This window comes from Bacillus cereus group sp. Sample62 (genome assembly GCF_036851315.1).
GTDB lineage: Bacteria > Bacillota > Bacilli > Bacillales > Bacillaceae_G > Bacillus_A > Bacillus_A wiedmannii.
In genome coordinates, this window is record NZ_JAFLPK010000002.1 from 288,356 (window position 1) to 332,273 (window position 43,918).

Consider the following 43,918-nt stretch of genomic DNA (forward strand, 5'->3'; position numbering starts at 1 on the left):
TACTTATCAGACGAAAGTAAAGCATTTATGGTAAATTGCGCCAACCCTATTGAAAGATCTATTGAGAAAGCAGAAACAGAATCATTGGTATACGGTCCTAAAATATCGTTTACAGAATCATTATCTTCTAACATTAAAATTATAAGACGAAATCTAAATGATTCTAATTTGTGTACAGATGAATTAAAAATAGGAGAACGTGTTAAGAAGCAAGTAAGAATTATATATCTTAAAGATATAGCGGATGATGACACACTTAAAACACTTAAGGAGAAGTTTGAAAATATAAAAACTGATAATATAAGTGACAGTTCAGTATTGGCACAATGTCTTGAAGATAATCATTACTCATTTTTTCCACAGTTTATATTAACAGAGTTGCCCGATAGATTCCTCTACTCTATTTTAAACGGACGGATTGGTGTTCTTATAGATGAAAGTCCAATTGCTATTATTGGACCTGCTAATTTTTTTTCGTTTTTTGAATCAACAGAAGACATATATTTGAGATGGTCCTTAAGTACTTTTATAAGATTTATACGATTATTTGCTATGGCAGGGTCACTATTTCTTACAGCATTTTATGTTGCAACCATGACATTTCACTCTGAACTAATTCCATCTAAATTGTTACTTATAATTGGGCAATCACGTTCACAAGTTCCTTTTCCACCTTTGCTAGAAGCACTTTTACTCGAATTATTAATTGAATTACTTAGAGAGGCTGGGGCACGCCTTCCGTCAAAAGTAGGGCAAACAATGGGGATTGTTGGAGGTATTGTTATTGGCCAAGCAACTGTTGAGGCAGGTTTAACTAGCAACATTTTAATTATTATTGTGGCATTTAGTGCATTAGGGGCATTTACGGCTCCTATTTATGAAATGGGCACTGCTATAAGAATTGCTAGATTTCCTTTCATTATTCTAGCAGGTGTTTGGGGATTAAATGGGATTATTATCGGTGTCTGTGTAATGATGGTCCACTTGTTAAAATTGACATCATTAAACAAACCTTATCTTGCACCTCTATACCCTTTTAGGATTAAGGATATAAAATACTTCTTAATACGTCTACCCCACCATTTTTATATGAGACGTCCTGTTGTCAATCGCCCAAAAGATTCATTCCGCACAAGGTGGAGATTTAAAAAAACAGAAAAAGATTTAGATGAATTTTGAGGTGGATAATGAAATCAAATATTAGTTTTGTAAATGCCTATATGGCTTTCTTTATCATACACACTTCGCAAATTGGTATGGGCATACTTGGAGTCCCGAAAATTATTTATCTTGAATCTAAGAAAGATGCTTGGATCTCAGTTTTACTATCCGGTCTATTCATTAGTATTATCACTTGGATTATTATTAGCATACTTAAAAAACATGGAAACTGTAATCTTTATGAAATACACGAAAATTTATTTGGTCGCTTTATAGGAAGTATCATCAATACCTTAATTGTCATTTACTTTATTGCTGTACATTACTCTATCATCATCAGTTATGTTGAATTGTCCCTAACATGGGGATATGAAGGAGTTTATGAATGGGTAGGCACTTTAGCACTATTATTAATAACAATTTATGCAGTATCAGGTGGATTCAGAGTAGTTGCAGGGATATGCTTCTTATCCTTTTTAATGACTATATGGCTGCTATTTGTGATGTATCAACCACTTGATTCCATAAACTTAACTAGAATTTTACCCATCATGTCGACAACTCCGTCAGAAATGATGAAAGGAGTTTTTAAAAGCAGTTATACAATGTTGGGTTTTGAGACTTTATTTTTTATTTTTCCTTTTATAAAGGAGAAAAAAAACTACTTCTATTCAGTCAATTAGCAATCTGGTTTACCACACTTCTTGTTTTAATTGCAACTGTTATTTCCATATTATTTTATAGCCCTAAAGAATTAGAAAAACAGATCTGGCCTATTGTCAGTATGATAAGCGCTGTCCATTTTCCATTTATTGAGCGCTTTGAATCTATAGCAGTTTCATTATGGATATTAGTTATTTTTCCAAATTTATGTATAATCCTATTCATTTCTTCCAAAGGAGTTAAACAAATATTTCATTTAAAACTAAAACATGGAATATGGGTAATCTCAATAATCATTTTTATCACGAGTTTTTTTATCACAAAAAGAGTCGACAATAACCTTTTGATTGATAAAGTTGGTCAAGTAGGCTTTTACCTATGGTTTATCTATCCAATATTCTTATATTTCATTTCAATCATTAAATCTAAAATCTTTTCACGTTCAAAACGGAGTTGAAAAAATGAAAATACGGCTTATTCTACTTTGTGTCTTTCTCTGTACGGCATGTATGCCACCTGAAAAAATATTAGAAAGGCAAGGAATTTCAACTATTATTGGTTTTGACTTACTTGATGAGAATACATACAAAGGCACTATTAGCTTGTTACAATTCGACCGTAAAGAAGAAAAGACGAGTGTAACCATTTCTGCCGTCGGAACTACAAGCAAACAAATAAGACAAAATTTAGAACAACAGACAAGCCACCACCTTACTTCTGGTCAATTAAGGACCATACTGTTTAATAAAAATATGGCAGAAACAGTAGGAATTTCTTCTTTTCTGGATACTATGCAACGAGATAGCAGTATCAGTTCTTTAATCTTTTTGGCCATTACTGATAATGCTGAGGAGACGATTAAAAATAAAAACTATGAAGAATATCCCGAAATGGGATCCTATATCTATCAACTATTGGATAAACACGAAAAGAAAGAAATGTTAGTCAACTCCAACTTGCATGATTTTATTTCCACACTATATGAAATTGGTATCGATCCTACCTTACCTATTCTATCGAATGAGAATGGTGTAGCACCCTATTTAGATGGGGTTGCATTATTTAGGGATGATAAAATAGTTGGTTCTATTTCCATGAAAAAAAACCTGTATATAAAATTATTCACCAATCATAATGCTTTTTTGGGGGATATAACTTTAAATATTCCTGCAGAGGTATTAGAAGAAAAGGGAATAAAACTAGTCGAAAAGCAAAAAGGAGATAAATTTAATATTACAATTCACCCAATAAAGTACCGCGGAAATGTTGAATTATCTCAGGAAGAGTCGGTTAATTTAAATGCATCTATTTTAGTTTCAACTATAGAATTACAGCCTTCTGTTACTCTTAAAAATAAGGAATCAATAAAAAAAATGGAGCTAATAATTGAAGAAGAACTAAACAAAGAATTCGGGGATATTCTTGAGGAGTTTAGAAAATTAAATACTGATCCAATTGGCATTGGAAGAAAAATAAAAAGTATAAGAAAATATTCCAATTTAAATGAAAAAGATTTGAGAGGAAAGTATTCCACATTAAATTTAAAACCAAATATTAAGGTAGAAATAAAACGAACTGGGGCAGTTGATTAGTTCACGAATTACTTGTGAAGAACCTCATTTACTTATGAAGAGCTCACCGAGGTTGATATTAAACTTATCTTCCAATAGTTCAATAATTGTATGTAAAACCATAATTAACTACAATCCTTATTCAACAATCTGGCCCTATTGCGGAACAAAAATAAAAGAGCTCTCTTCAGTCATACTGCGGCTGGTTAGTTTAATAAAATTAGCCCCATAAACGGACATTTATGGGGCTGGTCCTTATTGGAGCAAAACACACTCTATTTACCCTGATCTTTGGTACCAAAACTCATTCCCAAAATCAAAGTAACATTTTTAATAACAAACACCGTTTTTGGTGCTAATATATTCATATAAATAGTTTTTAGTAGGTGATTAATTATGATTTTTGGTTACGCGCGAGTGAGTACGGAGGAACAAAACCTAGATATGCAAGTTGATGCATTAACACAATTCGGGGTTGAGAAGATTTATAAAGAAAAATTAACTGGCACACGAAGAGATAGGCCTCAATTAGAAGACCTTTTAAAAATTTTACGAAGTGGCGATAAAATTGTTGTATATAAACTTGACCGTATTTCACGTTCCACAAAACATTTGATAGAACTGAGCGAATTATTTAACGATATGGGTGTACATTTTGTATCAATTACTGACAGTATTGACACTTCAACCGCAATGGGAAAGTTTTTCTTTCGTACAATGGCAAGCATCGCTGAACTAGAAAGAGATATTATTAGTGAACGAACAAAGTCTGGTCTTCAAGCAGCAAGATCAAGAGGAAAGAAAGGTGGGAGACCTACTAAGAAAGAAGATAAAGTGGAAATGGCTGTTAAGATGTATAAGAGTAAAGACTATACAATTAAGCAAATTACAGTGGCGACTGGTATCAGTAAGACCACGCTGTATAGGTATTTAGACAAGGCGCTATAGGGTTGCCTCAGTAATTTAGTTATTAACGATTTGTAAAGATCTTATCGATTAAACCGTATTCTAAAGCTTTTTCTGCTGTCATGAAGTTGTCGCGGTCTGTGTCGCGTTGTAGTACTTCAAGTGGTTGACCAGTGCGGTCAGCAAGAATTTGGTTTAGTTTTTCACGTAAGAATAGGATACGTTTAGCAGCGATTTCGATTTCAGTCGCTTGACCTTGTGCCCCGCCAAGTGGTTGGTGAATCATTACTTCACTGTTTGGAAGTGCATAACGTTTTCCTTTTTCACCTGCTGCAAGTAAGAATGCACCCATAGATGCAGCCATACCGATACAGATTGTTGATACTTGCGGTTTAATAAACTGCATTGTATCGTAAATTGCCATACCTGCTGTGATAGAACCACCAGGGCTGTTGATGTAGATGTGAATATCTTTTTCTGGATCTTGAGATTCCAAGAATAAAAGCTGGGAAACGATTGAGTTAGCTACGTTGTCATCAATTGCGCTACCAAGCATAATGATGCGGTCTTTTAATAGTCGAGAGTAAATATCGTAAGCGCGTTCTCCACGATTTGTTTGTTCAATTACTGTAGGAATTAAATTCATCTGTTATTTCCTCCTTCAAAAGCTTTCTTAGTCTTATAATACAATTATGGTCAATAAAGGTCAAACGAAACCACTTTAAATCAAAAAAATATGTAGTTGTACCATGAAATATTCGCTATGTTTTTGAAATTCCCTGCTTATGTATCTTCAACATCATAACCGAATTACATAAATTTAAACGTTATAAAAACTGTAGAAAAAAAGAAAAGAACGCCTTTTTTACTGAAGCGTTCTTTCGATATCTATTCTTTTAAAAGATAGGTCACTTTATTTAAAATCTTTTCGATTTGTTTCGCGTTTTTACTATACATTTCGCTTGCTGATTTCGACTTTGTTTCTAAAGAAAATAGTTCAAGATCAGCATGACATTTTTTTAAAGATGCCAATAATAAAGGTTTGTTTTGAGGAGAAGGCATTTGTAGTTTGTCATTATAAATGTCGATAGTAAGTTGTCCATATGAATCCACTTGACCGAGAAAGACGTTTTCAATGACAACACCGAGTTTTTCGAGCTCAGAATGTAACCAAGCTCGGTTATGTCCGCTTGCTGAAAGAGGTTCATCTAGTACATTGCCATCCATAATAACAGTTTGTGGTTCTTTTTCGTTTGCTACTTTTAAACCGATGTCTTTTGCTGTGAGTGGTTGGCGATCTTTCTTTAATAATACATTTAATTCTCCGCTCGGTTCTAGTACAGCAAATTCAACATCAGCTACGCTGAAGGCATCTTTTCCACGAAGAAGTTCCAGTAATTCGTCACTTGTATATTTTTCTTTCTTTAAGTTGTCTTCGAGTATCTTTCCATCTTTTATTAATACGGTAGATTTCCCTTGAAAGAAGTCCCGAGCTGTTTTGTTCTTTAAAGAAAGGATTCCTCTTAAAAAAGGTACCACAGCGAAAATGAGTATCGCAAAGACGCCGTGAAAAAATTTTGAATCGAGCCCTGTAGATACTTGGGCAGCGATGCCACCGATTGTCATTCCGGCTATGTATTCAATAAAGGAGAGCTGAGAGATTTGTCTTTTCCCTAACCATTTCGTAATAGCGAATAAAATAATTAATATGAATACAGAGCGAAGAATGACAAGTGTCCATTCCGGCAGGTGAGACATAGTCATTTCCTCCAGTCTACTTAAAACCCTTTATATTGAGGTTCTTCACGTTCTAATACTGAAACTCTATTTTGTAAATCAGCGATGATGCTCTCCATTTCTAACATACATTCATGAAATACACGTTTTGATTCTGCGTCCTGTGAATGTAGTGAAAGGGAGCTCAAACTTGCTTGAGCGCCCCTTACACTAGCAAGGCAGGTTTTGACGCTAGCGATAACTGTCATACGAACACCTTATCCTTTCGGTTTGAATAGCAATGCTCCGATGAAGCCGAAAATAATAGCTGCGGATACACCGGCGCTTGTTACTTTAAACATGCCGGTAATAATGCCAACGATGCCATGTTTTGCAGCTTCTTCCATTGCACCGTGAACGAGGGCATTACCAAAGCTTGTAATAGGTACAGTTGCCCCAGCTCCAGCGAAATCAATTAATGGTTCATACAAATTGAATCCATCTAATATAGCTCCAGCAACAACGAGTGTTGCCATTGTATGAGCTGGTGTTAGCTTTCCAACATCAAACATAAGTTGGCCGATTACACATATAAGTCCGCCAATGACGAAAGCCCAGAAAAAAATCATTGCGTTGCACCTCCAAATTCAATCGAAACGGCATGAGCGATACACGGAATCGTTTCTTCTTGTTGGAATGTAAGTGGAGATAGTAAAGCGCCTGTCGCAACGACAAGTATTTTATTAAACTCTCCTCTTTTCATTCGGTTTAATAAGTGACCGTATACGACCGTTGCGGAACACCCTGGTCCACTAGCGCCAGCGATGACAGGTTGCCCTTCTCTATAAATGAGCAGCCCGCAATCTTGAAACTGTTCGCTCGTTACTTTCGTTCCGTGTTTATGTAATAAGTCATAAGCAATTTCGCGTCCTACATGTCCGAGGTCACCCGTTACGATTAAATCGTAGTAAGAGGCATCAATTTGTCGTTCGCGTAAATGGGCTTCAATTGTATCAACGGCAGCTGGAGCCATTGCACCTCCCATATTAAATGGATCTGTTAATCCCATATCAACCACTCGTCCGATTGTGGCAGATGTTACCCTAGGACCGTGTCCAGTATCGCTTAAAATAGCAGCTCCTGCTCCGGTTACTGTCCACTGCGCGGTAGGTGGTTTTTGCCCACCATATTCGGTAGGATAGCGGAACTGTTTTTCTACAGCTGTATTATGACTGGATGCACCAGTTAATAAATATTTTGCGCCTTTTGCATTTACGATACTTGCTCCAAGTGCTAAACCTTCCATAGAAGTAGAACAAGCGCCGAATAGTCCGAGATAAGGAGTGCCCAGTGTACGGCAAGCAAAGCTTGTAGGGGTAATTTGATTAATTAAATCGCCTGCGAGTACAAATTGAATATCGTCTTTACGAAGTTTTGCCTTTTCAGTAGCGCGGCTACAAGCTTCTTCGAACAAAATTTTATGTGCTTTTTCATAGGAATCTTGTCCGAGCCATAAATCTTCATGGAGGGTATCGAAGTCTTCTGGAATTTTGCCTTTAGCTTCAAACGGCCCGCCAACGACTCCCGTCGAAATAATAACTGGTTTGTTTTCAAATACCCACGTTCGGTGTCCTTGTAACATTTATAGCCCTCCCCATTGAACGAGAATCGTTTTAATAAGTGCGATGACGAAAGCGGAAAATACACCAAATAAAATAACAGAACCAGCTAATTTAAACATGTTACCACCAACGCCGAGTACAAAACCTTCTGTGCGGTGTTCGATACATGCGGCAATAACGGAGTTACCAAATCCAGTGACAGGTACAGCTGTGCCTGCTCCGGCAAATTGACCAAACCGATCGTATATACCAAATCCAGTTAATAACATGGAGATGAAAATAAGAGTTGCGACTGTTGGATTCCCTGCTGAGCGTTCAGTGAAATCGAAATACGTAATATAAAAAGTAGAAATGAGTTGCCCAATTAGGCAAATGAAACCACCAACGAAAAAGGCTTTTATACAGTTTTTTAAGACAGGACGCTTCGGTTCGCGTTCTTGCTCGAATTTTTTATATTCCTGTTGCACAGGGGTTAAGTTTTTATCTTTACTAGACATTGCAAACCTTCCTTTTCTTTTAAAAAGCGTTAAGTGTTAGACTCCATTTTTTTACCAATGAATTTTAATTGTTTATTAATTTCATCTTTAGATACTTTCTTTTCCTTAATTTTTCTTTCAAGCTTTTCAAGTAACATAAAGATTTTTTTATCTGTACTTACACGAACATCGAAAGTGGGGTGCTCATCACTTAGCTGCTTTTGGAGCTTCTTACGGAGAGGTTTTAATCCAAATCTTTCGTGATGCTCAGGTGTAACTGCTATGTAGAGATCTAAATTTGAATTTACTGCTGTACTTTTTATAATTTCATCCATAGTGAGAGCTCTTTTCTTGGCTCCTTGTGATATAGATTGATTAAAGGATTCCATACTCGTTTTTGTTAACTTTGGACCTTTCTCTTTCTCCGTTCGTTTTGCTTCTTCTTTCTCTTTTTTATCTAAAGGACTATTATCACATCCGGTAAAAGAGCTAAATAGAAGGGCAAATAATACGGTTATGAGTCCGAGTTTTTGCATATTTATCATTCCATTTCTATTGCAATATGTAATGTGATAGAAAAAGGATGACTGCATATCATCCTTTTTCTATTTCACAGCAAGACTGATTCGTTATTGCTGTGAGTATTGTGGTTCTTCTTGTTTGACTTCTTCAACGCGTGGGTTTAAAGAATCGATAATCGTTTGTGTTTGCTGTGCAGCTGTTTGGAAAAGTTGCTTAGCTTGTTGGTTATCCGTATCAAGAGCGAATCCCTCTAAGCTAGCTTGTGCACTTTTTAATCCAGAAACAGTTTGTTTTAATTTCGTAATTACAGTCATTGAATGAAGCCTCCTTTGGAATATCAATTCAAAGATTATAATTTGTGAGTTGGGGTGAATTTATGATTGGAAAATTTAGGGGGGTGCTTTGTTAATATACTCATAACTAAGCGTCATAAAGGATTACGGGGATATTTTTATTGATTTAGATGGATTTTATTGCTATTATTATGAGAAGAAAATGAAGTGTTTTCTATTATCATGCGCCCATAGCTCAGTCGGATAGAGCGGTGGTTTCCGGTACCACGTCTTATATATGACAAAGGAAACCAAATGTGCTTTAGGGTGCGGTATAAAGCTGTTTGTCGGAGTTTTTAACGCTTAACTTGAGCGGGAACAAACCGCAAACGTCCTACGTAGGCATTAGCGAATTATTGTCGCATAGTAAAAAGGTGCTACGTGTAACCAAATGAAGATAATGATAGTACATATGCGGAGAGCTTCCGTCTGAAATTCGTTTCAGATAGGGGGCTCTTTTTTTATTATGTCTAAAAGTATACGAGTAGTAAAAAGACGAAGAGAAGTAGTTGATTTTATTGGTACTGCGGAAGCACTAGACACAGAAGCGGCGATAGCGATTGCTGCGCAGGCATTTCGGGCAGAGGGATTTAGAAAGCGTACTATAGATGATTACAGCAAGCTCTTTCGTTATTTCATGCGAGAATTGAACATTGAGAAAGTCGAGATCATTACGGCGGCACATGTACAAATGTATATTAATAAGCTGCTTAATCGAGAATTAGCACCTGCCACTGTAAATATTCGCATATCGGCGTTGAAGTCGGTCTTTAAGCGATTGAATGAGCAGGGCTACATTAAAAGCAATCCCGCTGTAGACTTTGTAAAGTTACGTACCGATGAAGCGCCGATTTTTACGCTAAATCATAATCAGATAAAGCGCATTTTTCGTGTGGTAGATAAGACGACCTATGCAGGCTATAGAGATTACTGCGCCATGCTGCTTATGTTGCACTGCGGGTTGCGTGTAAACGAAGTAAATCAGCTAGAGGCTAACGATATAGATTTTGATAACCTTACGATTATGTTAGCAGGCGCTAAGAATAAGAACCGTAAAACTAGAGCTGTACCTATGACGAAGAAGGTAGCGGAAGAGCTACGAATGCTTATAGGGGTCCTACCACATGCCCATCAACTTAAGAACGAAAACAAAATGAACTTTCGTTCAAACAAACTAAAAAACACGTAATGTACTTTTGGTATTGAAAAGTACACACACCAAATAAACTCTAACGAGTTTCATTTTAAAAATTATGCAGCTTTCTTTTGTTTTCCAAACCCATTATACTCATAGACAACACCCATAATATCAAAGATAGTTTTCTTCTCATATCGATGAGATTTCCGTCCATTCTTCTGTAGGAGGTCGAACAAACGGATTAAAATCTTTGTTAGATTTTGGGTGTTTCTCTGTATCGCTTGATATAACAGCGATACATGATCTTGAATCATCCCAATGGCTTTATATTCACTTAATTCTCTTTTGTTCTTTTGCAAAAGAAGTTTACGCATCTTAAACATCGTAGAAGAACAGATAAAGATGGCAATAAGTCTTCCATACACATGACATTCTAATCGCTCTTTTTTGATAGTTTGCCAATGATGAATTTGAAATAAGGATTTCCACGTTTTAAAAATAATTTCTATTTGCCAGCGAAGGGAGTAAAAGTCATGTATTTGTTCCATCGGAACAACTCCTTCAGGCGTATTTGAGACATATATGTTGATACCCGTTAATCGTTTACTCTTTTCTGAAAATGTAATACCCTTTTTACTTTCAGTGTAACTTTGTTTTTTTCTACGTTCCTGTATCTGTTTGTCTGTTAAACGATAGATAATTACACGTGTGAATAGTTTTTGATTCTTTCCAATGTAAGCTTCTTTTATTTCGTATGTTTGACCGGGTTTTAAATTGTTCATAATATGTTCTAAATCAACTTGGATATACTGTGATTGCTTTTTTACGGTTCCGTTTCGAAAGTATTCTGGAAACGGATTTTTTACATACACGGTATGGTTTAATTTTAATCTGGATATATAATAAGCACCTCGTTGATCCATTTGATCTAAGTCTTCTAATGAAAAATAACCTAAATCACGGATACATAAATCGCTTGGACGTAATGTGTCTAAGCATTCTGTTCCAAAGGTCTTATCATTATTTTTTCCTGGACCTATCTGAAAGTTTAGAAACTGTCCGCTATGTAAGTCATATTCTAATTGAATCTTGATACCCGCTGTTTGTGCACAACCACCTGATCCAGGATATACATGGGCTAAATGTTTTGGTACTTGGAAAATCGTCGCATCTAAAATACGAATTCGTTGAAAATACGTGAGCGCCGCGCTTGAAATGGCCGATGTTTCACAGATTTTACTTTTCCATAATGCCGAAAAAATATATTTCAAAAATTCAACCGCTTTTTTATCAAAGCGTTTATTGAGTCCTTCTGGACTCATAAGAGTGCCTGTGGCCGCATGTAATTGACTGCATAGTCGAACAAGCGAGTCACTCGCTGTACGTTGACTTACCCAAATACATATGGTAGCTAATTCATTTCCAGAAAACTTTCGTTTTCTTTTTACAAAACCTAATTCTTTTGCGAGTTCTTCCAAAAGAGAAGGGGTTAAATGACGATACAGTTCTTCAGAAAATAGTTGTAATTCATCTTGAATCGAAAGATTCATAAAAAATGTCACCCTTTCTAGCTAGCTTTTTAGAAAGAATAACGTTTTTTGTCACTTGGGGGTAGTGAAAATTCTTAAGTTGATGGGCATGGGGTCCTACCAACAAAAAGCGCAAAACATACGCTAGGCAAAATTTAACATGACGAAACTGTTGAGTGACAATAAAGTTCTTTCCTTACCAATAAAGTTGTTTACTAATCGGTTTGTTTTATTACAATAAAGTCGTTTGCTTTTACCATAAGGTTGATAAATCAACTGTTTGAACGCATAAAAGTAAACAACTATTTTTATGCATTTGGCGAAAATCTAAAAAATGGGGTTGCCAGCAAGATTTCTTCAGGAGGCTCTCTTGTGCTAAACAGCCAGGCCAAGTACCTTATTTCACGATAACGGTTGATCAATTCCAGCACTTCTCCGACTTTGTTTTCCTTCATCAATCTCTCGCTGAACAAAATGGCAGAGATTTGTCCCAAGTTTAAGCGTTGTTGTGATGTACTGTACAAATCATTTGCCGCCTCCGTAAACGAGGAACCTTCGCCTTTGCCCACCCAAACCGGGGGCTGCTCCGCTTTTTGCTGTCCCTCCAGCTTGGCCACTGTCGAGAAATCAAGCAATTGCACATACAAGGTGTATTGGCCATCGACATAGTCTATTCCAACAGCCGTAGCATAGTTCATGTTTTGCACTTCATATCTGCTCCAGCAACCGGTAAGGGTGAGAAGAAGGAAAAGTGCAACCATACTTTTATATCTCCTCATTTATGCCTGTCCCCTTGCCTTGTAGAATCTCGTGTCTTCAACATGTCCGGTCGAGTGTTTCGCTATGGCCAAGGTAATCGAAACAAAGCGTTGGCCAAGTCTTTAAATGGAGGTGATATTGGGGCCAAGTAAGGCAAGCCGCATGAACGCAATGAGGCTAAATGGCTGAGCACAATAAATAATCCAAGAAAGAAGCCATAAATGCCAAGCGTGGCAGACAGAATGAAAAGAAAAAAGCGTAAGGTACTAATCGTTCCAGCCAATGATAGGCTCGATAAAGTTGAACCAAAGATTTGTGTAATTGCTCCGATGACAACGATACCTGGGGATAAGGATCCAGCACGAATGGCCGCATCCCCCAGGATAAGTCCTCCTACAACCGTTACCGTGGAGCCGACCGCAGAAGGCAATCGGATACCAGCTTCCCGCAGGATTTCTAAGAAGAGAAGTGCAATAAACATTTCAACTGCCACATCAAAAGGGATTCCCAACCGGTTAATCCCCAAAGTGGCAAGTAGATAATAGGGCAGCTGATCTTGATGATAGGAAAGAATGGCAACAAAAAATGCAGGAAGCAGTAGCGATACGGACAAGCCAAGTAAACGAAGCGTTTGACCAAATGTAGCTGCCAAAGCAGTAAAGTGGATATCTTCGGGTGCTTTCACAAGCAAAAATAAATTGGCAGGCGCAATCAACGCAGCCGGTGTACCATCCACAATCAACGCTACACGCCCATTGAGCATACAGTTCACGGTAAAGTCTGCTCTGCCTGTATACCCCATCAAAGGAAACAATGCTTTTGTCGGTTCCATTAATTCTTCTAGCTGAGTGGCGCTAAACGCTCCGTCAATGTGAAGATCATCTAATTTATTCTTTACATCTTGAACAATCTTAGGATCAACAATGTCACGCATGTAAAGAATTGCAACGGTTGTTTTCGTGCGAACGCCTACTTTTTTCGTTTCATAAACCATGCTGGTTGATTTGATTCGTTTCCGAATTAACGCCACATTGACTCCCACTTCTTCCACAAATCCATCCTTTGGCCCCCGTACCGAAAGCATTCGCATCATCTGTACGTTCTTTCAAGCTGCGCGTAATATCTGCTGTTCTACTCATTTTAATTTGCAGGCCTTCATAATGGTTTTCCAAGAGATTTCGGATGCTACGGGAAATATTTAAGGTAATTTCTTTTTCCTGCATCCCATTGCCAATAGCTCCTGGGTCCATTCTCCCGTGACCAGGATCTAAATATAATTTAAACATTTTACACCACCTCGTACAAATAAAATATGATCGAAGAGTAACGGAGGTATAGGAATTCGTCTGAGATACATATAAAAATAGGTGATGATAGGCATTACATTTCATTGAATCAGATGATTTATTTTAAAGCTAAGAAATTTTCCAAATACGAGACCATATGTATGAGCAGCAATTAATGTTCCATATTTTTCGTGGGTCAGGCAAACTCTTGTTCATCTAGACAGTAGGCTGATTGATTATTGATGCTTCTTTCTTAACAAAACACCTAAGTGATTCTCTGTGCATATACTGTATCATTACTACAGGATTATGATTAAATACAACTCAATCTATACATAAAATAATCAAGGAGAGGTTAATTTTGAAAATTCCAAAGACAGCCAAAGTTAGTATCCCCTTTCCATCCGTATGGGGGATTGATGCTTCTATTGCGGGGAGATCCATTATTAGAGGTATACTTACCATTGATTCCATTGTAGACAACAAAGTAGTAGGTACAGTTAATTTTCGTGGTATACCTATTCCGATTAATGGGTATTGGGACGAAAGCGCTAAACAAATAAGTTTCGATTCACCATATGCCTCCTTTTTTGGCAACTTGACAATAATTGATGAGACCGCTATAAGCATTCGGCATTTCATTTTAAGTGGACGGTTTATAATGAAACCTCCCTCTTTGCTGGCTGGTGAATACGGAAATTGGATTGCTACAACCTTTACAACCCGTTTGGGACCTCCCATATATACTAATGTTTTACCACCTGCTGGTGCCTTTTCAGTCTCAAGTATGCTCTTGGGACAGCAATTGTTTTAATTAGACCATGACTTTATAAAAACAACCTTCGTTTGTGATTGACTAAGGTTGTTTTTTATAAAGTGTTCTCGGAAAATACAGCCTTGCTTTAAATCTGAGTTTAGCGTATATCTCCGTTAAAATGTACTCGGAACCCTTTGATGATCGTGCCTAGTTAGATAAACAAATATTGATACTTCCTTATAGAAATAGCCTGCTTGGTTAGGTACGTTGTTTCACAATCCCCGGAAATTTTTAATATAAGTAATGAATGCTTATTTTTTTCCTTCCGATAGCTTTCTATATAAAGAAGCTCTAGATACATTTGTAATTTCACAAATTTGATTTACAGTCATATTTCCTTCTTTATATAGCTTTACTGCATAATTCATTCCTGCGTGATTTTTATGATATTTCTTTAACCGTCCTTTAAACTTCCCTTCTTTCTTTGCGAGCTCAATTCCTTCACGCTGACGCATACGAATAAGGTCTCGCTCTAATTGGTTAACACCAGCCATTACCGTAATTAAGAATTGGCTATATGGATTATCTTCTGATAAATCTAGCCATGTATCCTTAAGTGATTTTAAGCTTCCCTTTTTATTTCGTATTAAATCAATCAATTCAAATAAATCTTGCGTACTTCGAGTGATCCGAGTTAAATCTGTAACATAAATAATGTCACCTTCCTGTAAATCCTCTAACATTTTTTGAAGTTGTTCACGATCTTTTGTGGCTCCTGAAGTTTTTTCTTCATAAATAATATCCATTCCAATTTCGTTCAATTGCCGAAATTGTCTTGAAGGATTTTGGCTAGTCGAACTGACGCGTACATAACGGGGTGGCGTCAGGAAAATGCGGATTTACAACGATAAGGAATTTCCAATATAAAAAGCCTGATTTCCCATCACCTAAATTGAGAAATTAGGCTCTTTTTTCGTTACTCCATAAACAGCATTCTATTACTGAATATGTAATTTACTTCGGGATAACAGGGACCCAGAGTTCGTGTCTTGGTTTATGCTTCGGACCGTAATAACATTCTATACACGGTAAATTTGCAAGTTCATACTCGGAGGTAGGGACCCACTCGGAATATAAACGTTTCCATGCATCCACTATGTTCGGAAAAACTGCCCATGTACTTGCGGGAATAATAAGCGTCTCCATATTTTCTGGGGATTCCCCATCGTATCTTACGCCCATGAAATAGGAAAATTGTTCATCTGTGATGGCAGCTTCTTTTCCGCAAACCCCCAGAAGGCTTTCAAGCGTGCATTTTGGATTTTCCCATGACATATCTACTAGTTCTTGCATAAATCCATCTTTTTTCGCAGTGTTCCAAAGCGTAGGGATTGTTTTAAATGCTCTGCTTGTTTTTACTGGCTTGCTTTTTCCGACAATTCTTAATTCAAAATCAAGGTTTTCAATTCTGTAGTCCATCTCGGTATCTCCTTTAATAGAAATTTGAAAGGAAATTTTGGGAAAGGCTTTTAACTGTACCCCTCTATTACGAGCATTGGAAGGGGTTACCCCATGCATTTTTTGAAAAGCACGTGAGAAAGTATCAGAAGAAATATAACCATATTTAATTGCCACATCGATGATCCGAATATCACTTTTTTGAATTTCAAATGCTGCAAGTGTTAACCGTCTTCGTCTAATATATTCTGATAGCGATACACCTGAGATTGAAGAGAACATTCTTGAAAAATGAAACTCAGAACAGTTAGCTGCTTTTGCAATCTCTTTGTAGTCTATTTCTTCATCCAGGCTATTTTCAATGTAGTTTAACGCATTGTTCATTCTTTCTAGCCAATCCATAAGTTTACTCCCTTTCAATATTTACTTTAAAACAAAATAGATAATAATTACCGACATTTCATGCCTAAAAATGTTGGTGAAAAAATACACCTTTTGATAGAATCAGGACAAACTATTTGTTTCTTTCCGATAGATTTCTATATAATGAAGCCCTAGATACATTAGTAATTTCACAAATTTGATTTACAGTCATGCCGCCTTCTTTATATAGTTTTACTGCATAATTCATCCCTGCGTGATTTTTATGATACTTCTTTAAACGCCCCTTAAACTTTCCTTCTTTCTTTGCTAACTCAATCCCTTCACGTTGACGCATACGGATAAGGTCGCGCTCTAATTGGTTCACACCAGCCATTACTGTAATTAAGAATTGGCTGTATGGATTATCCTCTGATAAATTTAGCCATGTATCCTTGAGTGATTTTAAGCTTGCCTTTTTCCTTCGTATTAAATCAATCAATTCAAATAAATCCTGCGTACTCCGAGTGATCCGAGTTAAGTCTGTAACATAAATAATGTCGCCTTCCTGTAAATCCTGCAACATTTTTTGAAGTTGCTCGCGATTCTTTGTTGCACCAGAAACTTTTTCTTCAAAAATAATATCCATCCCGATTTCGTTTAATTGCTGAAATTGCCTTGAAGGATTTTGGTTAGTCGAACTGACACGTATATAACCAATTTTCCGCAAAATATCACCTCATTTTTGAGATAAGTCTTATGAGACACTCTTAACTATGATTTTATCAGTCTACTATAATTGTATCAATAGAGTAGACCCTATTGATACAAGGTTTTTTGTCTTAACGTTGTAAATCCGCATAATCCTGATGCTACCCTTAATAACAGGACTGTCGTATTCGACAGTCCTTATTCAGCGATTGCTAATCGAAAGATTATTCATATTATTTTTCATATATGATAATTTAATGTTATGAGTAAGTTCATCTAATATAGCTTTTTTTTTAATTTCTGAAGAATGACAAGTTAGTATAAGCAGGTCCACTAATTCTGGCTGTATATTAGATATTTCCTCTAAATAGTCCCTTTTGAATTCTTTCATCACTTGATATAAATCGCCCATTTTTAATGAAAATCCACATCAATTTTCTTTTTATTATTTGGTGTTGTTTTTGGCATTTTTACTTCTAACACACCGTTTTTGTATGTCGCAGATACACCTTCAATAGTTACAGGACTAGGAAGTGTTATAACTCGTTGGAAACTGCCTGTGTAACGTTCTTTTCTATACATATTCTTTTCTTTTGTTTCATTTGTTTTATTCATAGAACCACTAATGGTTAATACATTATTTTCAATATCAATGTTCACGTCTTCGCTCTTTTCAAGTCCAGGTATATCACATGTTGCCACAACTTCATTTTCAGTTTCATAAACATCTACCTTAATGTTTCCAAAGTGATTTTTATCCCCTCCAAAATCAAACGGTAATTCAGAAAAGATACGGTCAAAATCTCTTCGCATATTTACCAATTGTCTAAATGGGTCATATGGTGTTGATGCCATAATTGCATTCCTCCTTCATTTATCATTCATATGTTTCCCTGATTTTTTCATATTTAAACAGGTTCATTAGGAATCGACAACAACGTATTTTTGTTGAGCACTGTTCATATAATTCAATAAAAGGAGTGATAAAGGTGTAACGAGTGAAATATACCGAAAGTGATGTTGCACTGATGGCAAGGATGATGAGAGCAGAAGCTGAAGGAGAAGGACAGCTGGGGATGCTTATGGTTGGTAATGTCATCGTAAACCGATTAAAAGCAGATTGTTTAGATTTTTTGAATTTAAGGTCAGTAAGAGACGTGATTTTTCAAGTACAATTATATATCAATAGAGTGTACTCTATTGATACAAGGTTTTTTGTCTTAACGTTGTAAATCCGCATAATCCTGATGCTACCCCTTAAAGAAAATGATGAGATTTGCCTCAGATGGTATTATTGCATTTTCTACAAAGCCATTAAGAATGGTTATGACTTTAGGTTTAATTTCTGTATTAATTTCTATTGCAGTTTTAATATACTCAGTTATTGTTAAATTTATTGGACAAGACATTCAAACTGGATGGGCTTCTCTTATGGTTGCTATCACATTCTTCAGTGGCGTGCAACTTCTTGGTCTTGGTATTGTCAGTCAATATATCGCTCGTATTTATGACGAAAGTAAGAATCGACCAATCTATGTTGTAAAAGAGACTGTCAATATAGAAGAGGATATAGCTGTAGACGATAAAGACAAATTGAAAAAATCTTAAATATACTAAAAAGAATTGTAGCACGTGGTTTTCACTGCCATAATTCTTTTCTTTATTTAGATTAAATAATGTCTACAATCTAGTCTTTGAGCGACTTAACTGTTAAGAATTTTCTTTTTTATAAAACTAATCAAAATCAAGAAATAGATTCATTTTCCTCTGGTATTCTTCCCTCTTCTACGCTTAAGTGTATACAAGAATTTTCTTATTTACAAAAAAATCATAACATCTTATTAACCAGGGATAATTTCTTTCGTTTAGGAAATTTTATAAATAAACTTTTTGAAATTTTTTTGAGGTGCCTTCAATGTTTTTAAACCAGAATAACAAAGAAATAAAGTTACTTGTTTTTGCAGCAATCATACTCATTCTTTATTTGTCTCCTTTATTTATTCTTGGAGAAAATGCGCATATTCGCGTTCATGATAATCTTGATTCCAATTTGTCCTGGTATAAGGTTTTGGCAAGGAGCGGAGAGATAATAGGTCCAATTGATGCTACCATTCCACAGGTGATAAACAATCAATTGTCAAGAAACGCATTTAGTACGGAATTTAGTGGTATCGTTTGGTTGTATGCTTTTTTTCCAAATATGGTTGCGTATGCATTAAGTCAAACGATTACAAGAGTGGTTGCGTTTATAGGGATGTATGTTCTTTTAAAACAACATTTTTTACCTAGAGAGGAATGGAGGATCATTGCAGTAGGAGTTTCATTAGCTTTTGCACTTACTCCTTTCTGGCCTTCAGGAATGCTTAGTACTCTCGGAATGCCTCTTGCACTTTGGGCATTTTTAAATATTCGAAAAGGAGAAAGGTCGTGGAAGAACTATTTCGTACTCACTCTTATTCCTCTATATTCGAGTATTGTTTTAGGTTTTTTCTTTTTTTTAAGTGGAATGGGAGTCCTTTGGTTAGTGGACTTAGTAATAAAAAAAGAATGGAACTTTCGTTTTCTTTTTTCAATTATTTATATGACGCTCATTTACATGATTGTAGAATATCGCATAGTATCTTCCTTCTTTTTATCTACTGCACCTAACAGTAGAGATGAATATTTTCATGCAAGATTATCGTTATGGCGGTCTCTCCGCCTCACATTGAAAAATTTCCTTTTCGGACATACTCATGTCATGACAGTCCATACATTTGTTATTTTACCTGTCATACTTATTGCGATGTATTTTATCATTACTAAGAAACAATGGAAGCAAGAAAAAGTCTTTGTTTTTTTGTTTTGGTTTAACATAGCGTTGTCAATTTGGTATGCTTTTTGGTTTTATAAAGGTTGGCTTCCATTAACAAAACGTTTTCACATTTTAGATACATTTAATTTTGCACGTTATCATTTTTTACGCCCGTTAGTTATCTATGTTTTATTCGCTCTTGGATTAAAAGTTTTATGGTTACAAGGGAAAATATGGAGACACGCTGTAACAGGCTTTGTGGTAGCTCAAATTATTTTGTTAAGCTTTTTTAATGAAGAACTTATTTTTCAAAATAAACCTTCAGTAAAGGAATTTTTTGCAGAAGAACAATTCCAGGAGATAAAAGAGTATATCGATTTACCTTTGGAACAGTACCGTGTCGCTAGTATTGGTTTACATCCTGCTATCGCTCAGTACAATGGATTCTACACACTTGATACATATAATAATTTTTATCCTCTATCATATAAATATGAATTTCGAAAAATAATCGAGAAGGAACTAGCGAAGAATAAAACGATTCGTACGTATTTTGACGAATGGGGTGGCCGCTGTTATATTTTCACCGATGAACTTGGAAAACACTATATGTTTACAAAAAAATCAAACAAACGCTTAAGAAATGCAGAACTAAATATAGAACACTTCAAAAAAATGGATGGTCGTTACATACTTTCTGCTGTTCCAATTGAAAATGCAGCAGAAAACAATTTATCTCTTGAAAAAATATTTACATCAAACACATCCGCTTGGAAAATTCATTTATATAAAGCAATATAGATAATTGAAATAGATTGCCTCTCTCGATGTAAAATAATAAATTGAACTACTCACCATAAAAATTGCGCCTAGATATATCTAGGCGCAATTTTTATGAAACATTATTTTTGATTTGCTTATGAACCACTTTATTATAGCAACCATGTTTTACTACTTGCCTAAAATCATCTACTTCACTTCCCATTATCTCTGTAATATCAACAACAATTGTATTCTGTAGAACACTCACTACATATCCGGTTAATTGTAAATTAGGATTTTTACGAGATAAAAATTGAACATAATCCCCAATTGTTACTTTTGTTTTATGCTCCATTTGGTACCCCCTGAATCATCATAAATTATATGTTAGGTTTCCCTTTTTTTACTTCTTCATACTGTTTGGCAAGTTTATAAAATGAAAGATACTTAATATCATGTTTCTTCATAGCTTCTACTCCATTAATTGCATCACAAAATTTTAGTTAGTAAATTAGAGATATATACTTTATTTATGTTTCTGCTATATTTAAAGGGCTTTTTTCTAATACAATAAGAAAAGCAAAAAGAACTTGTAGGAATCCCTACAAGTTCTTTTTTAGATAATGTAAAAAATTTAACACAAACTATCTCATAATTTGAATCGGAGCAAACACTATAACCACGGGTTGATTTTATTATATACCAAATCTTAACGTATGCACTTTTAATGTTTGAAAATTTTGTGAATTCATCATAGGAGAATAAATAACGATCTTAACCCCTGAAAATCCTAATTTATTATTTCGAACAAAACGTTTTAAATCAATATTTATATCGTAATAATTTATAAAAATATAAGTATAGGTAAATAGAGAAGAATGGTGCATTCTTACAGAAAAATATATAATGACATTCAGGATTAATTAACTATAAGGGGTCCCGCCAACCAAATGACATAAAACCCACGCTAAGACATTTTTTGGAAGGTAAAAAGCCGATTTTCCCACGTTAAGGAATTTCGGCTTTTGTGTTTTATTTTCGGAGTGGTCGTAATGTTTCTAATGTAGTTGATTGCTTAAATTTGAATTTATATTCACCAAGGAAGTTGATATGTTCCCAGCCAAGCGGTGAAATATGATGTAGCAATTCTTCATGCAAGACACCGTTCTCTTTTTTATATTCTATTGCCTTGGTTAAATATACCGTATTCCATATACTAATGGCATTAATAATAATATTTAATGCACTAGCTCTTTGAAGTTGATCCTGAAGCGCACGTTCACGCAATTCGCCACGTTTTCCGAAAAAAATAGATCTAGCCAAAGAATTCATAGCTTCACCTTTATTTAATCCACGATGAATTTTTCTTCTTAATGTTTCACTTGAGATATAATCTAAAATGAAAATTGTTTTTTCAATTCTTCCCATCTCACGAAGTGCTGTAGCCAAGCTATTTTGCCGAGCGTAAGAACCAAGCTTTCCCATAATAAGAGAAGCAGATACAGTACCCTTCCGAATAGAATGAGCTAATCGTAATACATCATCGTAATTTTTTTGAATAACATTTATATTGATTTGACCGCGCAATAATTTTTCTATTTGTGGAAAATCACTAGATTTTCCTATCGTGTAAAGCTTTGAGTCAGCTAGATCTCGTAAACGCGGTGCAAAACGAAAACCAAGTAAATGGGCTAAACCAAAAACTTGATCAGTATAACCGGCTGTATCTGTATAATGTTCTTCAATCGCTAAATCTGTCTCATGATGAAGGAGTCCATCAATGACATGTACAGCATCTCTAGCGTTTGTATTAATAACCTTTGTATAAAAACTTGAAAATTGGTCACTGACAAAACGATAAATTGTAGCACCTTTTCCAGTACCATAATGAGGATTAGCATCTGCATGAAGTGCAGAAACACCAATTTGCACACGCATGCCGTCTGATGAAGATGTTGTTCCATCTCCCCAATAGGAGGAAAGAGATAATTTATGATGGAAATTAACGAGTACAGATTGTGCTTTACTCATTGCATCCTCATATAACCTCCATTGTGTTGCATTTGCCATTTGTCTATAGGAAATATCAGGTGTAGCTTCACCCATTTTTGTCATACCTATGTTTGTTCCCAATGCCATAAGCGCAGCCATTAGAATAGTGGTTTCTTCTTCATTTGGAATACGATTGGTTGAAGCATGAACAAACTGTTCATGGAAACCGGTCCAATGAGCTACTTCCATTAATAAGTCAGTGAGCTTCACACGTGGAAGTAAGTCATAAAGAGATGAGCTAAATTCTTTTGCTTCTTGTGGTGTATCTTTTTCCAAACGGCTTAAATGCAGTCTACCATTCTCTAAACTTACCCCATTTAATTCGCCTATATGATTTGACACCCATTTTAAGCGTTTTAATAATGAAGATGTTCGTTCTTCTAAATATTCATGAGCAGATAGACTAACAGCTAACTCGGATGTTCCAGGCTGAATCTCGTTCCACTCTTCTTTTGAAATAAGGTACTCATCAAAATCCTTATGTTGTCTACTACCACTAATAGATATATTGCCTGACCGAATAGAATTTCGTAGTTCAGTTAAAACAGCCATTTCATAATAATGCCTGTTAATGGTTCCATCTTCATCATATACGTGCTTTTGCCATCTATTTGATACAAAATCAAGAGGGGCACCTTCCGGTACTTTCCGTTTACCTGTTTCGTTCATTTCTCTAACCGTGTGAATTGCACGAATTAAGGGCTCTGCTGATTTCGTAGAATGAAACTCAAATGATTTTAACAAGAGGGGTGTATACTTTCTCAATGTGTAGAATTTCTTCTCTAATAAGTCTAGATAATCATAGTCGATTGGACGTGCTAATTGCTTTGCTTCTTCTACAGATTGAACTAGCTTTTCCCAAGGCATTATCATTTCTAATACTATATAAGGATCTGTACCCTCATCTCTAGCTTTAATGAGCGCTTCTCCGAGGTTAGCAAAGTGAACCACTTTTTCATTAATTGATTTCCCATTTTGTTTTTGTCGTTCTTCTTGCGCTTTTCTTCCTTTGGATAATAAAGACATAATCTGACGATCATGTATCTCAAATGCTTGGTCCGTCAAATCTTGAATTAATTCTAGAAGATAAACAACCAAAATAGCATATTTTTTAGAATCATCAAACCTTCGAAAAGAGTGGGGTTCATATCTTGAACCAATTTTAGATAATTGTCGTAATCTGTTTGGATGTAAGGTCTTTGTGTCAATTTGCAATTGTAAATTTCGAATATATTCAAGTTTTTCAACTACTTTGAGAAAAGAATCGGGGGAATGAGAGCTTGGTATTTCTCGCAACCATGCCAAATATGTTTTGGTACTGTCTTCCATCGGAAGTAGAAGACAGTTTAATTTTTGAATATGTTCCATAGCTAGAGAAGAATTAAGTAATCGAAAAATCTTTACTTCTGCACGTCTTCGAACTTCCCATACCATTCGTTCTATTGTTGTCATAGCTGGTAAAATAATTTTTCTCTTTTTTAATTCTTCAATGGTTATCTGAATTAAATGTAGAGCATTCCCATTCTCTAATGCATATTGTAATAAGACTTGAGACACAACACGATATTCACGAATGGTGAAGTTCCGAAATCCATATTCTCTTCTAATTTCTTCGAGATGCTCATGTTTCGTTTGCTCACGTTCTGCATATATATGTATTTCTTTCGCATTAATTTGGAGTTGTTTGGCTATATAATTCACAACACAATCGGGTATATGTTGAATATCTGATAAGGTCCAACCAGGAAATCTCAATACACAAAGCTGTAAAGCAAATCCTAACTTATTATGATCTCGACGATGACGCTTGATAATTTCTATATCATGAGGGGACAAGGTGTAGTAACTTCCTAATTCATACTCACTAATTTGTTCTGGAATAGATGCAAACTCTAAACGCTGTTCTGACGTCAATAATTCTCTTGCACGTTTTGAAGACATAGTTTTCTCCTTTCTAAAATACAAGAAAATACCTTGTCTATAGGATGCCGTAGCTCAATGGATGTTAGGTTGAAGTATTTTCTTGTCATGCTAACATCTTTGTAAACTATTTAATTTAACTACTCAGTTTCTTCATTAGATTATCAGTTGGCCATAGTATCTTGTTGCATCTTGCGATACAAAGTCATTCTAGAGATACCGGCTTTCTCTGCAGCATCTGTACGACTCATACCTTGATTAATAAGATATAAAGCATAATCAATCTTTTCCTCATCCATTTTTGGTCTTCCAGGATGTTTCCCTCGCTTCCTTGCAGCCTGAATCCCTTCCTTGGTCCGCTCAGAAGTTAAATCTCGTTCAAATTGAGCAATACCAGCGAAAATAGTAAATAACATTTTTCCATGTGCTGTTGCTGTATCGAGCCATGATTCCTTTAAACTTTTCAAGTGAGCACCTTTTTGAGAAATATGTTCCGTGATTTCAATGAGATCTTTTGTAGAACGTGATAATCGAGTTAAATCTGTTACAACAATTGTATCTTCTGGACGAAGAAATTCTAGCATACTATTTAACTCTGGACGGTTTCGTTTTGTACCGGTTATTTTTTCGAAGAAAATACGATCGCATCCAAACTCTTCAAGTTGTTTCTTTTGGCGATCCAAATTTTGGTCTAATGTAGAAACACGCATATAACCAAACTTCATGTTTATCATCTCCCTTACTAAACATTGTACCAAAAACGATTCAATGAGGATATTGTTACAAATAATATTGTTACATATTTTTGTTACGCTCGTTATGCAAGTTAATTAGACTAAAAGTTTATTACTAATTATTGTAACAATAATGGTCGTTTTTGTTACAAACAGAACAAAGAATAATTAGTTCTTCTTCAAGATACAAGTGTGTTTTCCGTCGATTCGACATCTAGAAGTCACAATATCTAGTTAGGATTTGTTGATTTTTCAACAAAAGTGCACTCTCTCTTAACATTCGACTTGTATTTTCTTCCACATTAAAGCTAAAATTTCATTCTTTGCATCCTTCTCTCAATAGCATCATAGTATTTTATTTTTCGTTCTAATCTTTTTAAATGTCTTTGCTTTTCTGCAATTTCTATTTCCACCTTCTTTTTGTGGTTTTGAATTAATTCCTTTCTTTCTTGAACAGTCTCTTTGCCTTCGTTAAATAAACGAACGTATCTTTTAATGTTAGCGATTGACATATCTGTCGAACGAATTGCTTTAATAAACTGGATCCATTCCAAATCTGTTTCATTATAAATTCTTACCCCATTTTTATCCCTTTCAATTGGAGGTAACAAACCTTCTTTTTCATAGTAACGTAGGTTGGATGGAGAAACATCCGTAAAAGAGGAAACATCATTAATAGAATAAAACTTCATTTTAACTCTCCTAAAATTTCCAGATTATCTACACTTGCGTTAAAGCACACTTTAACGTATAGAATAAAATTGTTCAAGCTTATTGGCAATAAAAAATTTTAAGGAGTGGAGGATAATATGAGTTTCAATAAATAATACTAAAACGGAATAGAGTGAGCAAAAGGTAAAAGGAATAAGAGTTTTGAGCGAGGAAGAATGCGTAGCTTAAAAGAATAAATTAACCTATTTAATAAAATAATTATATTTGGAACATGATATTAAATATAATGGAGGAATATAAAATGGCTAAAGTATTAGCAGTATTATCAAGTGGATTCAAAGATGTAGAAAACAATTATGAAACTGGTTGGTGGGGTGAAGAATTATTTGCACCCATGGAGCTATTGGAGAAGGCGGGTCATCAAGTGGATTTGGCTTCACCAATAGGCGGTAAACCTGAAATTGACAAAAATAGTATTAGTAAAGAGTTTGACCCTGAAGGTAAATATAAAGAATTGTATGAATCTGGAAGAGCTGACAAAACGCAAAAGATTTCGGAAGTCAATCCAAACGAATACGATGCAGTTTTGGTTGTTGGCGGTCATGGTGCCATGTATGACCTAGCCAAGAATGAAGAGTTGCATAATATTATTAATACCATTTATGATAACGGGAACATTGTTGCTGCCGTGTGTCATGGACCTGCTCCTTTAATTTGGACAAAACGTCCTGATGGTAAAAGTATCATTGCTGGTTTGAAAGTAACAGGCTATCCAGAAGCTGTAGAACCTGCAGGACTTCCTGACATTTTACCATATAGTCTAGAAGGTGAAATGAGAAAGATAGCAGAGTATACCTCAGAGGAAAAAGTGGTATGGGGTAATGATCAATTAGTAACTGGACGTGATCCATTTTCTTCTGAAGCTTTGGGTAAGGAATTGGTAAAAGCCCTTGAAAAAAGAAATTAATAAGGAAAATAAAGCATGGAACCAATAATTATCACCGCCATTTTAAAGTCGAAAGAAAGCTTTGAAGAACAGTTATTATCGGAACTGAAAAAGGTCCAAATGGCTTCCAGAGAAGAAGTAGGTTGTATAAAGTATGACGTTCATCAATCTATTGAAGATCATACTTTTGTTCTATATGAAGTATGGAAAGACAATGAAGCGATAGATAGCCATATTCAGTCCAAGCATTACCAAGAATACCGAGAAAACATCACTGAAATGGTTTCAACTAGAGTGGTATATAAGCTTAAAACAATCCAATAATAGTTATTCCATTAAAGGGCGCTTTTCTGGAGTAGCGAAAAAATCCCAATTTCTCAACTTTAATACTGAGAAATTGGGATTTTTAATATTGTAATTTCCTTAACGTTGTAAATCCGCATTTTCCTGACGCTACCCCAACTACAGGAAATTAGCCAAAGAATTTATGCAAACGGTGGTATTGTTTCTTCGGTTTGTCATGGTGCAGCTGGTCTGCTTAATATTAAACTCGACAATGGTGAATACCTTATTAAAGACAAACAAGTAACAGGATTTTCGAATGAAGAAGAGCAGCTTGCCCAGTTGGATCAATATGTTCCATTCTTAACAGAAGATGAATTGATTAAAAGAGGAGCCCACTACAAGAAAGCAGATAAAGCATATGATCCGTATGCAATTGAGGATGGCCGTCACAGGGCAGAACCCAGCATCGGGGGGCCCAGTTGCCGATCTTGTGTTAGCACAATTGCAGAACGCTTAAATCGGGGTAATTAAAATAACTTTGGGCATAATTTATTATAGAGATTCAAGAATAGGGCACAATCCTTAATAAGAGTTGTGTCCAATTTACATTTAAAGGGCCAGATTGTGGGTTAAAAGAAGGCAAGGATATTTGAATGACTTTACTTTTTCATTTTAATTTTTTGAAGCTTGACATAATGAAAATTCAGCATTAATATAGTTCTATGACTATCAAACAATTTAACCCAGATGAACAACTTGTAAAAATTTTTAAAGCCTTAGCGGAAGTAAAGCGAATTGAAATCCTTCGTTATCTTTATCATGATAAAAATAAACATACATGCGGAGATGTCGAAGAATCTCTCGGAATGAATAAGTCCAATCGTTCGTACCATCTTAAGATTTTGCAGGAGGCTGACTTAATTGATTTAAAACGACATGGTCAATATAAATTCATTACGATAAAGGAGGAAACTTTCCACGAATTTCTACCTGGTTTTTTGGGAACATTATAAGTACCAAAAAACCTTAATTTTTGATTAGGTGTTTGATTGTTTTAAAACTATAACATTTTAAGAGGTGTGGATTTTGAATAAAGAGAAAAGTAATCATATAGGGTTAGTTTTAACGTTATGTTTTTTAGTAATATTGGGTGTCATGAATGCTGTCTTATTTAATGTAGCCTTAGCAAACATTTCGTTGGATTTATCCATTAGTCCGTCTCAGGTCAGCTGGATTGTAGTTGGGTATTCGATGGTGGTTGCAATTGGCTCCATGACATATGGAAAATTGGCTGATTTTGTTAGTATTAAAAAACTTTTTATTATAGCCATTATATTATTTAGTTTAGGTTCAATAATAGGTTTTAGTAATCAAACTTACACAATTGTTATTCTTGCAAGGCTCTTACAAGCAAGTGGTGGGGGTGCTTTTATTGCACTTGCCATGGTTTCAGTAGCAAAAATGGTAGAATCAACTAAACGTCCGACTGCTTTAGCTATGATTAGTGCGGCTATCGCGTTGGCTGTTGGGATTGGTCCATTGGTTGGTGGAGCGATTACCTATTCATTGGGCTGGCCTTTTTTGTTCTTGATTATGGTGGTTAGTATCATCGGGATCGGATTGCTTCTGAAATTTATGCCGAAGGAAGAGATTAATCCTTCTCCACTTCATTTTGATTTTATTGGAGCTGGATTGTTATTTGCATTAATTGCTTCTACTTTATTAGGAGTAAATATAAATAAGATGCTGTTTATTCTTTCAATCGTGCTCTTGATCTTGTTTAAGGTTTGGATGACAAAAGCAAAACATCCATTCGTTGATATTGAGTTATTTAAAAATATAACATTTTTACGCGTTATTGCGATTGGTTTTATTATTAATGTTGCATTAATGGCAAATTTATTTCTTCTTCCTTTGTTATTAGCAAAAAGAAATGGATTATCGCCATTTTTAATCGGTATCGTAGTGTTTATTGCGTCTTTATTTGGCATTTTATCAATTTTTGTAACAAGAAAAATCATTTTGACAATTGGGAATATTAAAATGGTTTATATAGCATCTATCGTAATGATTATTGGCTTTCTCATGCTTGCTTTAATTCCAAATGCGAATGTAATCATTCTTTCAATCGCAGTAATTTTAACGATGATGAGCTATTTTTCAATCCAAGTATCATTAAATACACTTGTTCCACAAACTTTAAATCCAGCTAAAATTGGAGTAGGTCTCGGGTTATATAATTTATTGAATTTTGTAGGTATGGCATTTGGTCCAGCAGCTTCAAGTAAAATGATGGAACTAACAAACAGTTATAGCTTAAATTTCATTTTAATTGCTCTCTTGATTTCTGGACATTTTTTATTATTGTATAAGCTCTCTTCAGTTCAACAAAATGCAGCATACAATTAAAAATGTAATAAAGCGACTATGAGGATAAAAAAATCAGCTTTGATGTCGAAATTAACTTAGCGTACAAAATTCCCCGAAAAATGTTGGTGGAACTTCTTCAGTATTGATTGAAAATTAAATACCAGGTGCTTTCCTTAAGGAATACGTCTTTTTTACTTTGGTGTCCAGTTGTTCCCAATAGGGCGCAATTGGTGAAGATGGAGTTAAATAAATTAAGCCATAATATACAAGAATTCATTCATGAACTAGTATATTATGGCTTGTTCTTTATGCAAAAAATATTTGGAATTAACTTGCTATTCCTTATTGCGGGTGGTGACATTCGCTGGTACTACCCGAAGACGGGAAGTTTCTCTTTACAAAAAAGAAAAGATATATCGTAATTCTTAGGAAGATCTTTGAATGGGCAGACGTTCTTGCATGTTTAACTTAAATGTCCCATACGGGTTTACATGGGCATAGATTAATGGTGTTAAGGCTCTGAAATCCTCAGGAGCTAACTTTTGAAGAAGAGATTTGTTTTGTTCCAAAAGTACCTCTTGAATCATCAGTGTATTGATTAACACCAAACAGTTTTGAAGAAGATGGAGAGCAAGTACAGCGACTTCTTGATCTTCCACTCGGTTTGTTTGAATTTCTCCTCCTTTTCCGTAAAAAATAAAGCTATTGGCTGAGTTCCAGTTTTCAACAACATTTAACCCTTCATGGATTTCTCTTTGGACTTCTTCTGATGATAAATACTCACAAAGGAAGATCGTTTTTAACACTTTTCCTAATTCACTGAGTGCTCGATACGTTGGATGCCCACTATTACGAGTGAAACGTTTGAGAACCGCCTCTGTTTCAGCTGTACCTAATCGTAAAGCAGTTGCATATTTTATCATTTGATCATACTGTTGTTCAATTAAACTCCAATTAATCGCTCTTGTTAAAACAGGCTGTAAGTTTGGATAAGAGTCTTGCATGCCTACATCCGGACGATACAGTTTTTGTGCATGAATGGCTTTAAATCTCGGCATTAGTTGAAAGCCAAGCAAATGACAAAAAGCGAAGGCAACTTCACTTTGACCGTGTGTATCCACGTAGTTTTTTTCTACTTCCATATTTGTGCAATGACGAAGTAACCCTTCGATCATAGAAGCTACTTCTGAAGAAGAACAGGATTTTAGTTGCGAATAAATACATGTAGAGTTCTTTTCCACGTGCCAATAAATCATTACCCCACGTCCTCTATATCGAATATGCCATTCAGTCAATAAGTTCTGATCCCAAGCCCCAAATTTTTTGCTATCAGACGCACATGCGGTTGTTCCTTCCCCCCATACTTCTGTTACACGAGCATCTAGAATGGAGTTGGTTACCTTTGAAATGGCTTGCCGTAGGTTCTCTTTATGGATGAATTTTCGCCGTACATAGAGTAAGTCCTTGTAACTTTCTCCATGATCGCCAGCCGCAATTCGCTTTAATCCTGTGTTTGTTCCCAATCCATATAAGCAAAGAATTAGTCTTCGTTGCAATGTTTCCTTATCAAGGATCTCACGATTTCCTAGCGTTTGGAACACATCTGTCAGATGTACACGTAAATCTGCCTCTTTTAAAATATCCAAAAGATTGGTCATTGGCCAACGCTTCATGACCTCTGCTTTTACGAGATTGAGGTTAACCGGCTCAGCCTGTGCCTGTAAAGGTGACACAAAAATCCAGCCATTTCCCTTATTCAAAATACGTACCTGGGAGTTATTTTTTACACTTTTATCTAATTTCTCGAGAGCCGTATTCATACTCTGTTTCAGTTCTTGAATAAGTGTTTGTACTTCAAGAGGTTTACGAAGCGCTTCATAATGTTTTTCTCTGTTTTGTTCAAAATCTTTTGGTAGATCTTCCTCTGGGTTTCTATACCGATCAGCTCCTACTACCCATACTTCTTTACAACGTAATCGATCTCGAAGAGCTTGGAGTACACAGATTTCATAATTCATTCGGTTTACACGGTTTGTTTCTTTATCAATGACCGTATCAATCCAACCTGGCTTAACGATTCCTTCAATTGGGATATAATCTGTTTCATTATATGTATACTGATTGGTAAGCTTATATTGTGTAAGTAAATCAATGGCATCTATCACAGGTCGATGCACATCATTATTGGATCGAAATTCTAGAATATCTAGTAAAGCTGGAACCATTCTTCTGTAATGAGTACCGTAGGAGGATCTCATGACGGTATGTACTTTTTGTTTATAGGAGGGACCTGTATGTTTCATTTCCTTCACAATATCTTTTAATGTATCTTCGCCTACGACAGGAAATAAAACATCTCGCACAATCCCGTCTGGTTGTTCCACTGCCTTTTCAGCCATACGGAACAATACGTTTGTCTTCCCACTTACTTTACGAAAATCGCGTAAAAACTCTTTTTCTACTTTTCGTTCTGCCCGAGCACCGATTCGATGAACAATTTGGATGATGAGCTCAACTAAGTTATCCGTAATTTCTCTACCTCTACACCAAAAGAAAGCTGCCAATAAAGTATAACGGATCGGATCAGGATGCCTTCGTAATTCTCTAATGTCTTCAGAGACAGCTCGCTGTCTGTATTTTCGGATCATCTTGGGTGAAACACCATAGAATAAATCAGGTGGAAGCTGTATATCTCGTACTGTTCGTAGTTTTTCTATCTCTTGAAATAAACTGTCTAACCCGATCCTTCCAGGATCAGATACAAGCTCTCGGAAACTGAGAATAGTTTGATCTTCTTCTATCTGTTCTGTATGGGACCAAGTACGTATAAACGTGTCTAACTTAGATTGGGAGTGATCAGAAAGTTGAGAGGAAATGGATTGAGAAATCTGTTCCTCATACTGATAAATGGCTGACTTGATGTTTCGCTCTAAATGGTCATGAGCTGGGGGAACAATTTGTTGTTTTCTTAGGTGATGTAGTACATGTTCTCTTACTCTGTCTATTTGTAGTTCCTGCGGTAGGATGTTAGCTTGAAGCCAGGATTTTACTTGTTCCATATCATTAAGGGTGCAGTCCCTAAATCCCATGTGATTACGAATTTGAGCACGATGATATTTAATAGACCTTCCGTCCCAATCATACTCTTGAAATAAATCTCTAGATATATCTACTTGCTTGGCAATGTATTGAATCACATCTTTGCTTATTTCCTGTTTCCCTTTTGGAAAACGCCCTTGATATTGAAAGAACTTTAGGAGAACGGCAAATCCAAGTCGTGTTCCTCCATGTCTATTTCCAAGTAAGCGTATTTCTTCTGGGATAACGGTAAAATGTTCAATGAGTTCTTCTAAATCCCAATTTTGCTTCACTGTGTTGTTCCTCCTTATCATATGTATCAACAAAATCTTATAGGAATTTAGAATATAAAAAAAGCCCCTAGAGTCAGGACTGTATCAATAAAAATAGATTTACTTTGCCCCTGGTTACACGAACGCTGGTACTGGGCCACATAGTGACGGAACTATTTGATAAAGGCGTAAAAGTCCATATTTTAAACATGGGACTAGTGGAGAACACGCCAACAGGACGGCTTGTATTTAACGTTATGAGTGCCTTTGCAGAATTTGAAAGGGATATGATCGTAGAACGCACCCAAGAAGGTAAAGCCATTGCTAAACTTCGTGAGGACTTTAGAGAAGGTAGACCAAGAAAGTATGGAAAAAAACAAATAGAACACGCTTTAAGACTGTTAGAGACCCATTCATATAAGCAGGTGGAGGATTTAACAGGAATCTCGAAAAGTACGCTAATAAGGGCAAAAAAGAGGCAATTAAATAGATAGTGGAATAAAAAGAAGACCAGATATCTATTCTGGGCTTTTTTATGTAAGAAATTATCTAAATTCATACATTAGAAAAAATATAAAAAAATTTGATCCCCCCCTCTTAAAACGAAGAATTTTAATCGCTATACTGCTTTATGAATCTCAGAAAGTATCGCAACTATTCGGCTGAATAAAACGATTACTTTTGTAGATGAGAAGCAAGTTAGTATTTCATCAGTGGTAAAATAATCATACAGAAAATGAGGGGTAGGGTATGTATATGAAAACAAGGTTAACAAATGCAATACAGGAATTAGAAAAGTTTTATGATATTAAAAGTAAATCGAATAATGAAAAAGAGATTGCCTTAGCTAAGGATTACTTAGCTTGGGTACAACAAAAAACAAATATGATTATCAACGAAAAAAATTTTTCAATTCCAGATGGTACTCACATCAAACGTGGTGATGTTTATTGGATTGAATTCGGATTTAACATTGACGAAGAATTCGGTGGACGTCATCCTGGTATTGTTTTAAGAAGAGGTGGAAATACAGCTATTGTATTGCCTTTATCAACCCAAGAGCCTACTAATGATCAGAAAAAAAGTGGTATATACGTTGAAATAAAAAAAGTTTGGGGCTTCAAGAACATGACTCGATGGGTCAATGTCTTGAATTCAACTCCAATTAGTATCCAAAGGTTCGACTTTGCATCAAATAAGGGAAATGTAAAAGGGGCAGATTTAGATGCAATTAATGAAGCAATAGAAAAATCAGGATTATGGGGAGTAAAGAAGAAGAACTTTTTGAAAAGTAACAGCTAAAAATCTATAAAAATATTAATTTTTTAAAATAATAGTTGACCTACATCCAACAAAACTGATATATTAGTAATCGCTAAAACAAAAACAAGACATGCATTGCCTTGTTTTGATGAACGTGAAGGAGCTTCATAGCTCAGAGAATGAAGAATGTGAAGGAAGCGCCCCCTTATTTATAAGGGGGCGCTTCAGTTTTTGTCGAATGTTTTTATGTATGTAGCAGTCTTTCTATGAGTATTCTAGTTAATGTGCATGGACTCTTTGAGTTCAGCCAAATGAAAGTGAAGGGAGAAGCCTAAGGGCTTCTCCAGTTTGTTTTCTGCCTATAATTTGATAGACTAAATTCACTAATACTACGGGAGTGAGAAAATGAAGCTTAAATTAACTGGATATCCCGATATAGACAGTCTTTTGAAAAGTACCTATGAACTCCTTGAACAAGGGAAGACACTACATAAGCAAATCGAACAATCTGTAAAATTCGAGCCAGTAAAATATAAAAGAGCATTCATTTTATGAATGCTCTTTTATATTGATCTATTAAATTATTTGTAAATCCATCTTAAATGAGCTCCATCAAACGAATATCCAAATCCATTTTTAGCTTTTACAGCACCTGATATTGATGCATAAAACTGATGATTTTTAAGCTTAGCAATTTGAACGGAACCACTTTTTCCGGAAATAGTAAATCTTCCTTGAGATAAACCACTTGTCAAATCTGTAACCATAATCAAACCACTAAAAGATTCAAATGTATATCCTTTATTCATTACTACCTCATATACAATTCTATTACTACTATCTACATGAAAATTCGCTTTAGCAATTTCTTTCTTAGCAGCTCTAAAATTATTATCTGGATATTCATAAATTGGTATACTTATAGTTGTAACTTCTTGAGAGTCATCATTATTTTCTACTGCTTTAACATTAGTCATTGGAGCAAAAATAACTAATGTTAGTAAAAGTGAAGCAACGATTAAAAAAAGTTTTTTCATCAGAAATTACATCCAATAGTGTTTATTTTTTCCAAAAAGAAGTATATACTATCACGAGAGAAAATTCCAATATTTTTATATTTAAGGAGATTGATTCCAATGTTTGGAGATTTTAGAAACTCAAGTGTATCCGATCAAAATTCTGATGTTTATAAAGAAAAATTCCATATTTTATTAAAAAACTTTGATTTAAAACCTGAACAACTATCAAAGTTACTTAATATCCCTATAAGCAAAATAAATAATGTAAAAGATGAGGAAATAACAAATGATGAAAAGGAAAAAATAGAATACATTTCTGCTATGTTGAATTATGGTCTTCCAGGTATGGAAGCAAACGAAAGAGTACACATATTGTTAGATACATTAATCGAAGAGTTCCAATTATCTATTAGAAATATAGCTAAAATGATAAATGTAGAGGAAGATGATTTATTAAATTTCAAAGAAAATGGATCAATAAAAAAGGAAATAGAATTAAAAATATGTGTTAATCTAGTCATGCTTAATTTTATACTGAATCAAAATAAATGAGCATTCGCTTTATGAATGCTCATTTATTAAATAATCGGGCAAAGAATCCCTTTTTTGTTTTTTTCTTCTTATGTGATAGCAATAGATAGTTTTAACAAAAATATAATCTGTTTCAAAAACTGATAAGAGAATTTATGTTCTCTACCTATAACATAAGACTTGGATTAAAATAACGGTAAAGGGACGGAGGAAAGAACGATGAATAACACAGAAAAACCATATTCACCAAAAGAGATAACTCTTGATTTAGATATAGGTGACAGTACTTTACGTAAATGGTGTATTGCACTAGAAGAAGCAGGTTATTTTTTCAACAGAACGGATGGTAACAAGCGCGTGTTCTTTAATCGTGATCATATCGTCTTAAAAAAATTTCAGAACCTTGTGCAGGTGCAAAATATGTCTTTGCAGAACGCCGCGATTATTGTTTCATCAAAGTATAAAGTGGAACCGTCCGACATCAAGAACACCGAGAACACCGATCTTTCTATACGTTCTAGTAATGAGCTAGTTCAGGAATTATTTGATAGGATAGGAACACTTGAGGAACAACAAAATGAATTAATAAAGATGAATAAGGCACTGTTTAATCAATTAGAAGAACAACAAAGGTACATAGAAGAACGAATGAATAAGCGTGATTCATTATTGATGGAGTCTTTACGTGAGACCCAGGAAACAAAAAAGATGATGATCGCTGCTGAAGAAGAACGTAAAAAAAGAAAAGGTATCTTCCGTTTATTCACTAAAAACCAGTAGAGTAAGTAATAGTAATCTGCTAAATCTATCAAAGTTACATTTGCTAACTTATATTTATCTCTATATAGGCAACATAAGTTTAAGTGGCATGTCGAGTAGAAAAACTCTCCTAAAACAAGATAAAATTCTATAAAATTTCACCTCCCCTAAATAAAAAAAGCTCCTTAGAGCTTCATATTTGCTTTCTAAGAGGCTTGTTTTCCTCTCCCTTTTTTTAAATAAGGGCTAACATTAAAGACCCTTAGATTGCCATCTAGGGGTCAGAGAAGTAAAGGTGCTTTCTATTAGATTATTGAGCTCGTGTTTTCACCATTTAAGAGGCACTTTAACATTTATATCTTCGAAGACATTCGGTATTAAGGCAACTAAAATTAATAAAACGTATGGATTTATATAGAGTTGTATCGAGCGTAGCGACAACAATTATAGGCATGAAATTTTGAAAAAAATGAGTGACAATAATTGCGAAGGTCGTAGGAATATCCCTACCAAGTCAAAAACGTAGTTTTTGGGGAGTGTGGTCACACTCCCGTAGCTTGCCCCCCCTTTTTTTTCCCTTTGCGAATATGTTTTTTATATTTCATTCCTTATGTAAAACCAACAAATTATAATTCAAAATACTCAACCTTTACCTCCTAAATAAACATAAATAACATCCGTTCGCTCATGACCAACCTCTTTTGTAACTCTTTCCGTAGCCTGTTCTAGTGTAAACCCTTTATCAATCTCTTGCTGAACTCGATCTTGTACATACGCATAGCGTAAGCCATGGAAAGTCAACTCGTTAATGTGTGTCACACCATCTCTTTCCCAAGTGCGCAGTTCAACACCTTCTTGGGTTTCTATTTTTTTTCGATTGTTATATAAGAACTTCTCTATACGGTTGACCGCGAGGTGAGTTTTTTCATTTTCACGAACAAAGAAGCGACCACCGCGAGGAGTTTCTCGCAGTTTTTTTTCTAAAACATTTCGCGTAACCATTGGAACCGGAACCTGTCTCCACTTACCATTTTTCGCTTCACTCTTTACTTGATAAACGCCTGTTCGAAGCGCTTGTTCTGCTTGTGAACGCGTCATAGCGACGGCTTCAGTAACCCTCAAACCCATTGTCCTGCATAGCGTCATGACGCTATGCACATCTTTTGCTGTTCTCGCTCCTGTTCCATTGTCTCGGTACACTTCAAGGGCTAATTTTTGCATGTTTCGGTACTCCTCGTTGGTCCATGAACGATCCCCTTTTATTGCAGGAGTCTTATCGAGTGAAACGGAATAGTTTTGTTTCAGTCCATCATTATCCGAAAGAGTGTATTTTGCTTCTGGAAGCATATCGTGCATAAAACGAATCGCGGCCAGATCATTTTTCAATGTTTTAGCTGCCACCCCCTCGTCTTGGCGGTACTCGATATAAGAAACTAAATGTTTGTCATGTAGATTTTTTAAATTTTTCAATTTGAATTTTTCATTGAGAAACTCAATGAACTTTCTGCAGCTGCTCTTGTATCTACCACGAGTACCGAATGAATTAGACCGTGTATGACGAAAAGTCTTTTCAAATTGCTGCATAATCGAAGATTTTCCCTTCGCTGTTTTTTCGGCCATTTTTACCCCCCTTTTCAAAAAATGCACACTTCGCCCAACGGCATTTTTGGGCGTCCTCTGGACTTCCTCAAATGCCTGGATTAACCCCCAACCCCAAAATCACGGGCGAGAAGGATTCCGTTTGATTCAGCAGGCATTTTGCGTGTGCTTTCTCTTTGCCGAATTTGCATTCGAATTTTTTTCACTTCGTTGAAAAATTCATCATGCAAGTTTGACTAACGTCAAACCGTTCGGCAAAGAGAAAGCACCCCTGCTATGCAATTTTGATTATTAGTACTAGATGAAGCTTCCCCCTGTAGTAGCAGGTTGACGACTTCGTCGTCACGCTCCAAGTAAACGGCATTCAGCAAGACTTTCGTCTAAGCGCCTTGACGCTTCGTTCACTTTATTTCTGGACGGTAATGCGCGCCTCACCGCCATATAACCCCGAGTCTTACCGACGATTTCCCTGTCTTAGACAGTCGCAATAAACGAACGTTTATCACTCTTACGATCCACGCCACCAGTCAACTTGTATTAGCTTTGCTGACAAATTGAAAACAACAAAAAAACGACCTCTCAACGAGCTCGCCCATTTTAGTAAGAAATAAAAATCCTACTTACTATTTAATTAAAATCATCCATTATCGATCTCATAACATTGACCACTTTCAACCTAAAATCTGAATGGCCAAAAAGAGAACCAAACTTAATGAAGTGCTCAATATCTTGCTCTCTCTCGATTTTTATTGAAAAGCTTTCTGAAGGAATAGAAAAAATAAATGATCCTTCATTTTGATCCTGTATAGCATACATTTCTAGCTTACTTTCAAAATCCAAAGACGGATTCTGAAACATCACTTTTTTTACTTTCATAAAAACCCCTCCTATTAAAATTTTTTCAAAGATTCCTTGCCAACAAAATGATTACCTTGTTTTTCACAAAACCACCCCTCCCTCTCAGAGCGCTCTAGACGCCCCAAATTTCGTTTTCAAGTACTTTGCTTATAAAAGTAAATGCAATCTATTTAAAAGCCCTTAAAAGGCTAAATTTTAAGTATAAAGGCAAAATAAAAAAGCCTGTTCAAAAAACACGCTCGTTTTAAATGATAATCATTTAATTTTTAAAAAAGGACATAATGATCCCGTTTCGCAACTTTATAATTCTTCTTCATGTTACTCATGAAGTCTTTTGTTCTAGTTAATCTACTAGAACGCTTTTTATCTTTCAGCTCACATTAGTGGGAAAGTATAAAAGCAAACTGTTACACAGCCTTTTATGAAGGTCTTTCGATTATCTTCTGCCCAACTTCATTCAGCACGTACACAACGGTACGGAAACGTACAAGGGCTACAAAAATTTAAAAAATCTACTCTCATTATATCAAATAAGTTTAGAAAGAAAAATATATTTTTAGAATTATCGACTTATTTATAGACCTCCTGCAGATCCTTCAAAGGCTTTATAACAAGGTTTTGCCCTCAGTAAAACTTTTTCTACCAACACTATTCGAATAGAGAGGTAACCAAACTATAATACCTATATCCAAAATAAACTAAAGAGGAGGATACTAATGAGTAAAAATATAATTTCATTATTAACATTAATCTTCGCAATACTAGGAGTGGCGGTAACTATATTAATCGCAATGTTTCCAAAATTACTACCCGCAGTGGGGACATACCTTTACAATTTAAACGGCTCCATTTGGGCCATTATCATTTTGTCACTCATTATTGTAGTACAACAAATATGTTTTATTGTGATATTGCAGAGGGCTACGATTTAGCCCTTTGCAATAAATATTCTGATAAAGCATTATAGTTTTTTGTAAAATACTTAATAATCAACTCTATACCGAAAGGTTCCACATCAAGATTACTAATTTTTTTATCATGATCCACTGTACATAGTTCAGTCCCATAATATCTTTTTACGTTCTCTACAGAGTCTATATTAGGGAATTCTTCTTTCAAATCTAAGTAAGGTGAATACATGATAAAGAGTGGCTTTCTACCCTCTATATCCTCTATTTCGTTCAATATTGCTAGAGAATATAAGCTAAAGTAATGTTCTTTTCCTTTTTGGCATTCTGAACAATCTTCGAATAAATTTTCATTTAAAAATAAAAATTTATGTGGATTCATCCGTGATTTTTTCATTTTCAAATAATGAAAATAACATAGTTTTTTATGGTGATTAGGGACATATTTTCTTACCTGGGCATAATTACTCTTAGAAAGCAGCAGTATTCCATTCCTTTTTAAATTAAAAAGAGTTGCTCTTTCTTCCGGATTGTCAGATTTCTCAGCATGTTTACTTATCCAATATGTCCAATAAGCGAGCCTTCCTGTAAATAACAATTCTTTATCTTTGGCTTTCCACTCAGACTGAAGTGTTTTATAACCTTGAATATAGTGCTCTTTTGTTTTTAATTCAGTGGCTTGCATACTTTCATCCCCTTTTGTTACTTTTCTAGCCAGTTATAGAAAACAACATTTTTGTTGATTTTACGATTTTGAAGTTTTTCAGCTGCTTTTTGCTTTTTAGCGATAACAAGATCATGTTTTGCTTTATCTTTAATACGACGTAACTCTAACTCTTCAATTTTTCTAACTAAAGCTGTGACCAAATAATCTCTGAAACTATTAACTTTTCCTTGGTTATATTTATCGACAACTTTTCTAACTACCGAATTAAAACTACGGTCTACCATATCTTCTTTTGTTGCTTCTCTTAGATTACTAATAATTAGATTTATATCTTCGTCACTATGTAAAGTCGAATCTTCTCCTGAAGGAGAAGTTCGCATATCATCATCAATATTCTCTATATCTTTATTATTATTATTTAATATAGGTTTTTTATTTAATATATTCTTTTGATTAGGTGTTGATTTTGGGGTGTCCAATTTGGGCTGCACAAAATCAACATCCCAAATTTCCCCGAACTCTTTTTCAGCATTAGCAAGGATTTCGGCCTTTTCTTCCGGAGAAAACGGTACCTTACGATAGTAATACACATATTCGTAGGAACGCCCTGAACGGTAACGGAATTCAATCATATAGTTAGCTCCAACAAGATCATTCCATGCTGTTTTCACCGATGTACGCTTGTTCTTAGCAAAGCGCTTATAAACTTCAGTCTTATGCAATTCCCATTTTGTAGGGTAAGAAAGTAGATTAACTAATAAGCCAAGTGCTTCTAAAGAAATAGGGTTTTCGTTATTTTCTTGAACTGCCTGTGCTGTTGCAACTGGAACACTTATACTGTAGTCATAAGGTACTTGAATCATTTTTGGGGTACCGCCAGCATTTCGGAAAAAAACCACGCTAAGAGAATTTATCTAAAAAAGAGCCGAAATTTACCCCGTTAAGAGTAAATTGGCTCTTTAATATGTAGAGGGTGCATAGAAAACTTAGAGGGTTATTAATTCTGTGTTTATTCGAGTTTTCGTTGATTAATTGCTCGATAAAGAGAACCTTGTGATACACCAGTTCCTTCTACAATTTCTTTAATAGGGGTCCCGTCACATGCCCATCAACTTAAGAATTTTCACTACCCCCAAGTGACAAAAATCGTTATTCTTTCTAAAAAGCTAGCTAGAAAGGGTGACATTTTTTATGAATCTTTCGATTCAAGATGAATTACAACTATTTTCTGAAGAACTGTATCGTCATTTAACCCCTTCTCTTTTGGAAGAACTCGCAAAAGAATTAGGTTTTGTAAAAAGAAAACGAAAGTTTTCTGGAAATGAATTAGCTACCATATGTATTTGGGTAAGTCAACGTACAGCGAGTGACTCGCTTGTTCGACTATGCAGTCAATTACATGCGGCCACAGGCACTCTTATGAGTCCAGAAGGACTCAATAAACGCTTTGATAAAAAAGCGGTTGAATTTTTGAAATATATTTTTTCGGCATTATGGAAAAGTAAAATCTGTGAAACATCGGCCATTTCAAGCGCGGCGCTCACGTATTTTCAACGAATTCGTATTTTAGATGCGACGATTTTCCAAGTACCAAAACATTTAGCCCATGTATATCCTGGATCAGGTGGTTGTGCACAAACAGCGGGTATCAAGATTCAATTAGAATATGACTTACATAGCGGACAGTTTCTAAACTTTCAGATAGGTCCAGGAAAAAATAATGATAAGACCTTTGGAACAGAATGCTTAGACACATTACGTCCAAGCGATTTATGTATCCGTGATTTAGGTTATTTTTCATTAGAAGACTTAGATCAAATGGATCAACGAGGTGCTTATTATATATCCAGATTAAAATTAAACCATACCGTGTATGTAAAAAATCCGTTTCCAGAATACTTTCGAAACGGAACCGTAAAAAAGCAATCACAGTATATCCAAGTTGATTTAGAACATATTATGAACAATTTAAAACCCGGTCAAACATACGAAATAAAAGAAGCTTACATTGGAAAGAATCAAAAACTATTCACACGTGTAATTATCTATCGTTTAACAGACAAACAGATACAGGAACGTAGAAAAAAACAAAGTTACACTGAAAGTAAAAAGGGTATTACATTTTCAGAAAAGAGTAAACGATTAACGGGTATCAACATATATGTCTCAAATACGCCTGAAGGAGTTGTTCCGATGGAACAAATACATGACTTTTACTCCCTTCGCTGGCAAATAGAAATTATTTTTAAAACGTGGAAATCCTTATTTCAAATTCATCATTGGCAAACTATCAAAAAAGAGCGATTAGAATGTCATGTGTATGGAAGACTTATTGCCATCTTTATCTGTTCTTCTACGATGTTTAAGATGCGTAAACTTCTTTTGCAAAAGAACAAAAGAGAATTAAGTGAATATAAAGCCATTGGGATGATTCAAGATCATGTATCGCTGTTATATCAAGCGATACAGAGAAACACCCAAAATCTAACAAAGATTTTAATCCGTTTGTTCGACCTCCTACAGAAGAATGGACGGAAATCTCATCGATATGAGAAGAAAACTATCTTTGATATTATGGGTGTTGTCTATGAGTATAATGGGTTTGGAAAACAAAAGAAAGCTGCATAATTTTTAAAATGAAACTCGTTAGAGTTTATTTGGTGTGTGTACTTTTCAATACCAAAAGTACATTACGTGTTTTTTAGTTTGTTTGAACGAAAGTTCATTTTGTTTTCGTTCTTAAGTTGATGGGCATGTGACGGGACCCCTATAAGTTCTTTTTTAATAGTAATAATGCAATAAGGAGAAAATTAACTTTCTTCTTATTGCATTATTGCTGGCTAAGTAGTTTAGAGTTTCTTGTCCTAAGTACAAAAAGTTTAGACTTTCATGTCCCGTTATTAAGACAAGAAAGTACCTACAAAGTTTATGATAAGGACTATTTTCCAACGATTGTTCATGAGATTTTAGTTTAGAGATTCATGTCTTTGTACATTACAGAAGCAAATCCATGTGATCTTATGGGTACGTGTAGGTTTAAATGTAGGTTACTTTTCTACTCTGTAACAAGTTTAAATATATAGTATATAAAAAATAAACAAGATAGATATGCTAGTCTATAGCTACTAGTGATTGGGTGTGTAGTAGGTATATATAAAGAACCCGACATTTGTGCCAGGCTCTTTTGGGTTATATTTGAGATTAGAGTTTGTTAAATTTAGTCTTTATTTCTTCTTTTTCTTTTCGCTCATCTTTTGGTGTACGCGTGAAGCATACGGAAATATTCTTTGTACCAATAAGCTTATGAGCATCGGGTAAAAGTTTTTCCGTTTTCGCTTTATTTTCTAAACTCCGTTTTTTTCCATTTAAATCATTATTAAGGAAACTGCGAAAATATATTTTGTCTTGTTCATTATCTTTACTGGTAGGATATGAATATGAACAAGCCAATCTATCCTTAAG

General features: G+C 35.2%; 43 protein-coding genes and 6 pseudogenes (1 of these 49 only partly in view). 21 read left to right on the plus strand and 28 right to left on the minus strand.

The window, feature by feature from the left end:
* The 4 genes and pseudogenes from J0835_RS28380 to J0835_RS28395 form a co-directional block, all read left to right on the plus strand.
* Positions 1–1,179 carry the 3' portion of a spore germination protein gene (locus J0835_RS28380; RefSeq protein WP_000172443.1) on the plus strand. 306 nt of this gene lie to the left of the window's left edge, so only the last 1,179 of its 1,485 coding nucleotides appear in the window; its start codon lies beyond the left edge, outside the window; the stop codon is at positions 1,177–1,179.
* Positions 1,180–1,256: 77 nt separating this feature from the next.
* Positions 1,257–2,281, plus strand: a pseudogene (locus J0835_RS29270) (GerAB/ArcD/ProY family transporter).
* A 4-nt stretch (positions 2,282–2,285) separates the two neighbouring features.
* Entirely contained in the window at positions 2,286–3,416 is a 1,131-nt protein-coding gene (locus J0835_RS28390) for a Ger(x)C family spore germination protein (protein ID WP_000702268.1), read from the plus strand.
* A gap of 375 nt (positions 3,417–3,791) precedes the next feature.
* Positions 3,792–4,343 (plus strand): recombinase family protein, encoded by a 552-nt coding sequence (locus J0835_RS28395; RefSeq protein WP_000576160.1) that lies wholly within the window; start codon positions 3,792–3,794, stop codon positions 4,341–4,343.
* Positions 4,344–4,365: 22 nt separating this feature from the next.
* Here J0835_RS28395 and clpP read toward each other — a convergent pair whose 3' ends face one another.
* The 8 genes from clpP to J0835_RS28435 all read right to left on the minus strand — a co-directional run bounded on the left by clpP (position 4,366) and on the right by J0835_RS28435 (position 8,951).
* Positions 4,366–4,947: an ATP-dependent Clp endopeptidase proteolytic subunit ClpP gene (clpP, locus tag J0835_RS28400; protein WP_001049162.1), complete on the minus strand. Its 582-nt coding sequence runs from the start codon at positions 4,945–4,947 to the stop codon at positions 4,366–4,368.
* A gap of 242 nt (positions 4,948–5,189) precedes the next feature.
* On the minus strand, positions 5,190–6,059 hold the full coding sequence (locus J0835_RS28405; RefSeq protein WP_088028556.1) for a DUF421 domain-containing protein: 870 nt from the start codon (positions 6,057–6,059) through the stop codon (positions 5,190–5,192).
* A 20-nt stretch (positions 6,060–6,079) separates the two neighbouring features.
* Complete coding sequence (locus J0835_RS28410) at positions 6,080–6,286, minus strand: DUF1657 domain-containing protein (RefSeq protein ID WP_000215901.1); 207 nt, start codon at positions 6,284–6,286, stop codon at positions 6,080–6,082.
* 9 nt (positions 6,287–6,295) lie between these two features.
* Entirely contained in the window at positions 6,296–6,646 is a 351-nt protein-coding gene (gene spoVAE / locus J0835_RS28415) for a stage V sporulation protein AE (protein ID WP_000575917.1), read from the minus strand.
* Entirely contained in the window at positions 6,643–7,659 is a 1,017-nt protein-coding gene (gene spoVAD, locus J0835_RS28420; protein ID WP_000938965.1) for a stage V sporulation protein AD, read from the minus strand. The genes spoVAE and spoVAD overlap by 4 nt, the downstream gene beginning before the upstream one ends.
* A complete protein-coding gene (gene spoVAC / locus J0835_RS28425; RefSeq protein WP_000095403.1) occupies positions 7,660–8,136 on the minus strand; it encodes a stage V sporulation protein AC in 477 nt (158 codons plus the stop codon).
* A gap of 29 nt (positions 8,137–8,165) precedes the next feature.
* On the minus strand, positions 8,166–8,651 hold the full coding sequence (locus tag J0835_RS28430) for a YhcN/YlaJ family sporulation lipoprotein (protein WP_001170593.1): 486 nt from the start codon (positions 8,649–8,651) through the stop codon (positions 8,166–8,168).
* Positions 8,652–8,744: 93 nt separating this feature from the next.
* Positions 8,745–8,951, minus strand: coding sequence for a DUF1657 domain-containing protein (locus J0835_RS28435; protein ID WP_000216164.1), 207 nt, complete (start codon positions 8,949–8,951; stop codon positions 8,745–8,747).
* 484 nt (positions 8,952–9,435) lie between these two features.
* Between J0835_RS28435 and J0835_RS28440 the strand changes: the two genes are divergently transcribed.
* Entirely contained in the window at positions 9,436–10,158 is a 723-nt protein-coding gene (locus tag J0835_RS28440; protein WP_000045536.1) for a tyrosine-type recombinase/integrase, read from the plus strand.
* A 62-nt stretch (positions 10,159–10,220) separates the two neighbouring features.
* Here J0835_RS28440 and J0835_RS28445 read toward each other — a convergent pair whose 3' ends face one another.
* The 4 genes from J0835_RS28445 to J0835_RS28460 form a co-directional block, all read right to left on the minus strand.
* Complete coding sequence (locus J0835_RS28445) at positions 10,221–11,657, minus strand: IS4 family transposase (protein ID WP_001053964.1); 1,437 nt, start codon at positions 11,655–11,657, stop codon at positions 10,221–10,223.
* Between the two features lie 287 nt (positions 11,658–11,944).
* Positions 11,945–12,397: a Ger(x)C family spore germination protein gene (locus J0835_RS28450; RefSeq protein WP_000226102.1), complete on the minus strand. Its 453-nt coding sequence runs from the start codon at positions 12,395–12,397 to the stop codon at positions 11,945–11,947.
* Positions 12,398–12,477: 80 nt separating this feature from the next.
* Positions 12,478–13,446, minus strand: a complete 969-nt coding sequence (locus tag J0835_RS28455; RefSeq protein ID WP_228271847.1) for a spore germination protein — start codon at positions 13,444–13,446, stop codon at positions 12,478–12,480.
* Entirely contained in the window at positions 13,379–13,681 is a 303-nt protein-coding gene (locus J0835_RS28460) for an N-acetylmuramoyl-L-alanine amidase family protein (protein ID WP_002073809.1), read from the minus strand. Before J0835_RS28460 ends, J0835_RS28455 begins: the two co-directional genes overlap by 68 nt.
* 361 nt (positions 13,682–14,042) lie before the next feature.
* On the opposite strand from J0835_RS28460, the gene J0835_RS28465 reads away from it, so the two are divergent.
* Complete coding sequence (locus J0835_RS28465) at positions 14,043–14,495, plus strand: hypothetical protein (protein WP_000701228.1); 453 nt, start codon at positions 14,043–14,045, stop codon at positions 14,493–14,495.
* 254 nt (positions 14,496–14,749) lie between these two features.
* Here the strand turns inward: J0835_RS28465 and J0835_RS28470 are convergent, their stop codons facing one another.
* The 4 genes from J0835_RS28470 to J0835_RS28485 all read right to left on the minus strand — a co-directional run bounded on the left by J0835_RS28470 (position 14,750) and on the right by J0835_RS28485 (position 17,822).
* Positions 14,750–15,325, minus strand: coding sequence for a recombinase family protein (locus J0835_RS28470; RefSeq protein WP_033656251.1), 576 nt, complete (start codon positions 15,323–15,325; stop codon positions 14,750–14,752).
* A 127-nt stretch (positions 15,326–15,452) separates the two neighbouring features.
* Positions 15,453–16,298 (minus strand): AraC family transcriptional regulator, encoded by an 846-nt coding sequence (locus J0835_RS28475; protein WP_000383881.1) that lies wholly within the window; start codon positions 16,296–16,298, stop codon positions 15,453–15,455.
* Positions 16,299–16,410: 112 nt separating this feature from the next.
* Positions 16,411–16,986: a recombinase family protein gene (locus tag J0835_RS28480; RefSeq protein ID WP_001226074.1), complete on the minus strand. Its 576-nt coding sequence runs from the start codon at positions 16,984–16,986 to the stop codon at positions 16,411–16,413.
* 395 nt (positions 16,987–17,381) lie between these two features.
* Positions 17,382–17,822: an Hsp20/alpha crystallin family protein gene (locus J0835_RS28485; RefSeq protein WP_000168945.1), complete on the minus strand. Its 441-nt coding sequence runs from the start codon at positions 17,820–17,822 to the stop codon at positions 17,382–17,384.
* A gap of 173 nt (positions 17,823–17,995) precedes the next feature.
* Here J0835_RS28485 and J0835_RS28490 point away from each other — a divergent pair.
* The 3 genes and pseudogenes from J0835_RS28490 to J0835_RS28500 form a co-directional block, all read left to right on the plus strand.
* Positions 17,996–18,142: pseudogene (locus tag J0835_RS28490) on the plus strand (cell wall hydrolase); the annotation flags it as partial.
* Between the two features lie 76 nt (positions 18,143–18,218).
* Positions 18,219–18,575, plus strand: a pseudogene (locus J0835_RS28495) (glycosyltransferase); the annotation flags it as partial.
* Positions 18,576–18,882: 307 nt separating this feature from the next.
* Positions 18,883–20,562 carry a DUF6044 family protein gene (locus tag J0835_RS28500; protein WP_000479589.1) on the plus strand — a complete coding sequence of 560 codons (1,680 nt, stop codon included), beginning with the start codon at positions 18,883–18,885 and terminating at the stop codon, positions 20,560–20,562.
* 91 nt (positions 20,563–20,653) lie between these two features.
* Here J0835_RS28500 and J0835_RS28505 read toward each other — a convergent pair whose 3' ends face one another.
* From J0835_RS28505 to J0835_RS28520, 4 genes are all read right to left on the minus strand, one after another.
* Positions 20,654–20,878 carry a DUF2187 family protein gene (locus tag J0835_RS28505; protein ID WP_000400418.1) on the minus strand — a complete coding sequence of 75 codons (225 nt, stop codon included), beginning with the start codon at positions 20,876–20,878 and terminating at the stop codon, positions 20,654–20,656.
* A 677-nt stretch (positions 20,879–21,555) separates the two neighbouring features.
* Positions 21,556–24,516 (minus strand): Tn3 family transposase, encoded by a 2,961-nt coding sequence (locus J0835_RS28510; RefSeq protein ID WP_000095762.1) that lies wholly within the window; start codon positions 24,514–24,516, stop codon positions 21,556–21,558.
* 143 nt (positions 24,517–24,659) lie between these two features.
* Entirely contained in the window at positions 24,660–25,220 is a 561-nt protein-coding gene (locus tag J0835_RS28515; RefSeq protein ID WP_000668449.1) for a recombinase family protein, read from the minus strand.
* A 317-nt stretch (positions 25,221–25,537) separates the two neighbouring features.
* Positions 25,538–25,921 (minus strand): MerR family transcriptional regulator, encoded by a 384-nt coding sequence (locus tag J0835_RS28520; protein ID WP_057526779.1) that lies wholly within the window; start codon positions 25,919–25,921, stop codon positions 25,538–25,540.
* A 281-nt stretch (positions 25,922–26,202) separates the two neighbouring features.
* On the opposite strand from J0835_RS28520, the gene J0835_RS28525 reads away from it, so the two are divergent.
* The 6 genes and pseudogenes from J0835_RS28525 (at position 26,203) to J0835_RS28550 (ending at position 29,924) form a co-directional block, all read left to right on the plus strand.
* Positions 26,203–26,868, plus strand: coding sequence for a type 1 glutamine amidotransferase domain-containing protein (locus tag J0835_RS28525; protein ID WP_057526778.1), 666 nt, complete (start codon positions 26,203–26,205; stop codon positions 26,866–26,868).
* A gap of 15 nt (positions 26,869–26,883) precedes the next feature.
* The gene (locus J0835_RS28530) at positions 26,884–27,171 is read left to right on the plus strand and encodes a putative quinol monooxygenase (RefSeq protein ID WP_057525875.1); all 288 of its coding nucleotides are present in this window, start codon (positions 26,884–26,886) and stop codon (positions 27,169–27,171) included.
* A gap of 135 nt (positions 27,172–27,306) precedes the next feature.
* Positions 27,307–27,649 (plus strand): annotated as a pseudogene (locus J0835_RS28535) (type 1 glutamine amidotransferase domain-containing protein); the annotation flags it as partial.
* A gap of 205 nt (positions 27,650–27,854) precedes the next feature.
* Entirely contained in the window at positions 27,855–28,145 is a 291-nt protein-coding gene (locus J0835_RS28540; protein ID WP_057525874.1) for an ArsR/SmtB family transcription factor, read from the plus strand.
* Positions 28,146–28,218: 73 nt separating this feature from the next.
* Positions 28,219–29,541, plus strand: coding sequence for an MFS transporter (locus J0835_RS28545; RefSeq protein ID WP_062821411.1), 1,323 nt, complete (start codon positions 28,219–28,221; stop codon positions 29,539–29,541).
* 191 nt (positions 29,542–29,732) lie between these two features.
* Entirely contained in the window at positions 29,733–29,924 is a 192-nt protein-coding gene (locus J0835_RS28550) for a hypothetical protein (RefSeq protein ID WP_062821410.1), read from the plus strand.
* 3 nt (positions 29,925–29,927) lie between these two features.
* On the opposite strand, the gene J0835_RS28555 is transcribed toward J0835_RS28550, so the two are convergent.
* Positions 29,928–32,873: a Tn3 family transposase gene (locus J0835_RS28555; protein ID WP_062821409.1), complete on the minus strand. Its 2,946-nt coding sequence runs from the start codon at positions 32,871–32,873 to the stop codon at positions 29,928–29,930.
* 143 nt (positions 32,874–33,016) lie between these two features.
* On the opposite strand from J0835_RS28555, the pseudogene J0835_RS28560 reads away from it, so the two are divergent.
* Together J0835_RS28560 and J0835_RS28565 are read left to right on the plus strand one after the other, a co-directional pair.
* Positions 33,017–33,346: pseudogene (locus J0835_RS28560) on the plus strand (recombinase family protein); the annotation flags it as partial.
* Between the two features lie 262 nt (positions 33,347–33,608).
* Positions 33,609–34,154, plus strand: coding sequence for a type II toxin-antitoxin system PemK/MazF family toxin (locus J0835_RS28565; protein ID WP_333728193.1), 546 nt, complete (start codon positions 33,609–33,611; stop codon positions 34,152–34,154).
* Between the two features lie 542 nt (positions 34,155–34,696).
* On the opposite strand, the gene J0835_RS28570 is transcribed toward J0835_RS28565, so the two are convergent.
* Complete coding sequence (locus tag J0835_RS28570) at positions 34,697–35,152, minus strand: hypothetical protein (RefSeq protein ID WP_333728194.1); 456 nt, start codon at positions 35,150–35,152, stop codon at positions 34,697–34,699.
* Positions 35,153–35,251: 99 nt separating this feature from the next.
* On the opposite strand from J0835_RS28570, the gene J0835_RS28575 reads away from it, so the two are divergent.
* The gene (locus tag J0835_RS28575) at positions 35,252–35,686 is read left to right on the plus strand and encodes an HTH domain-containing protein (protein WP_333728195.1); all 435 of its coding nucleotides are present in this window, start codon (positions 35,252–35,254) and stop codon (positions 35,684–35,686) included.
* Between the two features lie 198 nt (positions 35,687–35,884).
* Positions 35,885–36,445: a DUF3967 domain-containing protein gene (locus J0835_RS28580; protein WP_333728196.1), complete on the plus strand. Its 561-nt coding sequence runs from the start codon at positions 35,885–35,887 to the stop codon at positions 36,443–36,445.
* 621 nt (positions 36,446–37,066) lie between these two features.
* Here the strand turns inward: J0835_RS28580 and J0835_RS28585 are convergent.
* The gene (locus J0835_RS28585) at positions 37,067–38,044 is read right to left on the minus strand and encodes a tyrosine-type recombinase/integrase (RefSeq protein ID WP_333728197.1); all 978 of its coding nucleotides are present in this window, start codon (positions 38,042–38,044) and stop codon (positions 37,067–37,069) included.
* A gap of 606 nt (positions 38,045–38,650) precedes the next feature.
* Positions 38,651–38,899: a hypothetical protein gene (locus J0835_RS28590; protein ID WP_259549669.1), complete on the minus strand. Its 249-nt coding sequence runs from the start codon at positions 38,897–38,899 to the stop codon at positions 38,651–38,653.
* A gap of 698 nt (positions 38,900–39,597) precedes the next feature.
* Here J0835_RS28590 and J0835_RS28595 point away from each other — a divergent pair.
* Complete coding sequence (locus J0835_RS28595; protein ID WP_333728198.1) at positions 39,598–39,813, plus strand: hypothetical protein; 216 nt, start codon at positions 39,598–39,600, stop codon at positions 39,811–39,813.
* On the opposite strand, the gene J0835_RS28600 is transcribed toward J0835_RS28595, so the two are convergent.
* From J0835_RS28600 to J0835_RS28610, 3 genes and pseudogenes are all read right to left on the minus strand, one after another.
* Positions 39,803–40,474, minus strand: a complete 672-nt coding sequence (locus J0835_RS28600) for a hypothetical protein (protein WP_333728199.1) — start codon at positions 40,472–40,474, stop codon at positions 39,803–39,805. The two genes, J0835_RS28595 and J0835_RS28600, sit on opposite strands and share 11 nt — an antisense overlap.
* A 17-nt stretch (positions 40,475–40,491) precedes the next feature.
* Positions 40,492–41,319 carry a hypothetical protein gene (locus tag J0835_RS28605; RefSeq protein ID WP_333728200.1) on the minus strand — a complete coding sequence of 276 codons (828 nt, stop codon included), beginning with the start codon at positions 41,317–41,319 and terminating at the stop codon, positions 40,492–40,494.
* A 146-nt stretch (positions 41,320–41,465) separates the two neighbouring features.
* Positions 41,466–41,543 (minus strand): annotated as a pseudogene (locus tag J0835_RS28610) (recombinase family protein); the annotation flags it as partial.
* Between the two features lie 104 nt (positions 41,544–41,647).
* Between J0835_RS28610 and J0835_RS28615 the strand changes: the two are divergent.
* Positions 41,648–43,084 (plus strand): IS4 family transposase, encoded by a 1,437-nt coding sequence (locus tag J0835_RS28615; protein WP_001053964.1) that lies wholly within the window; start codon positions 41,648–41,650, stop codon positions 43,082–43,084.
* 573 nt (positions 43,085–43,657) lie between these two features.
* On the opposite strand, the gene J0835_RS28620 is transcribed toward J0835_RS28615, so the two are convergent.
* Positions 43,658–43,918: DUF6037 family protein (locus J0835_RS28620; RefSeq protein ID WP_333728201.1), on the minus strand; the 261-nt coding region annotated here is incomplete at its 5' end.

What these genes read in the sequence shown, in the direction of transcription:
- J0835_RS28525 (WP_057526778.1), top strand. Translation starts at nt 26,203, where the DNA reads ATGGCTAAAGTATTAGCAGTATTATCAAGTGGATTCAAAGATGTAGAA.
- J0835_RS28530 (WP_057525875.1), top strand. Translation starts at nt 26,884, where the DNA reads ATGGAACCAATAATTATCACCGCCATTTTAAAGTCGAAAGAAAGCTTT.
- J0835_RS28445 (WP_001053964.1), bottom strand. Translation starts at nt 11,657, where the DNA reads ATGAATCTTTCGATTCAAGATGAATTACAACTATTTTCTGAAGAACTG.
- J0835_RS28440 (WP_000045536.1), top strand. Translation starts at nt 9,436, where the DNA reads ATGTCTAAAAGTATACGAGTAGTAAAAAGACGAAGAGAAGTAGTTGAT.
- J0835_RS28520 (WP_057526779.1), bottom strand. Translation starts at nt 25,921, where the DNA reads ATGAAGTTTTATTCTATTAATGATGTTTCCTCTTTTACGGATGTTTCT.
- J0835_RS28565 (WP_333728193.1), top strand. Translation starts at nt 33,609, where the DNA reads ATGAAAACAAGGTTAACAAATGCAATACAGGAATTAGAAAAGTTTTAT.
- J0835_RS28405 (WP_088028556.1), bottom strand. Translation starts at nt 6,059, where the DNA reads ATGTCTCACCTGCCGGAATGGACACTTGTCATTCTTCGCTCTGTATTC.
- J0835_RS28580 (WP_333728196.1), top strand. Translation starts at nt 35,885, where the DNA reads ATGAATAACACAGAAAAACCATATTCACCAAAAGAGATAACTCTTGAT.
- spoVAC (WP_000095403.1), bottom strand. Translation starts at nt 8,136, where the DNA reads ATGTCTAGTAAAGATAAAAACTTAACCCCTGTGCAACAGGAATATAAA.
- J0835_RS28590 (WP_259549669.1), bottom strand. Translation starts at nt 38,899, where the DNA reads ATGAAAGTAAAAAAAGTGATGTTTCAGAATCCGTCTTTGGATTTTGAA.
- J0835_RS28575 (WP_333728195.1), top strand. Translation starts at nt 35,252, where the DNA reads ATGTTTGGAGATTTTAGAAACTCAAGTGTATCCGATCAAAATTCTGAT.
- J0835_RS28570 (WP_333728194.1), bottom strand. Translation starts at nt 35,152, where the DNA reads ATGAAAAAACTTTTTTTAATCGTTGCTTCACTTTTACTAACATTAGTT.
- J0835_RS28450 (WP_000226102.1), bottom strand. Translation starts at nt 12,397, where the DNA reads ATGGTTGCACTTTTCCTTCTTCTCACCCTTACCGGTTGCTGGAGCAGA.
- J0835_RS28435 (WP_000216164.1), bottom strand. Translation starts at nt 8,951, where the DNA reads ATGACTGTAATTACGAAATTAAAACAAACTGTTTCTGGATTAAAAAGT.
- J0835_RS28475 (WP_000383881.1), bottom strand. Translation starts at nt 16,298, where the DNA reads ATGGATTGGCTAGAAAGAATGAACAATGCGTTAAACTACATTGAAAAT.
- spoVAD (WP_000938965.1), bottom strand. Translation starts at nt 7,659, where the DNA reads ATGTTACAAGGACACCGAACGTGGGTATTTGAAAACAAACCAGTTATT.
- J0835_RS28395 (WP_000576160.1), top strand. Translation starts at nt 3,792, where the DNA reads ATGATTTTTGGTTACGCGCGAGTGAGTACGGAGGAACAAAACCTAGAT.
- J0835_RS28595 (WP_333728198.1), top strand. Translation starts at nt 39,598, where the DNA reads ATGAGTAAAAATATAATTTCATTATTAACATTAATCTTCGCAATACTA.
- J0835_RS28500 (WP_000479589.1), top strand. Translation starts at nt 18,883, where the DNA reads ATGTTTTTAAACCAGAATAACAAAGAAATAAAGTTACTTGTTTTTGCA.
- J0835_RS28540 (WP_057525874.1), top strand. Translation starts at nt 27,855, where the DNA reads ATGACTATCAAACAATTTAACCCAGATGAACAACTTGTAAAAATTTTT.
- J0835_RS28605 (WP_333728200.1), bottom strand. Translation starts at nt 41,319, where the DNA reads ATGATTCAAGTACCTTATGACTACAGTATAAGTGTTCCAGTTGCAACA.
- J0835_RS28585 (WP_333728197.1), bottom strand. Translation starts at nt 38,044, where the DNA reads ATGGCCGAAAAAACAGCGAAGGGAAAATCTTCGATTATGCAGCAATTT.
- spoVAE (WP_000575917.1), bottom strand. Translation starts at nt 6,646, where the DNA reads ATGATTTTTTTCTGGGCTTTCGTCATTGGCGGACTTATATGTGTAATC.
- J0835_RS28460 (WP_002073809.1), bottom strand. Translation starts at nt 13,681, where the DNA reads ATGTTTAAATTATATTTAGATCCTGGTCACGGGAGAATGGACCCAGGA.
- J0835_RS28600 (WP_333728199.1), bottom strand. Translation starts at nt 40,474, where the DNA reads ATGCAAGCCACTGAATTAAAAACAAAAGAGCACTATATTCAAGGTTAT.
- J0835_RS28515 (WP_000668449.1), bottom strand. Translation starts at nt 25,220, where the DNA reads ATGAAGTTTGGTTATATGCGTGTTTCTACATTAGACCAAAATTTGGAT.
- J0835_RS28390 (WP_000702268.1), top strand. Translation starts at nt 2,286, where the DNA reads ATGAAAATACGGCTTATTCTACTTTGTGTCTTTCTCTGTACGGCATGT.
- J0835_RS28430 (WP_001170593.1), bottom strand. Translation starts at nt 8,651, where the DNA reads ATGCAAAAACTCGGACTCATAACCGTATTATTTGCCCTTCTATTTAGC.
- J0835_RS28410 (WP_000215901.1), bottom strand. Translation starts at nt 6,286, where the DNA reads ATGACAGTTATCGCTAGCGTCAAAACCTGCCTTGCTAGTGTAAGGGGC.
- J0835_RS28615 (WP_001053964.1), top strand. Translation starts at nt 41,648, where the DNA reads ATGAATCTTTCGATTCAAGATGAATTACAACTATTTTCTGAAGAACTG.
- clpP (WP_001049162.1), bottom strand. Translation starts at nt 4,947, where the DNA reads ATGAATTTAATTCCTACAGTAATTGAACAAACAAATCGTGGAGAACGC.
- J0835_RS28485 (WP_000168945.1), bottom strand. Translation starts at nt 17,822, where the DNA reads ATGGCATCAACACCATATGACCCATTTAGACAATTGGTAAATATGCGA.
- J0835_RS28505 (WP_000400418.1), bottom strand. Translation starts at nt 20,878, where the DNA reads ATGGAGCATAAAACAAAAGTAACAATTGGGGATTATGTTCAATTTTTA.
- J0835_RS28510 (WP_000095762.1), bottom strand. Translation starts at nt 24,516, where the DNA reads ATGTCTTCAAAACGTGCAAGAGAATTATTGACGTCAGAACAGCGTTTA.